This is a genomic window from Ureibacillus sp. FSL W8-0352 (assembly GCF_038004345.1).
Taxonomy (GTDB): domain Bacteria; phylum Bacillota; class Bacilli; order Bacillales_A; family Planococcaceae; genus Ureibacillus; species Ureibacillus thermosphaericus.
This window is the reverse complement of record NZ_JBBOQT010000001.1, coordinates 1800001-1857671: the sequence shown is the minus strand read 5'-3', so window position 1 is coordinate 1857671 and position 57671 is coordinate 1800001. Positions and strand designations below refer to the sequence as shown.

Genomic DNA, 57671 nt, shown 5'->3' with positions numbered 1-57671 from the left:
ATTGTTGTCAAGTTGTATCCATGCATTCGCCCTTACTTTTAAAAGATTAAAAGTTCTTATAGAATATTATTAGTAAAACTTTACATGAATCGACAGGAGGAGAAGGTAATGAGCCAAAGCAAATTATGCAAAGGTGTTGTGATTGGTGCAATAGTAGGTGCCGCAGTGAGCATGTTTGATCGTAAAACAAGAGAACATACCGTTGAAACAATGAAAAATATAAAGGATTCTGTTATTTACTATGCTAAAAATCGTGATGAATTCCAACAACTCGTTTATGAAAAGATAGAAAAAATGCAAAAATTATATGAAGATACGACGGAAAATGTCAATTTTATTATGGAAAAAATCGATGAAATGAAAGAAATTCCAAGTACCGTTCAAGCGATTGTCGAAGATACAAAAGCAGCTTTTTCATCGAAAGAAGAAAAATAATGTGATGTGGGATGAAGGGAAGTGAGCTAGCGCTTGAATGATTCAAAAGTTTCGCAAACAAAATGGGTTTTAATGTTTCAATCAATTTTTAATCCAGATGAATCAAAAATTGATATTACGACTTTTAAAGGATTTGTCCAGGAAATCATTATCAGAATGAAGAAAGTGGACATTTCCGGAATGGGGGCGCAACTAGCTTACTTCTTCTTACTATCATTTTTCCCGTTGTTATTAGTCGTAGTTTCCACATTACCTTTTTTGGATATTAATCAAGAACATGTTTTTCGTTTTATTCAAACCATTGTACCAGCTGAAGTTTTCATGTTGACCCAAGGAACGATTGTAGAAGTATTGACAACGTATAATGGGGGCGGTGTTTTATCAATCGGGATATTAGGTACATTGTGGTCTGCTTCAAGAGGAATGAATGCGATAATTAAAACGTTAAATGAAGCTTATGAAACAGAGCCAAAGATGGGAATTATAAACCGAGCTTGGTCATTAGTCTTTACAGTATTATTAATTTTAATATTGCTGCTTGCTTTAATAGTGCCGATTTTTGGTCAACGATATGTATACTTGCTATTCGATTTTTTAGGAGTCGAGACATCATTTGTTGACTTTTGGAATTATGTACAATGGATTTTACCACCACTACTCATTTTTATTGTGTTACTTTTATTGTACTGGGTTATACCTTATACAGAATCACGAGTTCACATTGTGACTGTATTACCTGGAACAGTATTTTCAACTATTTCATGGGTAGTGTTAATTTACGGGTTTTCTTTTTATGTGAAACATTTTGGGAATTTTACTTTTACTTATGGAAGTATTGCCAGTGTCATTATTTTTATGCTTTGGTTGTATTTTACGGGAATGATTTTAATATTCGGTGGAATATTAAATGCAGCAATGCGTAAAAGACATTTTGCGAAAATAAGAAAGGCAACATCTCCTAATTAAAAAATTTCCCAAAGCAGACACTCCACTCATAGCAATTTTGTACTTCATACAATTATACAGAAAAGCGGTTTAAGTTATCCGCTTTTCTGTTTACATATAAACCAATGCATCAACTAAATATTCTATGATTGTGTTTTGAGCATTCTTAATCCATTTAAGATCACTAAAATAGTGCTACCTTCGTGCCCAACTACCCCAAGTGGGAGATCGACGATTTGAAGAAAATTAGAAATGATGAGTAAAGCAATGACTGCTGTTGAAAAAATAACATTTTGTTTCACAATTTTTTGCATTTTTCTTCCTAGTTTAATAGCGTAGGCAATTTTCGATAAATCGTTTTTCATTAATACGACGTCTGCCGTTTCCAATGCTACATCAGTACCTCCGCCCATAGCAATTCCTACAGTTGATTTTGCAAGGGCAGGTGCATCATTGATACCATCGCCTACCATTCCAACGTATTGATGTTGTTTTAAAGCTTTATTAATAAATTCTGTTTTTGTAACTGGAGAACATTCAGCAATATATTCCGTTACCCCTGCTTCTTTCGCAATCGTTTTGGCTGTTTTTTCATTATCTCCTGTAATCATGGTAATATTGATTCCAAGTTCTTTCAATGTTTGAACAGCTTCTTTCGCTTCATCACGAATTATGTCTTTTAAAGCAATCAATGCGGCAATACCTTGCTCATCTTTCATAAAGACAACGGTTTTTCCCTCTTCTGCCAGTTGAGCTGCAACACCATTCGCAAATGTCTTTGCTTCATTGCTTCCTACAAAATCTCCCTTACCAATCATGTAAGATTGACCGCGAATATTCCCTTTTAACCCAAATCCAGGAACATCAGCAATATCAATGCCGGAGATAATTTCCACTTGTTGTTCTTTCGCATATTGAACAATGGATTGAGCAAGCGGGTGATTGGATTGAGCTTCAATAGATGCAATAATTTGAAGCGTTTCTTTCGTATCCAAATCTTCTCGGACAATCACATCGGTTACTGACGGCTTTCCTTCCGTTAGTGTTCCAGTCTTATCAACTGCAAGTAATTTAATGACGCTCAAATTTTCTAAATGGACGCCACCTTTTAGTAAAATGCCATGTCGTGCACCATTTGAGATTGCTGCGAGTGTAGCGGGCATAATGGATGCAACAAGGGCACAAGGTGAAGCGACAACTAGTAACACAATTGCTCTATAGAAAGTTGTATTCCAGTCCCAACCAAATAGGTAGTGTGGAAGAATCATCATAATTAAAACGGCAATTAAAACACACTTTACATAGAGATTTTCAAATCTTTCTATAAATAGTTGGGAAGGGGATTTTTCACTTTGTGCTGATTGTACGAGCGTAATAATTTTTTGGAAAAGCGTTTCAGAATTTGGTTTTGTCATGTTAATTGTAATGGTGCCATTTAAATTAATGGTACCTGCGAAAACTTCATCACCTACATTTTTGGAAACGGGAATAGATTCACCTGTTATGGCTGATTCATCAACAGATGAAGAGCCTTTTATGATTTCACCATCTGCAGGAATTCTTTCTCCCGGTTTAATTAACAGATGGTCGCCTACTTTTAAAGTAGATACGGGTACTTTCATCGGCTCAAAATTTCCTCGTACGAGCCATGCTTCTTCTGGTTGCAAATTCATTAAGGATGAGATTTCACGATGACTACGATTCATTGCATAAGTTTCAAGGGCGCCGCTTAAGGAAAAAATGAAGATCAATATGGCACCCTCTGTCCAGTAGCCGATTGTCATTGAACCGATGGCTGCCAAAATCATCAATAACTCCACATTTAATGTTCTATTTTCTATAGTGTCAAGGATTCCTTCCTTTGCTTTCGCATAACCACCAATAATAAAAGCGATTATATATGAAAATACCGAAGCTGTTGATAAGCCTTCTTTTTCTAATTTCCACGCCATTAATATAATGACTCCGCTTATAATAGCTGCGATTAGTTCCTGATGTTGTTTTATATTCTCAATTAGTGAGAAACTTTCTCGATTACTGTTATCCATAAAATCCTCCTTGTGATAATGAATTTCAGTTTCAAACCTCCATTTTTATAGTAATTGATAATCAATATCAATTATTTATAATAAGTTTTATTTTAAAATTATTCTAATCAAAAACGGTTCTTTTGTAAACAATTAAACACTAAAAATTATAGAAAATTTAAATTATATTAATCTTACTTGACTTATCGGAATAAAGATGTATTATAAAGTTTGTTCATATAAAAGGAGGCTAAGTGATGGGAATCATAGTAAATATTGCTATTTTAATAGGCTTGTTGGTCTTTTTATATTTTTTAAAGAAAAAAAATGTAAAATTTTCAAACAGAGTGTTTATAGCGTTAGCTATTGGGGTAATATTTGGAGCTGTTCTGCAATGGATTTATGGATTTGGTTCAGAAACGATAACAAAAACGATGCCATGGTTTAATATCATCGGGAATGGTTATGTAAAATTATTGCAAATGGTTGCAATGCCTTTAGTATTTATTTCAATTTTGGCGGCATTTACGAAAGTAACAATAGGAAAAAATTTAGGGAAAATTGCAAGCATCATTTTGGCTGTGCTAATTGGTACAACTGCCATTGCTGCATCCTTAGGTATTTTATCAACAGCCATTTTTGATTTGGATGCTTCACAAATCATGCAAGGGGACTCTGAAGTTGCACGTGGAGAGGAAATTGTGCAAAAAGCTGAAAATGTAAAAACATTGCCAGAGCATATTTTGGAAATGTTCCCTGCCAACCCATTTCTTGATATGACAGGTGCCCGTTCCACTTCAACGATTGCGGTTGTAATTTTTGCAGCCTTATTAGGATTTGCTTATTTACAACTTCAACGAAAAGATGAGGAAACAGCAAACACAGTGAAAAAAGGCGTCGATGCCATTTATGGTCTCATAATGGGCGTTGTACGCATCGTTCTGCAATTAACGCCATATGGGGTATTGGCGATTATGGCACGTACGGTTGCTACAAGCAACTTCGGTGCAATTGCCGATTTAGGCAAATTTGTCATTGCTTCTTATGCAGCGTTGATTGCAATGTTTATTGTACATTTAATAATTGTTTCGTTGACAGGTTTAAATCCGGTATTATACGTGAAAAAAGTTGCTGAAACTTTATTATTTGCATTTTCATCACGTTCAAGTGCAGCTACATTACCGTTAAATCTTCAAACGCAAACAAAACGTTTAGGCGTTCCAGAAGGAATTGCCAACTTTGCAGGTTCTTTTGGCTTATCCATTGGTCAAAATGGTTGTGCTGGTGTATATCCGGCAATGTTGGCTGTTATGATTGCGCCGACTGTTGGAATTGATCCGTTTACACCAGGGTTTATTGCAATGCTTATTTTAATCGTTGCGATCAGTTCATTTGGTGTAGCCGGTGTTGGCGGTGGTGCAACATTTGCAGCAATCATTGTATTATCTGCTATGGATTTGCCGTTAGCACTTGCGGGTATTTTGATTTCAGTAGAACCGTTGATTGATATGGGACGTACTGCGCTGAATGTAAGTGGTTCTATGGTGTCCGGTATTGTATCAAGCCGTATCACAAAAGAACTGGATACAGAAATTTATAATGACACTTCAGAAAAGACATCTTTGGTTTAACCATTAAATAATACTCCAATTCGCCAAAGGAAAATGGGCATTCATCACAAGTGAATGCCCATTTTTATGTATTTTTATAATAGTTGCAAAAAATTCATAAAAAAGCTGTTCAAAAAATCAAATATTCATCTGATTTTTTGAACAGCAAAACCTATATCATTTAGATGGATTTAATTAGAATACTCTTTCTGCGAATTGAGCTAATTTTTCTAATGAAGATTTTTCGATATCTGCGTGTAAAGAGTTTCCGTGAGAGTCCATTGTTACAACGGCAGTGAAGTCTTCAACTGTTAAGTGCCACATTGCTTCAGGAATACCGAATTCAAGGAAGTCTACACCGTCTACGCTCTTAATGCAGTCAGCATAGTATTGTGCTGCACCACCAATTGCATTTAAGTACACGCCACCGTGTTCTTGTAATGCTTTTAATGTTTTTGCACCCATACCGCCTTTACCGATTACTGCACGGATTCCGAATTTTTTCATGATATCGCCTTGATAAGGTTCCTCACGGATGGAAGTTGTAGGACCAGCCGCTTTTACAGTCCAATTTCCATTTTCGTCTTTTGCCATAACAGGACCGCAGTGGTAGATAATTTGTCCATTTAAGTCTACTGGCGAATCATGAGTCATTAAATGATGGTGGATTGCATCGCGTCCAGTGTACATGCGGCCGCTGATTTTCACAACGTCGCCTACTTTTAGTTCACGAATTTGCTCTTCAGTGATTGGTGCTTTTAATTCAACTACGCGGCTTTCAGATTTTGTTTCAGCTTTTTCTTCTTCGTTTCGGAATGTAATTTTTTCACCATCTTGATAGTGCCATTTTTTGATTTCGCCAGTGTTGGCATCAATATCAACCGCCATGCGACGGAATGCCCAGCAGTTGTAAGCAATTGATACGAAGAAAGAAGCTGGAATACGGTGCATTACGCCAATTTTACAACCTAATAATGTTGCTTCACCGCCGAAGCCCATTGTTCCTACACCAAGTGTATTTGCTTTTTCAACGATGTACTCTTCTAATTTAGCAAGTTCAGGAATAGGATTTGTATCTTCTAAGTGGCGGAATAATTGTTCTTTTGCAAGATCGTAGCTGCTAGAGCGGTCTCCACCGATACCTACTCCGATAAAACCAGCAGAACAACCTTGTCCTTGAGCTTTCCATACAGCATGAAGAATACATTTACGAATTCCATCAAGATCACGTCCAGCGCGACCAAGACCTTCTAATTCGCAAGGTAAGCTGTATTGAGCATTTTTGTTCTCACAGCCTCCGCCTTTTAAAATTAGTTTCACTTCAATATAATCGTTTTCCCATTGTTCAAACTTGATAACAGGAACGCCTTCACCAAGATTGTCACCGCTATTTTTTCCAGTTAATGAATCAACAGAGTTTGGACGGAGTTTCGCATCTTCAGTTGCTTTTTTTACTGCATTGCGGATTGCTTCCTTAATTTCTAATTGGTTAACACCAATAGGAGTTTTTACTTTAAATGTTGGAAGTCCTGTATCTTGGCAAATAGGTGATACATTATCTTCTGCCATTACAATGTTATTCGTAATAGTTGCTAAACTCATTGCAGCACGAGTACCAGCACTTTCAGCTTCCTTTGCTCGTTTAATGGCACGGCGAACATCTTTCGGTAAATTTGTGGACGTTTCACAAATTAAGTCATAAAGACTTTTCTCCAAAGTTTGTAAATATGTTGTTGCGACTGACATGAAATGTCTACCCCCCAAAATTAATAAAAAAAGATTAAAGTCCATGTCTATTATACCTTTTTATAATTTCTATTAAAAGAGTAGAAGCTTAAAAGGGAAACTGTCAAAAGCAGGGTTTTCGACATGTAAAAACGTCCATTCTCGAGTGAAATGGACGTTTATTGTTTGGATTTGTTTGTTAAATTTGGAAATAAACAGTTTTGTTAAGATCTTTGTTTAAACTGCTCGATTTTTTCTTCAATATCGTCAATCATTTTAATTAAGCGATCAATGTCTTCGATACCCGCAGTTTCTTCATCAATTGCTTCCAATACTTCGAGGAAGATTTCTAAACGCTCTTTTAAGTATTTAACTTGTGTGTTTTTGTCTTGAATTGGTTTCACGTTTCCACCTCTTTCGTCTAGGTCATCATAACGAAAAACAGCGATAATTGCAATAAAAGAATAAAGTTTTAAATTGAAAATAATAGGTCATTAGCATTGCATAAATATAGTTAGAATTTTCTGTTAATTAATTTTTGTGAATTTGTGCCAAAAAGACAAAACCTAAAGAAAGGTGGCACTGCCCATTTGGTAAATATATACAGTTAAACCAGAGCGACAACGACAAAAGGGAGATTATGGACTGGCTCGCCCATCAAATTTTCGCAACCAAACATAAGCTGGTTTCCACAGAGCTCTCTTTAACCAACGAGTAATTCGAAGTAGAGATTTCTTACTTTTCATCTCCAATTGAATGAGAACATGTAAGCAATACGTGATAAGGGCTAAGAAAATTTGATTTTGAATAGCTGTTTCACTCATTCCATAAAAGTGCTTAATTTCTACGTGTTGCTTGAGCCATTTGAAAAAGAGTTCAATAGCCCAGCGAGATCGGTAAATATCACTTATCTCTTCTGGTTTTAAATCAAATCGGTTGGTGATGAAACGAAGTAAGTTCCCTTTTGTGTCCATAACTTCTAGTAGACGAAAGACATTTTCAGTACGATTTTGTGTGGTACCAATGTAGACCATTTTATCGGATAGAACGTGACAATCATCAGGAAGTGAAAATGTATAGACTTCACGAATGACTGCGTTTTTCTTCAGTCTTGAAACGAAGAAATAGCCATCATCTGTCATCCGATCAAAACGTTCATAGTCCACATAACCGCGGTCAAACACATACATGGCTTCTTTATCATCCACTAGGACTTCGAGTTGATTTCGGTCATGTTCTTTTGCTGTCGTAATCACTGCTTTTTCAGGATAGACGGTGTCTTTATCCATGAAAACGAGCCGTAAGTGTAGCTTTACACCAGCTTTTGTTTTACGGAATTTTGCCCATTTATAATTGGTCAAATTCAACGGGAGTGTACTTGAATCAATGATTTTCAGTGGCATATTCTTTCCGGTTTTATAATGGTACCGTTGAATTTTCCAAACAAGATCCAAGAACAAATTTGCAAGAATTAGTGGGTTGATCTGATTGTTTTTTCGGGATAGCTGAGAGGCACTTATCGATTCAAATCCGAGTGCTTTTTGAAGATCTTCGTCTACAAGTGCATCACTCATTTCCTCTAAGCTCTTAAATTCGAGCAGCTGGGCTACCAATAAAAGTTTAATATAGGCTTCTGTTGTCAGCTTTTTTGTGTAATAGTCCTGTTTCAATTCTTTGACTTGTTCGCTAAGTTTTTGAATATTTATGGGTGAAACCCATTTACCAAATGATGAAATTAGTGTATTCTTGTCCATAACGTTTATCCTTTACGATTGGATTTGGACAGGAACCACCTGTACTTCCATTGTAAAGGATTTTTTTGTTTCGAAATCAATAAAAAATTGAACATTCTTAGTATTTTGAATCATCAGATTTAATTAGTGCAATGCTAGTGATAATAGGTATTTAGAATTAATTTTATTTTTATTATTCAGAATATTTACAAAAATGAAGTGTTGTGTTAAATTATAATTAACAATTCGTAAAGGGGATGGTCGAAAAGAACACGCTCACTCTAATTGCAAAGGAGGGAGTTTAAACAATCTTTCGGCCTGACTAATTGCCGAAAACTGTTTATACAACAATAATGGTGGTAAGTAAACGATAAACCCTAGTTGATGTGCATCAATAACGATGCACAATCCTAGGGTTTTAATTTTTGTGTTTTTTTAATACCGGTTCCAATTAAACGATTAAAAAAATTCAGGAGTTGTTTTTGTCCTTTATTTTCTTATTGTTGCCGATTTTTTACAGCATAATTAATGGGTACAGGGGTTTTCTGAAAATAAGGGCAGTATAAAAAAAACACCAATTGGTGGCTAGTCCAATTGGTGTTGAATAATTACGATAAACGATTACGGTAATCTTCGTACTTAAACTGTCTAATTACTTTGATGCCTTCTTCTTCATTATATAAGCAAATGCTCGGTAAGTTTACACCGTTAAACATATGGTTTTTCACCATTGTGTAATGAGCCATATCAGTAAATACAATTTTGTCTCCAGGTTTTAGCGGTTCATCGAATGAATAGTCACCAATAACATCTCCTGCAAGGCATGTCATACCACCAAGTCGGTATGTGTATGGTTTATCGTTTGGTGTACTTGCACCGATAATTTGAGGACGGTAAGGCATTTCCAATACGTCAGGCATATGACAAGTTGCCGATGTATCGAGAATTGCGATTTCCATTCCATTTTTTACGATATCAAGCACCGTTGTAACAAGGTAGCCCGTATTTAATGCAATCGCTTCACCTGGTTCAAGAATAACTTGAACATCATATTTGTCTTTTACATAGTTAATCAGATCAACTAGTTTATCGATATCATAATCTTCTCGTGTAATATGATGTCCGCCACCAAAGTTTACCCATTTCATCTGGTGTAAGTATTTCCCGTACTTTTCTTCAAAGTGTGGAAGTATACGTTCAAGCACGTCTGAATTTTGTTCACACATTGCATGGAAGTGGATTCCTTCAACACCATCTAATTCATCTGGACGGAATTGGTCAAATGGAATTCCTAATCTTGAATTGATTGCACATGGATCATAAAGTGCAGTTTCCACTTCAGAGTAACCAGGATTTACTCGCAAACCAATGGATACGTGCTTGTCTAATTTTTGGATTTTTTCTTTATATTTATTTAACTGATCAAATGAGTTAAATACAATATGGTCAATATATTTTAAATACTCATCAATTTCATGTTCAGCGTAGGCTGGTGAATAGGCGTGAACTTCTTTTCCGAATTCCTCATATCCTAAACGAGCTTCGAAAAGGGAACTTGCTGTTACCCCTTTTAGATATTTACTTACTAACGGGAATGTTGAAAACATGGAAAAGCCTTTTAGTGCAAGTAGAATATCGCAACCAGTACGCTGTTGTACAGAATCTAAAATTTCTAAATTTCGCTTTAATAAGCGTTCATCTACAACGTAACTTGGGGATGGTGCACTTTTCCAGTTAATCGCTTTCATTATTTTACCTCACGTTTTTCTAGATCTAATTCAAGCAATTCTGGATCGAAGCTTTCTTTCCATGGAAGTCCCCATTTATTTAATTCTTCCATGAATGGATCTGGATCGAATTCCTCTACGTTCCAAACACCAGGTTTTTTCCATAGACCTTTAATAACAAGACTTGCACCAATCATCGCTGGAACGCCAGTTGTATAAGAGATTGCTTGGCTTCCCACTTCACGATAGCATTCTTCATGGTCACATACATTGTATAGATAGTATGTTTTTTCTTTTCCGTCTTTAATGCCGCGGAAAATACACCCGATATTTGTTTTACCTTTTGTACGAGGTCCTAATGACGCTGGGTCTGGCAGAACCGCTTTTAAGAATTGAAGAGGTTGAATCATTTTGCCTTCAAATTCAATCGGTTCAATTGATGTCATTCCAACATTTTCAAGTACTCGTAAGTGCGTTAAATATTTTTCAGAGAATGTCATCCAGAAGCGGATTTGTTTTAAGCCTTTTACGTTTTTCGCTAAAGATTCTAATTCTTCATGGTAAAGAAGGTAAATATCTTTTGGACCAACTTCAGGGAAGTTGTAAACTTGTTTAAATTCTAATGGTTTTGTTTCAACCCATTTTCCTTCTTTCCAGTAGCGGCCGTTAGAAGTAATTTCGCGAATGTTAATTTCAGGGTTGAAGTTAGTCGCGAATGGTAAGCCATGGTCACCTGCATTACAATCTAAAATGTCGATGTAATGAATTTCATCAAAATGATGTTTTAATGCGTAAGCTGTGAAAACACCTGTTACACCTGGGTCAAATCCACAACCTAATACAGCAGTGATTCCAGCTTTTTCAAATTTTTCTTTATAAGCCCATTGCCATTTATATTCAAATTTAGCTGTTTCAGGTGGTTCGTAGTTAGCAGTATCTAAGTAGTGAACACCTGTAGCTAAACAAGCTTCCATAATAGTTAAGTCTTGATATGGTAATGCTACGTTAATTACCACATCTGGTTTAAAACCATTGATTAATTCAACGAGTTCGTCAACATTATCCGCATCTACTTGAGCAGTGTGGATAATTGTTTTGCCACCGTCGAGTTTCTCCTTTAATGCGTCACATTTTGACTTTGTTCGACTGGCAATCATAATTTCCTCGAACACGTCTGAATTTTGCACACATTTGTGTACCACAACACTAGCTACACCGCCAGCACCAATAATCAATGCTTTACCCAATTCTTTATAACCCCCTTAATGGAAAAATAGTATCAAGCAATGCAATAGATTATACATAATAATTTTTTTCGTATCAATTCTTTTTTAAATGAAAATAAAAAAAATTTTAGTCAATTAAAAAACTAGATAAGATTTGAGTTTCTTCTTATTTTATTTGTTAATTGGCTGAAGTATATGTTGTCTACTTTTTAAATGGGAATGAGTGAGATTTTGCGATACAAAATATTCAACATTTATGAGTGTGTAATTGGTCAATTAAGCAGGGAAATTCGTCAAATGGGTTCAAGTATTCGCAACTTTCGACAAAAATATTGTCTAGGAAAAATATATCTATAAGTCCGAGAAGTCATGCTTTTTAGCAATTACACAATTTTTAATTACTAACTCAACTTTCGCACACAGATATTGTCAGACATCCCTTGATGTAATTGGGTAAAGACGCAATCCATTCTTGTACTTTACTTTTAAATAATTCCATGTTCAAACAAACATTAGCTTCTGCTAATGTTTGGAAGATCGCTAATAATTGATTCAATGCACTCTCTAGATTCATATCTTTTACATCTTCACATAATAGAAAAAAGAGATTTCCAATCGTTTTAGGATCGTTGTTTTGTCTACGCTCCCACTCTAAGAGTATAAAGCGAGTAAACACAATCGTTGTATGACTAATCAACAGATCATACGAACGACCTTGAAATTCTTTTGCTAGGTTAAGCAATGATTTGGTACACTTGAAAAATGTTTCGATGTCCCAGCGCATCCCGTAAATACGCACAATTTCTTCATCTGAAAGTGTGGTATCTGTACTCAAAATGGCTAACCATTCACTCTTTTTATTGCGGTTACGCACGAATACAATCTTGACTTGTCGTCCTTTTGCAAGATGAACATGGATCGAACCGAGTAGGTCTTTCTTTTCCATGGTACGCTTTGCTTTTTTAAAGAGTTCATCCAGAGTATGGGCTTCACCATCTATGAAATAACGTTGTTTTAGCTGCTTGACCATACCAATGACAAATAAACCTTTATCCGTGATTTTTTCAATCAAAGGCTCATGCGTAAACCAAGTATCCATTAACACATAATCAGCTGTAATTCCTGCATTTAAGGCATGATCCAATAAAGCAGAGACAACGCTTGGCTTATCTTGTTGTGCTTCAAGACGACGCTTGTAGCCGGAAGTGCGTTTATCAATGGATTCATCGACCCCGTTAAGTTGATTTTCCTTTTTCGCTGAACTCAATAAAGCAAAGTCTACAGGTAGAAAAGAATATCCATCAGACCAACCAAGAGTAAGCAACTGAAACCCCTTATAGAATCGTTTCTCTGTATGATCAAATACTCGTGAAAGAAGTTCAACAGACTTGCTTCGGTTGCGTGAAAAGAGTGAATCATCAACAATAAACACCTTCACTCTGTTGTTTGATGTAAGCTTTTTTATACGTCCAGTAAGATCTTGACATAAGGAAAGTAAAAAAGTTCGCCAAGCATAAGTAGATGAATTTAGAAAACGGTAGATCGTATCTTTTTTAGGTAAGTCCACGGCTTTCTTACTTTGAAGTGCTTGAAACCAATTTTTATATTGGAAAACAAGCAAAAAAATAAGACGGAAAATAGATAAGCATGAATAACCAAATCCCTTAGTAATTCTCGCTTTTCTCAAATGTTTGCCTATATTTAATTCAGAAAATCTTCGTTCAAGTTCTTTTGGTAGTTGTGCAAAAGTATCTTTTTTCGTTATCATAATGGTGACACCTTCTTTGGTATTTGGTTTGTTCACCATAATTTTACCAAAAGATAGGTGTCTTTTTCTTTTAAAAAAATAAAATCAATAAAAAACAAGAGAAATAATGAAAGACGATATAAAACAGTCATATCAAGAGTTGCAATAAGATATTACTCTGCGAAAGTTGAGTTACTAAGAAATAAAAATTTGTTATACACAAAATAGAACAATTTTGTTATAATAAATGTAGAACAGATTGGGGTGAGGATATGATCATTAGAATTGAACCAGATTCAGATATTCCAATTTATATTCAATTAACGAATCAAATTATTGAAGGGATTGCGAAAGGTGATTTAAAACCAGGCGAATTTCTTCCGTCTGTTCGTGCTTTTGCAGCGGATTTGGGGGTGAATATGCATACAGTCAATAAAAGTTATCACGAATTAGAAAAAAAAGGGATTATCGAAATTGTGCCAAAATCAGGTGCGGTCATAAAGAGGCGTTCCCATATAGATCAAGAAGCATATGAAAGGCTTTATCAGATGCTTAAGCCTCAAATTGCTGAAGGGCTTGTATTAGGGATAGAGAAAGAAGAATTGGTGGATTTAATTGAGAAAATTATAAATGAAATGAAAAAAAATCCTTAAAGGAGGATTGCAATGACATTATTAATTTCATTGACTATTTTACTGTTTTTAGGGGTTATTCAAGCGATTGTGCCATATTTAGTTAAAAGAACAGTTGTTTTTGGAGTAATGATTCCTGAACAACATATAAAAGATGATTATGTCGTATCTTATAAAAAACAATATTCTATATTGTCCTTAATTTTTTCTTTTTTAATGATATTAATGTTTTGCTCATGGATAGGTCTAAAAAATCCTTCTGATGAATTATTGATTTTAGTATGCACTGTCATTGAATTTGGAATTATTTTTGTAAATTTAGCATTATTCTATTACTTCCGAGAAAAAATGAAACAATATAAAGAAGAAATGCAGTGGACGACACAAATGAAACAAGTGTCAGTAGTTGATGTATCTGTTCGTTCAGAAGATCATTTGCCACCATGGTTTATTTATTTATTCCCAATGGTGATTACTATTGGATTAATAGTTTATACGCTTTATCAATATGATTTATTGCCAAATCAAATTCCAACTCATTGGGGACTAAATGGAGAGCCAGATGCCTTTACTGAAAAAACACCTTTGACTGCTATTCAAATGTTGCTATTTTTACTGTTGCTTCAATTGATGTTTTTGGGAATACAAATAGGAATGAAATTTTCTGGAATTAAGCTGAGTGCCACAAACTTGACTGCTTCGAAAAATCGTCAATTAACATTAAGAAAATCAACTAGCTGGTTTTCGTTTTACACTGTATTGTTATTAACAATGTTGTTTTCATTCTTCCAATTGAAGACCATTCATCCGGAATTGTTCGGCGATTCAATATTGAAAACGATTTTGCCTTTTGGATTTTTATTTTTGATTTTAGCTGGAACAATTGTCCTTGTAGTAAAGGTAGGTCGTTCGGATAAAACGCCACCAGCATCGTTAGAAAAGGGAATTATGGATGTGAATGATGATCCATATTGGAAAGCAGGTTTGTTTTATTTTAATAAAAATGACCCATCGATTTTCGTCGAGAAACGATTTGGTGTAGGGTGGACGATTAATTTAGCTAACCCAATTGGTTTCCTTATTCTTATTGTCCCAATCGTGATTATTCTTATTATTACATTGTTGATCAATTAATTAAGATATCAAGTCATACTCGTTAATCGGGTATGGCTTTTTTTAACCGTTAGATGATATTCACTTTAACGTCAAACCTACATAAAATACTGTGGAACGAACTATGTGATGAAGGTGAAAACGTTGATACAAAAACTTAGATCCCTGGAGTTCCAACATCGATTAGCACGTGTTTCTTATGCGTTTGAGCAAAACGTAACAAAGCGTGATGAAAAAAAAGAAATGCTTCATATTGTTTACGTTATGACCCATACAGGTGTCTCAGGCGGTGCAAAAATTATATTTGAACATGCAAACAGACTTACACGGCTTGGAGCAAAAGTTACAATCGTTGCTCATTATGAAAAGCCGGCTTGGTTTCCGATTGAAGCAGATTATATTCAAGTTCCTTTTGATTTAGAATTAGCGAAAGGCATTCCAGACTGCGACTTGATTGTAGCGACTTACTGGGATCATATTCAACCATGTATTGAAACAGGTATTGCCCCAGTTGTTTATTTTGAACAAGGTGATTTTCATTTATTTGATTACGACAACATGAATCAAACATTAAAGAATTTTATTCAGAAACAATTTCAATTACCTTCTTTTATTTATACTGTTTCTCAACAAGCTGCTGATTTAATTGAAGCTATTTATGGCAGAGAAGCGAAAGTATATCCCAATGCAGTTGATGAACATATTTTTACTCGTGAAGGCCATCGGGAGGAAGGAGAGCATCCATATTTATTAATGGTAGGAGGAGAAAGAACTGCGTTTAAAGGAATCTCCTATATTATGGATGCTTATGAAAAGCTCAATAATGAAATTGCACTTGATTTATATTGGATTACACCTGAAACACCGTCAGAAAAAATGAAACAAAGAGTAACGAAGTATTTTGTTAGTCCAACACAAGAAAAGATTGCTTCTTTATATCGAGGTGCTGCTTTATATGTATCTGGCTCTACTTATGAAAGCTTTTCCTTGCCTCCACTAGAGGCGATGGCATGTGGATGTCCAGTTGTAACGACGGATAACAAAGGGGCATTAGAATATGCAGTACATCAAAAAAATGCATTAATTTGCCGTATGAAGGATTCAGAAGATATGGGGGAAAAAATTAAAGAATTGCTTACAAACCAAGAATTGAAGGAAAAGTTAATTCATAACGGATTAGAGACGGCAAAGCAATATAACTGGAATAAAATTATTGGAAATATTTTTCATTATTATCGAGAAATTGCATCCTTTAAAGTTCAACCACGAAATAAATTAAGCGATTGGAATATCGTGATTCATCAAGAAAATTGTTTCAAACATGAAGATTATAAGAGATTAGAAAAATTCCTCCTTGTTACAAATGCTGATATTGTGAAAGTACCTGTCATTTATCAAATCGATAAAATTCCTACAATTGCACGATGGGAAGTAGCAGCAGTTCGAAAAGAGGTTGAAGATGGCTTGGTAGAAACATGTTTTTGTCCTGTACGTCCAGATAATAAGTTTCAACTTTATAATCTGAAGGGTTATCAGTCTTTTCTTTTAAAACTATTTGAGCAAGCGTTAGAAGAATTTTTGGCGTTACAGAAAAACGGAGATGAGAAGGAGCAAGCCGTAGCTGAAAAATGGGTTATATTGACGTTAATGAGATTGCAAAGAAAAGAAGAAGCAAAGAGAAGATTAAAAGAATTAATGACAAAACATCCATATAATGCAGATTTATATAAATTATCTCTTCTATTGGAAGGAAAGGATAAGGACCATTTAAAACCGATTTACAACCTTAAAATATTAGGTGATGCCACATCCTATCCCGAATTTTTCTTTAACATTGTTTCAACAGTATAGGGGGATAAATTAGGAAAGAGGTGGACAGATGATCAGTGTCATTTTACCAGTCTATAATGCTGGTCATTATGTAAAAGATTCGATTGCTAGTATATTGCAGCAAACTGAAAGGAATATTGAGTTAATCGTAGTGAATGATGGTTCGACGAACAATAGTGAAGAGATTATATTGTCATTTAATGATGAACGGATACGTTATGTAAAGCACGAGACCAACAAAGGAGTTGCCGCTGCCTTTAATGAAGGATTAAAAATTGCTAAGGGTGATTATATTACTTTTCATGGCGCAGATGATTTGTCTTTGCCCAATCGATTTGAGCGATTATTAGCTGAATTTTGCTGTGAGCAAATTGGGTATGTTCATTCCGATATGTTGCTTATTACGGAACATAATTCTCCTTTTAGTTATTGGCAAGCTGCAAATATTTCTCCGAATGATATTTATTCATTTTTCCTTAATGTTGGTACCCCATTTAATAATGGAACCATCCTATTTAGAAGGGAAGCTGTAGAGCATATTTATTTTGATGAAAGCATCAAAGTTGGTTCCGATACAGATTTTATCTTAAAAGTGGCGAAAGAAAAATGGCGTTCTTCCCATGTTCCTGAACCGTTGTATATCTATAGAAGACATCAAGCAAATATTACGAAGAATAGAAGTTATGAAGAATTAGCGAGGCATATCCGTTTAAATATTCAAGATGAAGATTTGATGAGTCTTAACGAAGTCAATGAAAAAGGAGAGGAAAACAATTTATTAACAGCAAAATTGATTGCAGGGCTTGCCTTATCACGAAGATGGATGAAACAAGAGGGATTTTCTCTCTTTCATGAGGCAATACCATTAGTTAAAACAGAAAGGGATCGTCACTTTTTTGAAGGAATGAAGGGGTTAGTTGAAAATAATTATAAGCATGCTGTCCATCATTTTCAGCAAATTACGGATCGCGATCATATTGAGGAGAATTATCTTGGGGAAGCGTTTCTCCATATGAAGAATTATAATACAGCCTATGAGCACTTTATAAAAGCACTGCAACTATCGCCAAACTATCATGCGCCTGTGAAAAATTTAAAAATCATTGGCATATTGAAAGGGTATAATATTATTGATAAACATGTGGATCATTTCAGATAAAAAAGTTTTTAATAAAAAAGGTCGTCAAAAAAGAGCGAATGGAAGGAAACGATGAAAAATTTCCCCTTCGCTCTTTTTTTTAAAGGTTAGACAGATCTAACATCTACTCGTGCAGATAGAGTATCCACAAGTGCAGATAAAGATTTGCTATTATACCTGTAAAGTTTACACATTAAAGCGCCCATAAGATGAGCATAATAAATATAAAATGTGGGAATTTATTGGGTTTATTAAAAAGCCACAGCGTAGCTGCAATGCCATTGACACCTACCACGATTCTTAGTACTTGGTGGATGGGGTCGGGGCCCCGCCAACAAGTACTTAGAATCGATTTGTCCGTAGTACAATGACAAACGGAGTGAGCGCAAGGAGCTATTTTTTGAGATCATCTGCAATCTACAATCACTACGGACAATCAGGTAGGTGTCAATGGTGGCGTACTTCGTACATGAATGGAGGATATGGAAATGGCGAAAAAATATCGATATTACACATTTGAATTCAAAAAACAAGTCATTGAAAAATATTTCGAAGGGTATTCTTCCACAGAGGTAGCTAAAATATATAACATTCATCGGAGAAGAGTCTCTGAATGGGTGAAAATTGTGAAAGAAGGAGGCTATGAAGCTCTCTTAACCAAAAGAGAAAAAGTAGCTAAACAGAAACAGTCGCCTGTTGAAAAATCTTTGGAAGAAAAATATCTTCTATTACAGTTGGAGAACGAATACTTAAAAAAGTTGTTAGATCTAAGAAAGGGGTGAATGATAAAGAACAACAATTTGCCTTTATTCACGCTTACGCAGAACAATATCCGATTTCTATTTTAGCGGAAATCGCCAATGTATCCCGTGCGGGTTATTATAAATGGTTAAAGAGAAATGGAGAAAAACATCGTGATCAAATTGATGAACGGTTAATCCCTTATATCCTAAAGGTGTTTAACGATCACCGTGGTACTGTGGGGAGAAAACGAATCAAAATTGAATTGGAAAGACAATATGGGTTAGTCATCAATGAAAAACGGATTGCCCGTTTAATGAGGAAATATGGATTGGTATGCAAAATTCGCCAAAAGAAATTTAGATATCGTCCAAGTGTTCATGGAAAAATTCCCAATCTTCTTAGCCGTAACTTCAAAGCCATTCGAGAAGGAGTAAAGTTTTCCATTGATATTACGTATATTCGCGTGAAAAGAGGACGTCAAAAATGGGTATATCTCTGTGCCATTAAAGACTTATTTAATGAGGAAATCGTGGCTTATTCAATGGGGACAAGTTTGGAAATGAAATTAGTGTATCGCGCCTTAGAAATGCTTAAAAAAAGGGGATATAGTAAAGGAGCGATTCTCCATAGTGACCAAGGCACTCACTTTACTAATCCCGATTATCAAGAGTATCTCCGTGAGATGGAGATAACTCAATCCATGTCCCGCAGAGGCAACTGCTGGGACAATGCCTGCATTGAAAATTTCTTTAGTCATCTGAAGGTTGAACTTGGATGTTTTAGTCAACCCGAAACTGTACGAGAAATTTACGAAGCAGTAGAAAACTATATTAATTATTATAACACCAAACGTATCGTAACTAAACTAAAAATGAGCCCGATGGAATATAGAACAAAAGCAGCATAAATTTGGATTAATACGGGGCGGATAAAAATGTCTACTTGACAGGAGCATGAGCACTTCTACTTGTGCAGATAGTGCATCTACTCGTGCGGATAGAGTATCACATGAGCGGATAATTCTGCTACTAGTGCGGATAGTACTCCTCCTCGTACGGAAAGAGTTCGTACTGTACAGAAACGTTTTCGTTAGTGCAGGATCCTCCTTCTACAGAAGCAGCTTATGTCGTTTTACTGTACACCAATTCCTCGATATTTCATTCCTAAACTCTCAATCTTTTTCTGATTGAGAGCATTTCTTCCATCTAAAACGAATTGACAGTTTGGGAAGAGTTCAAATTTAAAATCTCTATATTGATCATGAAAAGCTTGAAGAATGATAGAATCAATCTTTTCACGATTTTCTATAGAAAAAGGCTTTACTTGAAAAGCAGCAATTTCTTCTGCAGTGTAAAGAGGATCGTCAACATATACTGTAGAACCTCTTTTTTTCAATTCATTTGCAAGCAGAAGAGTAGAAGATTTTGTAGTTTCTTTCACATTTTCTCGGAATGAAAGTCCTAAAATGAGAATGTTTTTATTTTCAAGAGTTGAGAAATATTCTTCCACTTGATCAACAGCATATTTAGCCATTTTGTCATTTATTTCCCTTGAAAGAGGTACCAGTCCATCACTTAAACCATTGTTAATAAAAAAGTAAGGATAAACCGGAATACAATGGCCGCCTACTCCGACACCAGGAAAGTGAAGATGGGAAAAAGGCTGGCTATTTGCTGCTTGAATTACTTCCTTAATGTTAACTCCTAATGAGTCAGCATATACAGCCAGTTCGTTCGCTAATGCAATATTAACATCACGGTAAACGGATTCAGCTACTTTTGTAAATTCAGCGGTCTCTAAATTGCTGACAGGCATGATGTCACAGTTTAAAGCTTTTTTATAAAAGGATATGACTAATTCTAGACTTTTTTCGTTATCACCGCTGACCACTTTTGGATAGTTAGAAAGGTCTTGAATAATACGATTTGAGTAAACTCTTTCAGGACTATAGCCTAAATGGAAATCCGTTCCTAATGTTAATCCTGAAAGCTCGGCGATTCTTTTGCCAAAACGGTTTCTAGTATCTCCAGCAGGTAATGTTGTTTCAAAAATAACTAGCGTTCCTTTACGAATCCCTTTTCCGATATCTTCTACAGCTGAGTCAATGAATTCATAGTTGATTGTTCCTTGTTCATTTACTAATACGGGTACAATGACAATAACCACATCAGATTGTTTCACTGCTTTAGTCGTATCAACTGTGGCTCGAAATGTCCCCGCTTTCCATGCTTCATATAATAGCTGATCTAATCCTGGTTCATTTTGAATATGTGAAATTCCTCTATTCACAGTTTCAATGACTTTTTCGTTTTTATCGGCGCCAATGACATTGAAATGCCCAGAGTTTGCAACAACTGCTGCAAGTGGTAATCCAATTTTACCTAACCCAACAACAGTAACAGTTTTCATACATTCAACTCCTTTTTACCTTAACAACTTTGTAGAGTTCAATCCTAAAAAAACTCTATTTTCTTTCCATCACATAAATCATATGTATAAAAGTTGTCGATGGTGTAAGAGTTTCTCATCTTTTCTCTTTTTTCAGCAAATTTAGTGAGAACGTTTAAACACTTGGTATGAATGAAACATATATTGAATGTTGTGTAGGGTAGGAGGGGGTAAAATGCAAAAAAAACTTAAAATATTAATTCTGATTCGACAATTTACAAAAAATTTTCCGAAGCATAAACATAAATTTGAAACGATCAAAGCGATTGAAAAATTTGCTGATGTTCGATATTGGTACAGGGATGGAAATATTCACGATATTCTAAAACAACTTGATTTTAAACCTGACTTTATTTTCCATTATGATATAGGTTGGGGATACGTATTAGCCCCAAGGATTACAGGACTTCATGAAATAAACATTCCAAAAGGTTGTTATGTAATTGATACACATTATTCACCTGCAGAAAGACGAAAATATTTCGAACAAAATAAAATCGATTTGATTTTTTCTGCAACGAAATCTTCTTTTTTGAAAACTCATGCAAAATATAAAGATAAATTCAGATGGTTGCCTTTTTCTATTGATCCAACTATTTTTAAAGATTGGCAATTAGAAAAAGACATCGACTTCTTATTAATTGGACAATTGTATGACAGAACAAAAAAAACAGGGTATCAATCAATGACGCCAAAAGGGAAATATCCATTTAGAGAAGCGGTATTGGAGAAATTGAGGGGAGAGAAAGGATTTGTTTTTCATCCTCACCCAGGCCATAATGCTTCTTCCAATGCTTTAGTAAATGAGAAATATGCAAAAGAATTGAATCGTGCGAAAATCTTCTTTACTTGCGGCTCGAGATTACAATATCCTGTCTTGAAATATTTTGAGGCTCCAGCTTGTAAAACCCTTCTCCTTGCAGAACCTGTACCTGATATCTTGGAATTGGGATTTAAAGATGGAGAGAATTTTGTTGCATGTAATCAATCTAATTTCTATGAAAAGGCTATGTATTATTTAAAAAATGAAAAAGAGCGCAAAAGAATCACGGAAAACGGCTATCAATTTATTCATACAAAACATACAAATGATGTCAGGGCAAAAGAATTTGTCCAAGAGGTGCAAAAATTTTTAGACAAATTGTAAAAGTACAATCAGTTTCAATGGATTTTGCATAGTATAACGTTTAACATCCTTTAAAAACATTTCTAACTTTTAAGAGTTGGAGGAATCAAATTGAATATTCCCTTGATTGACTTAAAAAAAGAGTATGAGATGTATGGAAAAAATATTGAAAAAGCTGTTATCGAAGTAATGCAAAGTGGTTCTTATATTCTGAGGAAGGAAGAGCGGCGGTAGAGGTTGCATTGAAAATTAAACAAAGTTTAATAGATTCACAATAAAAAAGAAATGTATAACTCTTTATGAGGATGGTAAAAGAGTTATACATTTTTTAGTTGTTATGAATATATAAATTTCCCTTTACTTTTCTGCATCGTTAGAATTTATTTTTGAAATTTTTTTAGCAGGCACGCCGACAACTGTTTCATTTGGCTGAACGTCTTTTGTTACTACGGAACCAGCACCGACTATAGCGTTTTCGCCAATAGTTACATTTGGTAGAAGGGTAGCGTTATTACCAATTTTCGCTCCTTTTTTAATATGCGCTCCTTTTAATTCATACGGTTTTAACCCCATGTATTTATCATTTGACATAGACACACATGGACCGATAAAAACATCATCCTCTAAAATGGTATCACCAGTTATATAGGCCAAGGTTTGTATTGTACATCTTTTCCCAATTGACGTATTTAGCTCAACAATAGCACCTCTGCCAATAACTGTTTGGCTGCCGATTGTTGAATTCTCTCGAATGCTAGCATGGTCAGCAACAAAAACGTGGTCTGCAATCTCTGAGCCAGCGTAAATCGTTACATTATTTCCGATTTTTGTATTTTCTCCGATGATTAGATGAGGCTGTTTCACATTGGATGCCCTCATTTTTTGATTTCCGCTTTTTTTGACCCCTAAAACACAATTGGATCCAATGATTACATTGTCACCAATAATCGTGTTTTTTAGGATTACTGTATGATGTCCAATCGTAACATTTTCTCCGATTGTGACCCCTTCTTCAATTACCACATGTTGCCCAAGTTTAATGCTTTCAGGTAGTTGAGGTTGCCCCAGTTTGCTCATCCTTTCATTTTTGTTTTTGAAAAATAGGGCTTTTCGTTTTCTAACTTCGAATTAATCGACTTACTATTTAACACTATCTTTCCTATTTTCATTTTTTAAGTAGCTTTGAAAAAATTCTTCATTATATAAAACTTTCGGATCATTTGGGATATATTGTTTCGTCAATTCGTGGTGTTTAATTGATTCTTCAACATTTCCTAATTGCCAATAGCAAACGCATAGAGCGAGATGCGGATACCAGGTTGTGTAAGAAGTATGGTGAAAGCCGCCTGTTTTTTTATGTTTCATCTTCACAGCCAACTGATACCAAAACAAAGCTGTTTTGAAGTCTCTTCTTGCTTGGAAGATGTCTCCGATGCGGCAGCAGGCCTCAGATCTCGGTTCATCATAGTTAAACGTTTTAAAGAGAGCCATCAATTCATTCTCTTTTTCTCCGAGACGAGCATAACAGTCGGCCATATATATGCAAGCCCGAATATTATCTTCTATCCAACCATTTTTTCCATCTAAAAATTCTTGATAATAAATAATCGCTTTATTGTATTGATTATGATCTTTAAGCTCATTGGCATAATAAAACAAATCTCTTGGTGAAAACTCTTCTCCATTTTTGATGCGATTTTCGTAAATTCTTAGGTTTCTGCCGATTGATTGAGTATCCACTTTTTTCTCTCTTTTTTTATGATGGATGGAAATGTCCGCTTCCAATATATTTCCGTGAACAGCAAGATATTCATGTACAGGTCCAATCCATTTAAATCCTTTGCTTCGTTTCACAAGGCGGTTTCTTCGGTAATGGAAGGTTGGATTTCCATTTCCGTCTGTAGCGGCAATATAGTTCATGGAGACAGCATCAATATTGCTATTAAGGTTTTTTTTCAGCTTTTTAAACTTTTTTTGCTCTTCTGGAAGAATAACATCATCAGCATCTAACCAGAGAATATAATCTTTTGTTGCAAGACTGAATGAATAGTTTCTCGCTGCTGAAAAGTCATCAATCCAAGTAAAGTCATATATTTTATCTGTAAATTTACTTGCGATTTCTTTTGTTCTATCAGTCGAACCCGTATCGACAATGATGATTTCATCACAAATATCTTCTACACTTGATAAACAATTTGCCAAAACCTCTTCTTCATTTTTGACAATCATGCAAAGACTGATCGTCGGCATTTATACACCCCTCTACTAATCGAAATAACTATTCATATATATATGTAGCTTTAAATAATTCGGAACTTACGAATGAAAGGTGTAATAAATAAAAAAGGGAAAATGGTGATTGCAGCCCATCGAAATTTTCCTTATTGGGTAAGTAAAATTGCAATAGCTAATAAATGTAAAGCATAATGAGTGGAAGTTATCGAGGGAAAGTATAAGGAGAATTTTTATGGGGAAAGTGGAAGAAGAGCGATGAAGAATTATAATCTTTTTAAATTTAGGTGCTGTCGAATGTATAAGAGTACATTTTTAGTGAGGCCAAATCCAAAAATTCGTATCAGCAGAGATGAGATAATAGTCAAATTCAAAGGGATAATAGCCAACTCGGCCGAGATAATAGTCAATTCAAATAAAATAATAGCCAAAGCCAAAAATTTGCTCCAGCAGAGATGGGATAATAGTCAAATTCAAAGAGATAATAGCCAACTAGGCCGAGATAATAGCCAACTAGGCCGAGATAATAGTCAATCTAGGTAAAATAATAGCCAAAGCCAAAAATTTGCTCCAGCAGAGATGAGATAATAGTCAAATTCAAAGGGATAATAGCCAACTCGTGCGAGATAATAGTCAACCCAAATAAAATAATAGCCAAAGCCAAAAATTTGCTCCAGTAGAGATGAGATAATAGTCAAATTCAAAGGGATAATAGCCAATTCGGCCGAGATAATAGTCAATCTAGGTAAAATAATAGCCAAAGCCAAAAATTTGCTCCAGCAAAGATGAGATAATAGTCAAATTCAAAGGGATAATAGCCAACTCGTCCGAGATAATAGTCAATCTAGGTAAAATAATAGCCAAAGCCAAAAATTTGCTCCAGTAGAGATGAAATAATAGTCAAAATCAAAGGGATAATAGCCAACTCGTCCGAGATAATAGTCAATCTAGGTAAAATAATAGCCAAAGCCAAAAATTTGCTCCAGTAGAGATGAGATAATAGTCAAAATCAAAGGGATAATAGCCAACTCGTCCGAGATAATAGTCAACCTAAATAAAATAATAGCCAAAGCCAAAAATTCGCATCAGCAGAGATGAGATAATAGTCAAACCCAAAAAGATAATAGCCAATTCGTCTGAGATAATAGTCAATTCAAATAAAATAATAGCCAAAGCCAAAAATTTGCTCCAGCAGAGATGGGATAATAGTCAAATTCAAAGAGATAATAGCCAACTCGTCCGAGATAATAGTCAACCCAAATAAAATAATAGCCAAAGCCAAAAATTCGCATCAGCAGAGATGGGATAATAGTCAAATCCAAAGAGATAATAGCCAACTCGTCCGAGATAATAGTCAACCTAGATAAAATAATAGCCAAAGCCAAAAATTCGCATCAGCAGAGATGAGATAATAGTCAAACCCAAAAAGATAATAGCCAATTCGTCTGAGATAATAGTCAATTCAAATAAAATAATAGCCAAATTCTTTATGATCTACATATTTCTTTTTTCTATGGGGGTCACATTAAACGCGCCGCTTCGTCGCAATTTATTTGTAACGAAAGTGTTAACGTCAGTTAAAAAAGGAGGTGGCTTAAAATTATTTTTCAGCCGTCCTCCCTTTTTCTAGCACTTATTTTTTTAAAGTTAATTTCGATACTATTTCAACCCGAGCTGTCTGAGGGAACATATCAACTGGTTGGATGTATTCAACGGTGTATAGCCTAGATAATTCTTTTAAATCCCTTGCGAAAGTGGATGGGTTGCAAGAAGTATAGACGAATCGTTTTGGTTTAATTTTTAATACGGTTTTAATAAAACTTGGTGCAAGACCAGTACGAGGTGGATCGACCGTTACAACGTCTGGTACAAATCCTTCTTTCGCCCATTTCTTAAGCCACTCTTCTGCTGGACCGTTATAGTATTTGGCATGAGTAAATCCGTGGTTTTGTGCATTTTTTTTAGCATCTTCAATGGACTCAGGAACGATATCCATTCCACGTACTTCTTTTGCATCTTTCGCAAGCCATAAACCGATTGTTCCGACACCACAATAGGCATCTACAACTGTTTCTTTGCCAGTTAACCCCGCGGCTTTTTTGATTTCATCATATAAAACAACGGTTTGTTTTGGATTGAGTTGGAAAAATGCACGGGAAGATAAGTCAAAAGCAAGTTCTCCTAATTTTTCGTGTATCGTCTCTTTGCCGTCAAGTACAATGGTATCATCCCCAAAAATCAAGGAAGTTTTTGAAGGGTTGATATTTTGAGTGATGGAAACAATGCTTGAATCCAAATTTTTTATGCCTTGTACTAATTCCGCTTTTTTAGGAATTTCTTTTTTCGTCGTAACAAGGCAAACTTGTGTTTCTCCTGTTTGAATACCTGTACGAACGACAATGGTGCGAACAAATCCTTTTGATTTTCCATCATAGATTGGAATGTTCAGTTTTTGTAAAAGCTTTCGGATGCCGACAGTAATTTTTGTTGTTACAGGATGTTGTACGATGCAATCATTGATATTTAAGAGTTTATTCGTGCCTTCGACGAACAATCCGGCAGAAACATAGCTACCATTTTTTCGTACCTGGAAAGAGCTTTTATTTCGATAATGCCATGGATTGTCCATTCCAATAGTAATACGTATTTCTGCATTTTCAGCAATCTGTGGTACATATTTTTCTAAAGCTTGAATAACGATATCACGCTTTTCTTTTAACTGTCCTTCGTATGATAAGTGTTGTAATTGGCATCCCCCACATTGCTCATAAATTTTGCATGGAGGGGTTATGCGATTTTTTGAAGTTTCTCTAATTCGCACAATTTCCGCCTCGGCAAAATTTTTATGGATTTTTGAAACTTTTGCTGTGACGACTTCACCAGGAAGTGCTCCTTTTACGAATACAACATTCCGCTTGAAAAAGCCGACACCTTCACCATTGATTCCAAGTCGTTTAATTGTTAATGGAAATTTTTGACCGATTTCGATTTGCACTTTTTCAGACATCATTTCACGTCCTTTATTCAATCTTCAAATATTATAGCAATCGAATAAGGATAGGTAAAATTGCATATGTATGATTAGTGCAAGATAATAAATCAGTTGATTATGTGGATTTTCTCCGAAATAAGTGTTATTGTTATAGATAATTAAATATTTTTATATCCTTCGGGGTCGGGTGAAATTCCCAATCGGCGGTGATGAAGCAATGCTTCTAAGCCCGCGAGCTCTTTTGGAGCAGGATTTGGTGAGAATCCAAAGCCGACAGTGAAAGTCTGGATGGGAGAAGGATGGTTTGTAAAAAATACCCATTAATCGTTAGTTAATGGGCTAGTTTAGTATACCCTTTTTTACATCCTATCTCCCGCATATAAGCGGGAGTTTTTATTTAGGTATACGTGAAAAATTTGCCTGTACACAGGCTTTTTTGTCATGCCTAAAAATTCATCATTCTCCCAACCCCGTTAAGTTTTCGCTTAATGGGGTTTTTGCTTTTATTAAAAGAATGAGGGGGATTTACATGTTTACTGGCTTAATTGAAGACAAAGGAATTGTCACTGCTATTCAAAAAGACGAAAAAAGTATGAAAATCGTTATTCATTCTCCAAAAATTGTGTCAGATGCGTCTTTAGGAGACAGTATTGCTGTCAATGGCGTTTGTCTAACAGTTACTCATTTAACAAAAGATGAAATGACGGTAGATGTCATGCCGGAAACTGTAAAAGCCACAACGATTCATCAGTTAAAAAAAGGAGACTATGTCAATTTAGAAAGGGCAATGGCAGCTGGTGGACGTTTTGGTGGTCATATTGTGTCGGGTCATGTGGATGGAGTAGGAACGATTCGCAGCAAAAAGCCGGTATCCAATGCAGTGTATTACGAAATTGAGATGCCGAAAGAACTGTTAGAACAATGTATTCCTAAAGGATCCATTACGATTGACGGGACAAGTTTGACGATTTTTGGAGTTAGTGATACAAGCGTCACAATTTCTCTCATTCCTCATACGTATTCAGAAACGATTTTAGGAATGAAAGGGATTGGCGATCAAGTGAATATTGAGACGGATATGTTGGGAAAATACGTGTTACATCATTTAAAGAAAATCAATCAAAAAGAAGAATCAAAAATTACGTTAGAGTTTTTAACTCAAAAAGGATTTTAAGGATGGTGGTTTTAATGTTGAACACGATCGAGGAAGCAATTGAAGAATTGAAAAAGGGGAAAACCATCATCGTTGTGGATGATGAAAATCGGGAAAACGAAGGGGATTTAGTGGCTTTAGCAGAGCATGCAACACCAGAGACTATCAATTTTATGGCGACATACGGCCGAGGTTTAATTTGTACGCCCATCATAGAAGAATTGGCACAAAAATTGGATTTACATGCAATGGTTGCAAATAATACAGACAATCATCAAACAGCATTTACCGTTAGTATCGACCATATTAGCACGACAACAGGCATTAGTGCATATGAGCGTTCAACAACGATTTTAAAAATGATAGATGATGATGCGAAAAAAGAAGATTTTCGCAGACCAGGACATGTTTTTCCGCTTATCGCCAAGAAAAATGGAGTATTGGAAAGACAAGGGCATACAGAGGCTGCAGTTGATCTAGCTAGGATTGCAGGATCATTTCCTGCGGGTGTGATTTGCGAAATTATGGGGGATGACGGAAAAATGTCTCGCCTCGATGATTTATTGAAATTCGCAAAAGCACATGATTTAAAAATTATTTCAATTGAGGAATTAGTTCGTTATCGTTTCCGAAATGAAGTGGTTGTAAGTCGGGCAGCATCAGTAAATATGCCGACAACATTCGGAAATTTTCGAATGATTGGTTATGAAAATGATGTTGATGGATTGGAACATGTGGCATTAGTAAAAGGGGATATCCATGAAGGAGAAACACCGCTTGTACGAATTCATTCAGCTTGTTTAACGGGAGATGTTTTTCATTCAAAACGTTGCGATTGTGGTCCACAGTTAGAAAAGTCATTAGAGATGATAGAGAAGGAAGGAAAAGGCGTTCTATTATATATGCAACAAGAAGGACGCGGCATCGGATTAATTAATAAGCTCAAAGCATATGCATTACAGGAACAAGGTTTTGATACGGTTGAAGCCAATCTGAAACTTGGGTTTCCTGCAGAGTTGAGAGATTATGCATTAAGTGCACAAATGTTAAAAGACTTAGGCATTACAAAAATTCGATTAATGACGAACAATCCAGAAAAAATTGAAGGTATCGAGAAATATGGCATCCAAGTTGTGGAACGTGTGCCAATTAAAATCGAACCGAATAATGCTAATGCTTTTTATTTAAAAACAAAAAGAGAAAAAATGCATCATTTTATTTAAACAAAGATATTGTATTTACATTTTAGAAGAGGGAGTAGTTGGAAATGGGAAAAATATTTGAAGCAAATTTAGTTGGAACAGGGCTGAAAATTGGCATTGTAGTAGGAAGATTTAACGAATTTATTACAAGTAAATTGCTAGATGGCGCAATGGATGGATTGAAGCGCCATGGAGTGGATGAAGAAAATATTGATGTGGCGTGGGTACCGGGTGCTTTTGAAATACCGTTTATTGCAAAACAAATGGCTGAAACTGGCGAGTATGATGCGGTAATCGGCTTAGGAACGGTTATTCGTGGTTCTACAACTCATTACGATTATGTATGTAATGAAGCAGCAAAAGGCATTGCACAAGTTTCTCTGCAAACAAATGTGCCAGTCATTTTCGGAATTGTTACAACGGAAAATATTGAACAAGCGATTGAACGCGCTGGAACGAAAGCTGGAAATAAAGGTTATGATGCAGCTGTTTCTGCGATTGAAATGGCGAATTTGAAAAAGATGTTTAAATAATAGATGAAAAGCTGTTTGGAGAGGAAAACTTTCTAGGCAGCTTTTTTATTAGGTAGATTTTATAAGTTGAAGGATTTTATTTCTAAAGTTGAGGGTATTTGCACAAGTGGAAGAGTTATCTGCAAGAGAAGGGGTTGTATACGCATTAGCGGTGGAGGTAACTGCATAAGCGAGATTTTTTTACACAAGCAAGAGTTGTATCCGCACAAGAAGGGATGCTCATGCTCCTGTCAAGTAGACATTTTTATCCGCCCCGTATTAATCCAAATTTATGCTGCTTTTGTTCTATATTCCATCGGGCTCATTTTTAGTTTAGTTACGATACGTTTGGTGTTATAATAATTAATATAGTTTTCTACTGCTTCGTAAATTTCTCGTACAGTTTCGGGTTGACTAAAACATCCAAGTTCAACCTTCAGATGACTAAAGAAATTTTCAATGCAGGCATTGTCCCAGCAGTTGCCTCTGCGGGACATGGATTGAGTTATCTCCATCTCACGGAGATACTCTTGATAATCGGGATTAGTAAAGTGAGTGCCTTGGTCACTATGGAGAATCGCTCCTTTACTATATCCCCTTTTTTTAAGCATTTCTAAGGCGCGATACACTAATTTCATTTCCAAACTTGTCCCCATTGAATAAGCCACGATTTCCTCATTAAATAAGTCTTTAATGGCACAGAGATATACCCATTTTTGACGTCCTCTTTTCACGCGAATATACGTAATATCAATGGAAAACTTTACTCCTTCTCGAATGGCTTTGAAGTTACGGCTAAGAAGATTGGGAATTTTTCCATGAACACTTGGACGATATCTAAATTTCTTTTGGCGAATTTTGCATACCAATCCATATTTCCTCATTAAACGGGCAATCCGTTTTTCATTGATGACTAACCCATATTGTCTTTCCAATTCAATTTTGATTCGTTTTCTCCCCACAGTACCACGGTGATCGTTAAACACCTTTAGGATATAAGGGATTAACCGTTCATCAATTTGATCACGATGTTTTTCTCCATTTCTCTTTAACCATTTATAATAACCCGCACGGGATACATTGGCGATTTCCGCTAAAATAGAAATCGGATATTGTTCTGCGTAAGCGTGAATAAAGGCAAATTGTTGTTCTTTATCATTCACCCCTTTCTTAGATCTAACAACTTTTTTAAGTATTCGTTCTCCAACTGTAATAGAAGATATTTTTCTTCCAAAGATTTTTCAACAGGCGACTGTTTCTGTTTAGCTACTTTTTCTCTTTTGGTTAAGAGAGCTTCATAGCCTCCTTCTTTCACAATTTTCACCCATTCAGAGACTCTTCTCCGATGAATGTTATATATTTTAGCTACCTCTGTGGAAGAATACCCTTCGAAATATTTTTCAATGACTTGTTTTTTGAATTCAAATGTGTAATATCGATATTTTTTCGCCATTTCCATATCCTCCATTCATGTACGAAGTACGCCACCATTGACACCTACCTGATTGTCCGTAGTGATTGTAGATTGCAGATGATCTCAAAAAATAGCTCCTTGCGCTCACTCCGTTTGTCATTGTACTACGGACAAATCGATTCTAAGTACTTGTTGGCGGGGCCCCGACCCCATCCACCAAGTACTAAGAATCGTGGTAGGTGTCAATGGCATTGCAGCTACGCTGTGGCTTTTTAATAAACCCAATAAATTCCCACATTTTATATTTATTATGCTCATCTTATGGGCGCTTTAATGTGTAAACTTTACAGGTATAATAGCAAAGTTGTATCCGCACAAGTAATGAAATTATCTGCACAAGCAAGCATTGTAAAAGGAACCCATTTTAAAATGGGTTCCACAAATTATATTAAGAAGCTTTCCCCCATAAATAATCATCAACTAAATGATCAAATACAAGATCGTCCAAGGTTCCAAAAGTATAACCCTGTTTTTTAGCTTCTTTTATAAAATCCGGCAATGCATCAGCATTATGTTCAGCAACCGTATGCATTAATATGATAGCTCCGGGATGCAGCTGACTGATTAACTCGTTGTATGCGTATTCTGCACCTTTCTTTTGATCGGTATCCCAATCTCTGAAAGCAATGGACCAAAAGATGTGAGTATAGCCATTTTCATTGCCTACTTCTAACAATTCAGTATTAAAAATTCCTTCAGGTGGTCGAACATAATAAGTACGATTAATACCCGTAATCTCTTTTAATTTCTTATCAAAATTTTGCCATTCTCTTAGCATTCCTTCGCGAGATAATCTAGCCATGTTCGGATGCTTATCTGAATGGTTCCCGATAGTATGCCCATCTTTAACCATTCTCTTCACTAAATCCGATGCACTTGTTAAATAATGTCCCGTTAAGAAAAAGGTTGCTTTCACATCTTCTTTCTTTAATGTATCGAGTATTTTTTCCGTATAACCTGCTTCAAATCCGTTATCGAAAGTTAAATAAATTACTTTTTTCTCTGGATTTCCTCTATATAACGCACCGTAGTTTTTTAATAAACCTTCAAACTCTGCACCAACATCTGGGGGATTTCCATTTTTCGATTTTGTAAAACCCCAATGGTATTCTTTTGCGAATGCTTGAGGTGCTGGGATACTAAATAACAAAACAATGGCCAGGGCAATATTGATCCATTTCAACTTGCTACCTCCTCTCCTTTTTGCCTTAGATTGTGCAAAAAGAAAGTGTTTATGCGACTTATATCGAATGGCAAATATCCCAAATCATATGAACGTTTCGGGATTTTGTGTATACTAAAAACGAGGAGTGTTTCAATGCAAGTAATTACAAAAATCACCCGTCAAAAAAATAATAAAGAGCGATACAATATATATTTAAATGAAGAATTTGCCTTTTCAGTAGATGAATCCACTTTAATTAAGTTTGGCTTAACAAAAGGGAAATTACTCGATTCATTTGAAATTGATGAAATTGCATATGAGGATGAAATTGCGAAAGCCTTTAATCGAGCAGTATCATATTTAAGCTATCAAATGCGAAGTGAATATGAGGTGAAAAAAAAGTTGCTTAATGCGGGCTTTGGCGAATCAGTTGTACTCGAAGCAATTCGGAAACTTGAAAAATTAGGTTTCCTCAATGATGAAACGTATTCAAAAGCATTGCTTGAAACAAGGAAAAAAACTGCAAAAAAAGGTCCAATGGCTATAAAGCAAGACTTAATAAAAAAAGGAATTGATAAAAAAACGCTCGAAAAAACATTAAAATCATTTACATATGAAGAACAAATGCAATTAGCGATGCAGTTAGCTGAAAAAACAGTGAAGATGAATAGCAATAAAACACCTACCCAAATAAAGCAAAAAATACAGGACGTATTAATTCGAAAAGGATATTCTTTTGAAATTGTGAATGAAATACTTGACCAAATTCAATTAGAGCGAGAAGATGATGAATGGTACGAATTAATTACCATACAAGGTGAGAAAATTTGGAATAAATATGTTCGGAAATATGAAGACAAGCAACTTGAATTAAAAGTAAAACAAGCCCTGTATCAAAAAGGATTTCCATTAGAGATAATCGAGCGATTTATCGATGAAAAGAGGGAGAAGGAATGAAAAAAACTTATGCTCAAATGACTCCAGAAGAATTGAGACAGGAAATAGCAAACCTTAAGGAAAAAGCAAGAAAAGCAGAACAATTAGGAATCGTCAATGAGTTTGCGGTTTACGAAAGAAAAGCGCTTATGGCTCAAGCGTATTTAATGGATCCGTCACTTATTAAGCCTGGTGAGATTTACAGAATTGATGGTGCTCCTGGGGAATATTTCAAAGTAGAATATTTAAAAGGACGCTTTGCATGGGGTTTCCGATTAAACGGTGAAAATTTTGAAGAAGCGTTACCTATTTCCATGCTCTCACCATTGAAAGCGAGGGAATAATATGGACGCATACACACTTATTGATAAATTGACGAAAGAATTATTAGAAAAAAATCCGTTTTTATCTGAAAACAAAGCTCGCACTTGGATTGAATTATTATGGTCTGATTTTGAAGCAACATATGCAAAAGCTGGTTATGTCTATCGTGGTGCAGAATATACAGAAAGAATTATTCGCCAATGGATTGAAAGTTATGGCGATAAAATCCATGAATTTGCAGGACGTAACCCGAAATATGCACATTTATTGGAAGAACAGTAATGAAAAGGGGTGTCTTGAAAGTCGAAAGCTTTCTAGACACCCTCAAATCATGATTTTTATAAATATTAGTCGAAGCAAGTTTCTTTGTCGCAGGTGAGCCGTCTCATAATGATTTTTCAAAAGACCACTTCAATTTCAATCACTTGCACCAATCTGCAATTTTCGTTGTAGTTTGTCTTCACTGTAAATCCAACCGGTATAAGAAGTAATAATGTTTAAATCTTCATCCAAATGAGCTACCGCAACAAAAGGGTAATGTTCATTACTTCGATATCTTAAATCGACTAATCGAACTTCTGTAAGACCATTTTCTAGTTCAGAAATGTCCCAATGATAAATTGGCGAGAACGATAAAAAAGCAGATAAATTTGGATCATTCAATGCTTTTTCCACCAATGGCGTTTGTGGTAGAGGACGAATTTTAAATTTATCGTATATATTAATCGTTCTTCCAAATGCTCGTCCTACATAGTAATGCGTTTCAGATTTTGCAGCAACCCGCCAAGTGAAAAAACGCATCGTTGGGGCAACAATGATGATTTTTGCATCTGGAATCGTTTTACGAACGGCATTTTTGACAGATTGTTGAAGTAAAAATCTTAAAATATAATAACCGATGATGATGAAATACATAATGGAGAAGATTATTACCGGGTTTGAACCTAAAGCCCATAAAATTATTCCAATACAGTGGATACCAAAAATATATGAATCAAATGTATTGATGACACCTAGGGCGACCCACTTTCTTGAAAAGGGGCGTAATGCTTGAGTTCCGTAAGCATTAAATATATCGACAAATACATGCAAAAAGACGGCAAGAAATGTCCATAGCCAAAGATGTAGTACATTGGCGTCTTGGAAAATGAGTGATACAATTGCGGTAATTCCAATAGGCCAAAGAATGACTGCAGGAGTGGAGTGGGTAATGCCACGATGGTGTCTTATATAAACCGCATTATTGCGAAGTTTCAACACAGTATCTACATCGGGTGCTTGGGAACCAACAATCGTCCCAGTTAAAACGGCTGCAAATGTAACGCTATGATTTGCAACAACTGGATCCATTAAAGATAAGCCTCCGAGCGCAATGCCCATGACAAGATGTGTACCTGTATCCATCCAAATCAACTCCTTATAATCGGAGGACTACACTTTTTAAAAATAAATGCAAAATTTATATAACTATATTATACCCTTTTAAATAAAATTAAAATCGAAAACTGGTAGGAGGTACTAGTGAAATATCCATATTCGCAACAATTTCGACAAAGTCTTGTCGAATGGTTTCACCGTGAAAAAAGAGATTTACCTTGGAGACGTACGAAAGATCCATATAAAATTTGGGTATCAGAAGTGATGCTTCAACAAACAAGAGTTGATACGGTTATTCCTTATTATCATCGTTTTATAGAGAAATATCCTTCCATTGAAGCTTTAGCATATGCCGATGAAGAAGAATTATTAAAAATGTGGGAAGGCTTAGGATATTATTCAAGAGCACGTAATTTACAAAGCGGCGTTAAAGAAGTTGTAGAAAAATACGGGGGTATTGTTCCGAACAATCGCCATGATTTACAACAATTAAAAGGTATAGGTTCCTATACTGCTGGAGCGATATTAAGCATTGCGTATAATCTTCCAGAACACGCAGTCGACGGAAATGTCATGCGTGTGTTGAGCCGAGTTTTACATATAACAGAAGATATTGCCCTTCCAAAAACTCGCAAAACATTTGAAAAAGCTGTCGAACAACTTATTCATCCTGTATACCCAGGCGATTTTAATCAAGCATTAATGGATTTGGGAGCGATGATTTGTACTCCGACTTCTCCAAAATGTTTACTTTGTCCTGTTAGAGAATATTGTGTCAGTTTTATGGAAGGTGACGCAGACCAGTTGCCAATAAAGTCGAAGAAAACAAAAGTAAAAAACGAATATTACGATGTTTACATCGCAGTGAATGATGGGAAAGTCTTATTTGAAAGACGACATAGTGATGGCTTGCTTGCAAATATGTGGCAATTTCCGATGATTTTTGTGGAAAAATCACCTGAAGAAACAGGGAAATCTTTTGAAAAAACATACAATGTTAAAATTACAAAAGTATTGGAAGAAGATTTTTTTGAACAAAAACATGTATTTTCACATCTCATTTGGAATTTACGATGTCATTTAGTAGAAGCAAAAGAAATTGGACCATTAGGAGACATGGTTCAGTTCGTAACATTAAAAGAAATTGAGGAATTACCACTTCCTGTTCCAATGATAAAAATTAAGAATTTCTTGAAACAATATATTTTTAAACCTTTGGAATAATAACCTGTTCATCTGTCCACAATATCTAGCGTGGAGGTGAACATTCATGGCAAAAAATCGCAACAAAAATAACCAAGAGGAGTTTGCTCAAGAACAAGATTTTCAACAAACTCGTCAAGATCAACAAAATAAACAACAACAAAATCAACAAAACCAACAAAACAACAACCGCAATAACAACAAATAAGGTATTATTCAATGAGTGAATAAATTTCACTTCCAGGTATAGACGTCTGTCTATACCTTATTTTTGTATTTGTAGCTTATTGTCACACAGCTTTTATGTAATTTTACGACACTTTAAATAGAAAAAAAGGAAATTTCTAAATATAATAAATAAAGAATGTGTAATTTTCTACAAGTTTTTATAAACATTGATATAATAAACGTGAGTATATAGAGAAAGAGTAAAGGTGGGGCTAAAATGACGGTACCGAAAGAAGGAGAAACCATACAAATACATAGTTATAAACATAATGGAAGCATCCACCGAGTTTGGCATGAAACGATGGTTTTAAAAGGAACGAAAAATATTATTATTGGAGCGAATGACAGAACGCTCGTAACGGAAGCGGATGGTCGAACTTGGCTTACAAGGGAACCTTCCATATGTTATTTTCATGCAGAACATTGGTTTAATATTATTTGCATGTTGCGTGAAGATGGAGTTTATTATTACTGCAACATGAGTTCTCCTTTCGTATTTGACAATAACGCAATTAAATACATTGATTATGACTTGGATATAAAAGTATTTCCAGATAAATCTTACACATTATTAGACGAAGATGAATATGAACAACATAAAAATGAAATGGGATATCCAGAAGTAATTGATAAAATTTTAAAGCGAAATGTAACGAAATTGTTGAGCTGGGTAAAGCAAAAAAAAGGGCCTTTTGCCCAAGACTTTATTGAAGTTTGGACAAACCGTTATTTATTTTATAAAGACATGCGGTCTAACGATAAATAACGAACAATGGCGTCTCACATGAAGAGACGTCTTTTTATTGTGGTAAAATATAAACGTTATATTTATGAAATATCAATTAGTAAAATTTGAACTCAACTAACTTTGGGTGGCATTAAGGATGTGACGATATTTGGATAGTATTAGAAGATATATGCAATTTGTAAAACCCTATTATTGGGAAATCATTTTAACCCTCATTATAGGAGTTATTAAGTTTGCTATTCCTTTATTTATTCCGTTTTTAACTAAAATTGTAATCGATGATATTATATTAAATACGGAATTAACGAATGCCGAGCGTATTGAGCAATTGGTTTATTGGCTAGGTGGAGCGATTATTATTTTCTTTATTATTCGTCCACCTGTTGAATATTACCGACAATATTTTGCCCAACACGTCAGCAATAAAGTGTTGTTTGATATTCGAAAAAAACTGTTTGTACATTTGCAAAAATTAAGCTTGAAATATTATTCCAATCATCGTGCAGGAGATATTATATCCCGTGTAATCAATGATGTCGAATCAACGAAAAACTTCGTGATGATTGGTCTTATGAACTTGTGGCTTGATATGACGACGATTCTTATTGTAATAGGAATCATGTTAACAATGAATTGGAAGTTAACAATTGTTTCTATTATTTCTCTTCCTTTATTTGCAATTAGCGTAAAATATTTTTTTGGAAGACTAAGGGCATTAACAAGAATACGTTCGCAAGCGTTAGCAAATGTACAAAGCTATTTACATGAAAGAGTAAGCGGCATCAGCATCATAAAAAGTTTTGCTCTTGAGGAACATGAGCAAAAGATTTTTGATAAAGAAAATGGAGAGTTTTTAGAAAAATCGTTGGATCATACAAGATGGAATGCAAAATCTTTTGCGGTTGTTAACACTATAACGGATATTGCGCCATTATTAGTGATTGGTTTTGCATCATATTTAATCATTAATGGACAACTTTCTGTCGGAGAAATGGCAGCCTTCATGGGTTATATCGAACGGTTGTATGCACCGCTAAGAAGATTGGTGAACTCATCGACAACGCTTACTCAATCCATTGCTTCCATGGACCGAATGTTTAGTTTGATGGATGAAGAATATGATGTTCAAAATAAATCGAATGCATTGCCTTTACCACCTGTATCGGGGAAAGTAGAGTTTAAAAATGTTGAATTTAAGTATGAAGAAGAAGGAAACCCAGTCTTGAAAAATGTAAACTTTACAATTCAACCAGGAGAAACAGCAGCGTTTGTAGGAATGAGCGGTGGAGGAAAATCGACGATTGTTAGCCTCATTCCACGCTTTTATGATGTAACGGGTGGTTCGGTAAAAATTGACGATCGAGATGTGCGGGATGTAGATATTAAATCATTGCGCTCGCAAATTGGGATTGTATTGCAAGACAATATTTTATTCAGCGATTCAGTGAAACAAAATATTTTAATGGGAAAACCAGATGCAACTGATGAAGAAGTCGTTGATGCAGCAAAAGCAGCAAACGCTCATGATTTTATTATGTCCTTGCCAAATGGCTATGACACAAAAGTGGGAGAACGAGGTGTGAAGCTTTCTGGAGGTCAAAAACAACGCATCGCGATTGCAAGGGTGTTCTTAAAAAATCCTCCGATATTAGTGTTAGATGAAGCAACTTCCGCTTTGGATTTAGAAAGTGAAGCGTTAATTCAGGAATCTTTGGAACGTTTGGCAAGTGATAGAACGACAATCATTATTGCCCACCGTCTTTCAACAATTACCCATGCAGATAAAATATTTGTTATCGATCATGGTGAACTAATTGAAGAAGGAACTCATGAGTCGTTAATGGTGAAAAAGGGAGTTTACCATGATTTATTCCAAATACAACATTTAGAATAATTGATTTTGCACTCAACTAATTGAGGTTGGGTGTTTTTTATGTTGAAAATAATGTTATGCTCTAAAAATATTTATTTTCTTTATCACCTTATATAGATCAAAAAACAAAATAAAACTTTTGTCGGATTGAATAAATTGAATAATTCTAAATTTTCTGTAATAAAACAAATATTGCTAGGTTAGATATAAAAGTATAAAATGTTTAGTAAAATGGAAAAATTTTTAGTTTAGGGAATTTTTTTTCTTATCTGGCATTTGTTAAAATTAAATCATTATATTATGATATTCTACTTTTTTACTAGTAGTATTTTTGATTTAAGGTAGAAGGATGATTAACTAAGCCATTCATTCAAGCGAATTTTTTTTGCAATATTATTTCAGAAAATTCTAAGTAAAAAGTAAAATGAGTCAATTTTTCAACACGAAGCTACAAAAAACAAATGGGGTGAATACATGGAAAGAAAAGTGTTGTTAGAGGTAAAAGGATTAGAAACGACGTTTTTTACTAACGACGGAAAAATTCCTGCAGTAGATCATATAGATTTTAAAGTTTATGAGGGAGAGATATTAGGAATTGTTGGAGAATCTGGTTGCGGGAAAAGTGTTACCTCGTTATCCATAATGGGACTAGTTCCAAACCCTCCAGGAAAAATTACATCAGGTGAAATATTACTTGAAGGCAAAGACTTAACGAAGCTTTCTGAAAAAGAAATGAGAAAGATTCGTGGAAAAGATATTGCCATGATATTTCAAGAACCAATGACGTCTCTAAATCCTCTCTATACAATTGGTAACCAATTGATTGAGGCTATTCGAATACATAATAAGTGGGATAAAAAGAAGGCTGCCAATCATGCCATTGAAATGATGAAACTTGTTGGGCTTCGTCGAGCAGAAGAATTGATGAAAGAATATCCCCATCAATTATCAGGGGGGATGAGACAACGTGTAATGATCGCGATGGCTTTGGCATGTAATCCGAAACTAGTTATTGCTGATGAACCGACAACCGCTTTGGATGTAACAATCCAAGCGCAAATTATGAAACTAATGCAAGACTTGAATAAAAAATTCAATTCAGCTGTTCTGCTCATTACCCACGATTTAGGGGTAGTGGCGGAAATATGTGAACGAGTAATTGTTATGTATAGTGGACAAATTGTGGAAGAAGCACCAGTGATGGAAATATTTAAAAATCCGAGCCATCCATATACAAGAGGATTAATTCAATCAGTTCCAGATATGCGAGAGAAAAAAGAAACGCTCTATTCAATTCCTGGTGCAGTGCCGAAACCTGGTTCAATAAAAGTAGGATGTCGATTTGCACCAAGATGTGAATTTGCGAAAGAACGTTGCTTTAACGAAAATCCTCCAATATATGATGTTTCAGCCAATCATAAGGCAAGATGTTTCTTATTGGAAAAAGGGGAGGGGACAGTTTATGACAAACGTGCTGTTGAAAGTTGAACAATTAAAAAAACATTTTCCCAAGAAAAAAAAGGGATTTTCAAAAACAACTGATGTAGTGAAAGCGGTTGATGGTGTTTCGTTTGAAGTATATGAAGATGAGACACTGGGCATTGTGGGGGAATCGGGCTGTGGAAAGTCCACAACAGGAAGAATGATTATGCGGCTTTTGGAGCCGACGGATGGAAAAATCTATTTTAATGGCATTGAACTAACATCTCTCTCAAAAAGTGAGATGCGGAAAGCAAGAAGAGATTTACAAATGGTGTTCCAAGACCCTTATGCTTCATTAAATCCAAGACATACTGTTGAACAAATATTAGAAGAACCGTTAATTGTTCATGGTATTGGAAATAAAAGTGTTCGAAAAGAAATGGTAAAAGAATTTCTCCAAATCGTTGGTTTAAATTCGTACCATGCAAAAAGATATCCCCACCAATTTAGCGGTGGGCAAAGACAGCGAATTGGTATTGCAAGAGCTCTAATGACAAATCCAAAACTCATCATTGCTGATGAACCAGTGTCAGCATTAGACGTTTCGATACAGGCTCAAGTTCTAAATCTAATGAAGCGCTTACAAGAAGATTTGAAACTAACATATATATTTATTGCACATGATTTAGGTGTTGTACGACACATTAGTGATCGTGTAGGGGTCATGTATTTAGGAAGATTAGTAGAATTAGCAGAATGCGAATCTCTTTACGAGGAACCGTTACATCCATATACAAAAGTGTTGCTTTCTTCAGTTCCAATACCGGACCCTACTTATCAAAAGGAACAAATCTTGATTCAAGGAGATGTTGCAGAATCTCTACCAAAGAATGGTTGTTTATTCCAACAAAGATGTCCATTTGCAACAGAAGCATGTAAGACAATAGTTCCAGAATTAAAAGAAGTTAAACCTGGTCATTCTGTTGCGTGTCATCTTTATGATGAACCGCAGCAATGACATAAATTTAAGATTTGAAATTAGGAGGGGTTTTATGTTAAAAAAACTTTGGTCAGTAGGACTGCTTCTACTGATATTCGTTTTGGCTGCTTGTAGCGGTAATGATAAAGCGAATGAACCAGCTGAAACGGACGGAGACAAAAAATCAAATGTACCGCAAGTATTAGTATTTGGACGCGGTGGAGATTCAGTATCTCTAGACCCAGCGATTGTTACAGATGGTGAATCAGCAAAAGTAACAATCAACATATATGAAACATTAGTAAATTTCGGTGAGCAAGATACAACGATTCACCCAGGACTTGCTGAGAGCTGGGAAGTAAGTGAAGATGGTTTAACGTATACGTTTAAACTACGTGAAGGTGTCAAGTTCCATGATGGTACAGATTTCAATGCTGAAGCGGTAGTGAAAAACTTCGAACGCTGGAAAGCTGGAGCTTCAGAAAAATTCTATTACTATCACTCCATGTTTAAAGCTGATGGAGAAGATATTATTAGTGAAGTAATTGCTGATGGCGATTATACGGTTATCTTTAAATTATCAAGACCACAAGCACCATTCTTGAAAAACTTAGCGATGTTCCCATTCGGTATTGCTTCACCTACAGCTTTAGATCAATATGGTGAAAGCTTTGGAGATAATCCAGTTGGTACTGGACCATTTAAGTTTGTTGAATGGAAACGAAATGATTCTATTACACTTGAAAAATTTGAAGATTACTGGCAAGAAGGTTTACCAAAGTTAGACAAAGTTATTTTCCGCTCTATTCCTGATAACTCAGCGCGCTTAAATGCATTAGTTGCTGGGGAAATCGATTTAGCAGACGGAATTAATCCATCAGATGCACAATCAGTTGAAGCAAACGCGAATTTACAACTAATTGAACGACCATCTATGAATATTGGTTATTTAGGTTTAACTAACACTCGTCCACCATTTGATAATAAACTAGTGCGTCAAGCAGTGAACCATGCAATTGATAAACAAGCGATTGTAGACGCATTCTATTTGGGAAGAGCTGAAGTGGCAGTAAACCCAATGCCACCATCTATTAGCGGTTATAATGATGCGATAAAAGATTATGAATATGATCCAGAAAAAGCAAAAGCTCTTCTTGCTGAAGCTGGATATGATGGTACACCAATTGAACTTTGGGCGATGCCTGTACCACGTCCATATATGCCAGATGGAAGAAAAATTGCTGAAGCTATTCAGAAAAACTTACAAGACGTTGGAATTCCATCTGAAATTAAAACAGCAGAATGGGCAACATATTTAGATATGGCGAAAAATGGTGAATTCGATGCATTCTTATTAGGTTGGACTGGTGACAATGGGGATGCAGATAACTTCATTTATACATTACTAGATAAAGATACAATCGGAAGCAATAACTATGCGTACTATGCGAACGAAGAAGTTCACAACTTACTAATCCAAGCTCAATCTGAAGTAGACGAAGAAAAGAGAAATGAGCTATATAAGAAAGCTCAAGAGATTATAAAAGAAGACGCTCCTTGGGTACCATTAGCTCACTCTATACCACTTCTTGCTGCTAAGAAAGGTGTAACGAACTACAAACCACATCCAACGGGTTCAGAAGTATTATCGAATGTAGAAATTCAGTAATTTCATGCAAGGCACTCATGCAAGTTGTATGAGTGCCAAGCATTTATACCATTTGTAGAGGGGTGAAGAATATGCTTCACTACATAGGGCGTAGATTTTTGCAACTAATCCCTGTGCTTCTTGGAATGACTTTTATTGTATTTTTAATTATTCGTGCAATTCCTGGGGATCCAGCCCAAATGATTTTAGGACAACAAGCAACAAAAGAATCTGTGGAAGCATTAAGAGAAAATTTAGGACTAAATAATCCGTGGTATATTCAATATTTTGATTACTTAAAAGGGTTGCTTACAGGAGACTTAGGGGTATCTATCCGAACAAATCAACCAATATCTACTGAAATTTGGCCATATCTTGCCGCAACCTTTGAATTAGCGTTTTTTGCGATGTTTATTGCAGTTGTAATCGGAATGAATGCTGGTATTATATCGGCTTGGTTCCAAAATACTTGGTTTGATTATTTAGCAATGGTAATTGCTTTAATTGGCGTATCGGTGCCAGTGTTTTGGCTTGGTTTGTTAGAACAATGGTTGTTCAGCATTAATTTAGGATGGTTTCCTACTTCTGGACGTGAGGAAGTACGAGATCCAATTATGGCCATAACGCATTTTTATTTAATCGATACATTAATTCAAGGTAGATATGATCAATTTGGAACAGTCGTAAAACACCTAATTTTGCCTGGAATGGCTCTTGCAACTATCCCGATGGCGATTATTGCCAGAATGACTCGTTCATCTATGCTTGAAGTAATGCGATCTGATTACATTCGCACAGCTCGTGCAAAAGGACAAAAAATGTTTATTGTCGTGTATAAACATGCTTTAAAAAATGCAATTATTCCAATTTTAACGGTAATTGGTTTACAAACTGGATTGCTGTTAGGTGGAGCTATTTTAACAGAAACAATTTTTAGTTGGCCAGGAATTGGTCGCTACATATATGAAGCAATTGGATTTAGGGATTATCCGGTGATTCAATCTGGCATTTTAGTTGTGGCATTTCTCTTCGTCATTATCAACTTTATTGTCGATATTTTATATTCATTCATTGACAAGCGAATTAAGTACAACTAGAAGGAGGGGGAGACTATGGCAGAAACAGCAACAAAAGACATGAATGTGCAAGTAGTGGAAGATAAAGTGACGTCTCCTTGGAAAGAAGCGTTACGCACTTTTCTAAGAAGTAAATCGGCTGTAGCGGGAACAGTCATTGTATTGTTTTTCATCCTTGTTGCACTTTTTGCTCCAATTATTGCTCCTGAAGGGATTAACGAGCAAAAGTTAGGAGATCCAAGCACTCATTTAGTACCTCCTTCAAGTGAATTTTGGTTTGGAACAGATGAATTTGGAAGAGATATTTTTTCTCGTGTTGTATGGGGGGCACAAATTTCTTTAACAGTCGGCTTTGGTGCGGTTGTATTGTCTGCTGTTCTTGGTAGTTTTTTAGGAATCATTGCAGGCTATTATGGTCGATGGGTTGATACGATCATTTCAAGGTTCTTTGATATTTTACTAGCCTTTCCAAGTATATTATTGGCTATTGCAATTGTTTCAATTTTAGGTAGTTCCTTACAAAATGCTCTCATTGCGATTGCTATCGTAAACGTGCCGAATTTTGGAAGGTTAATTCGTTCAAAAGTATTAAGTGTTAAAGAAGAAGAATATATAACAGCAGCAAAGGCAATTGGAATGAAAGATTCCAGAATATTATTAAGACATATATTGCCAAACTCTTTTGCACCAGTCATCGTTCAAGGTACATTAGCAATTGCGACTGCTATCATTGAAGCGGCAGCTCTCAGCTTCTTAGGGTTAGGAGCGGAACCGCCACAACCAGAATGGGGTAAAATGTTAGCGGATGCGCGCATTTATTTAATGAATGCACCTTGGACAATGATTTTCCCTGGACTTGCAATTATGTTAACTGTTCTTGGATTTAACTTAATGGGGGACGGATTAAGAGATGCACTTGATCCAAAAATGAAAAACTAAAGTCTTTCCAATTTGATAAATAAGAGCTTGCTGGAATTTTTGTCATTCTAGCAAGCTCTTTTTAGCATTATTGACTTTGGATCTTTATTTATACTTCAAATAAATCTGTCGATAAGTATCGTTCTCCAGTATCAGGTGCAAGGCACAGCACATTTGCTTGTTTAGGAAGGTCTTTCGCAAATTGAATTGCAAAATAGGCAGAAGCTGCGCCAGATGCACCGACTAAAATTCCTTCTTCACTAGCTAGACGTCTTGCTGTCTCTTGGGCAGCTCCATCTTCTATATGAAGAATTTTATCATAAATGTTTGTATTTAAAATTTTAGGGATGAATCCTGGTCCTGTGCCTGGGATTTTGTGTGGCCCTGGGCTTCCACCAGCGAGTACTGGAGATCCAGCTGGTTCAACAACGTAAATTTTCAAGTTTGGCAAAGCTTTCTTCAATTCTTCTCCTGTACCTGTAATAGTGCCGCCAGTACCTGCTGTTAAAACAAAAGCATCTAGTTGATTTCCGAAAGCATTTAATATTTCAACCGCTGTTGTATTTCGATGAGCATCCGAATTGGCTTCGTTCTCGAATTGGAGTGGAATGAAGTGATCTGGAATGTTTGCTGCAATTCGATATGCTTCATCAATGGCACCTTGCATTCTCAAATGACTTGGAGTTAAGTACACTTCTGCTCCATATGCCCGCATTAATTGAATGCGTTCTTTCGTTGCATTATCAGGCATCGTAATAATACAACGATAACCTCTAACTGCACAAACCATTGCAAGCCCGATTCCTGTATTTCCTGACGTTGGTTCAATGACGGTACTTTTCCCAGGGATTAATTTTCCTTCTTTTTCTGCACGTACAATCATATTATAGGCAGCGCGGTCTTTTACGCTCCCACCAGGGTTAAAAGATTCCAATTTTATATAAACGTTTGCTCCTTCAGGAGAAGGTAATTTATTTAATTTCACAATGGGCGTGTTGCCAATAAGTTCTACGATCGAATTATATCTTTTCATAATGGACGTCCTTTCAAAGAGTGTTACTAAAAATTAACAGTACTTTCATTAAACGAAGACGGGCAACTTCTCCAAGTTGCTCATACCCATAGGATAAGGACAAGACTTGGTTAAGTGCCCGCATTTTACAATAAAATTTTGTTATTATTGTTCATTTAATACTTCATTTAAATAAGAAAGGTTTACAAGTCCTTCGATGTTGTCAGAATTAATGTATCCGGCTTCTTTTGAAATTACTGCCATTTCTTTAATGACATCTTCATTTACATCTGTTGTCGCTTTTAATCGAGCAAATGCTTTCGTTACTTCATCAGATGAAAGCTCTTTACCTGTAATTTCTTTAATATGATCTAAGAATAGTTGAATCGCTTCATCTGGATTTTCATTAATAAATTGAATCGCTTGAATATGCGCTTTTAAATATTTTTTTGTAAGTTCTGGGTTAGCTTCTGTAAATTTTGTTTGTGCTACTACAACAGTGTTTGTTGATTCACTGCCCCAAGCAAATTCATTTTCATCTAATAATAATTTAGCACCTGCAGTTGTTTCGATATTTACTCCCCAAGGTTCTTGAGTTGCAGCACCATCTAATTCTCCTTTTAATATTAATGCTGCTGTATCAGCTGGTGCTTGTTTAACTGTAATGACATCTTTCACATTTACCCCAGCGTCAATTAGAGATTTTCTTAAACCAACATCTTGCGTACTACCGAATGTTGGGATAGCGATTTTTTTACCAACTAAATCTTGCACAGAGTTTATATTTGAATCGCCAGCAACAACTAAAACCGCTCCACCGTTAACTGCACCTGAAATAATTTCGTGTTTTGGATTTTTAATAAATGTGTTTAAAGCTGGAGTAGGTCCTACTGTACCGATATCAATGGCGTTAGTTGACATAGCTTCCATGAAGGAAGAACCATCACTAAAAGTATTTGTAGAAATCTTTACATCGCCAAATTGTTCTTCAAAATATCCTTTTTTCAATGCCACAATTGTTGCGATATGTGTCATATTTGGGAAATAGCCGATACGAATTTCAGTTGCTTCAGAACTACCTCCAGATTCTCCACTATTTTCTGAACCGCTGTTTCCACATGCAGCGAGTACAAATACGATAAGTGATAAAATCGCTAAGTATAAAATCTTTTTCATTTTTACATCTCCTTTTAAGTTGATGAAATGCCCCATTTACGGAATACAAATTTTTCGAGGCGAACGAAGACAATATTGTCTATTAGAGAGCCAATGATTCCGATGATGATCATGATGCTGAAAATTAAATCCATCGCTTGAATAGAGCGGCCTAAGTCAAGCAATGTTCCAAGACCGCCACCACCGCCGCCAAGTAATTCTCCAGCAAGAACGGCTCGCCAAGCAAGAGCCCAAGCAATGCGAAGTCCTGCAATTAGCTGCGGGATGGAAGCTTTAAAAATAACAGTTCGGAATAAATGCCAGCCAGAAGATCCCATCGTTTGTGCTACACGTATCAATAGGGGATTTACTCCTTTAAATGCAGCGCTCGATGTAATGGTCACAGAGATGGCGGCACCTAATATGACAATAAATAGAACAGATCCTACCCCTAGTCCGAACCATAAAATGGCTAGCGGCAACCAAACGATATTTGGAATCGCCTGTAAGCTTGTTACAAAAAATCCAAGCGTATCATCTACAACTTTATATTTATAAATTAATAATCCTAGTAGCAGCCCAATTACGACAGCAATAATAAATCCGATAATCAGCCTTAGTAGGGAAGCACCTGTAGCTTCTAGCAATTGACCAGAGGCAATTCCACTAATGAAAGTTTTAAATACAGTTACTCCCCCAGGTTCATTTGGAAAAAGTAGGGGTGGCCACATAAATGCAGGAAATAGTTGGAGTTTAGATATCGCTTCCCAAATTATTATGAGGATCAATATGAAGGCGATCCTTCTTAAGTGCGTAATCACTGCCTAATTCCTCCTTCAGCACTTTTTCCATCTCTTGCTCAAGCTCAGATAAAATGCGAGTTTCTAAATAATTTAAAATGCTGTCGGATGAATTGCGTGGACGTGCTGCCTGCACTGAAAATATATTTTTTATTCCACCTGGCCGTGTTTTCATTAATACAATTCGATCTGAAAGAACGACAGCTTCACGAATGTTGTGGGTAACAAAAATAACTGTTTTACCCGTTTCTCTCCATAAGGTCTCCAGTTCTTGATGAAGTACCATTCGCGTTTGTTCATCTAATGCAGCGAAAGGTTCATCCATTAATAATATTTCTGGGTCCATTACTAAAGCTCGAGCAATAGCAACTCGCTGCTTCATCCCTCCAGATAATTCATGAGGGCTTCTGTCAGCAAACTTGCCAAGGTGCACTTTTTGAATCCAATTCATTGCCCGCATCTTTGCTTCTTCTTTTGGCACTTTTTTTATAAGCAATCCATACATGACATTTTCTAAAACAGTCATCCAAGGAAATAAGCCGGATTCTTGAAAAACAACAATACGATCATTTCCAGGCCCTGTAATCGGTGAGCCATTAATTAGCACTTGTCCAGAAGTTTCTTTTTCAAGTCCAGCAATGATATTTAATAATGTAGATTTCCCACATCCAGAAGGTCCAAGTAAGGAGATGAATTCACCACGTTTTATTGATAGTGAAACATCTTCTAATGCAACTGTCTCGGAATGATTTTTCTTAGAAAACGTTTTGTATACGTTCTGTAATACAATATGTTCGGTCATTTTCATTCACCTAATTTCTTATAAAACAAACTAAATTAATGGGTTTTGTTGTTAAAAGAAATTTTAATCATTAATAAAAATAATTTCTGTCACTTTTGTTACAAAATTAAAAGATTTTAGTATAATCAAAGTATATAAGGAGGAATTATGGGAAAAATCGCAGATAAATTAATGCAATTCGGTGAGTTAGTTACAGTAAAAAGGGGAAAACCGATTTATCAAACAGGAGAGAAAATAAATTCATTTTATTATATTGAAAAGGGAATAGTGAAACTGGCTGCGGATTCTTTAGATGGTAAAACAACGACCATTTCTTTAAACGAGTCAAATGAGTTTTTTGGATATTTAGAATATTTAAAGGGATGTCAGGAATATACAAGATACGCTGTGGCGCTGACAGATTGTATACTTTATTCAATGCCGATTGATTTATTACATAATCCTTATATAAGAGAAAGTTTTATTTTTGATTCTTTGATACAACAATTAGAAAAAGCGGAACAGTTAAACTTCGTGCTTTCTACGATGACAGTTCCTGAACGGTTACGATGGTTGCTTTTAAAAATGGCAAAAGATAAAGAAGGAGTACTATTAATTGAATCTCCTCTGACCCATGAAGAAATGGCGAATTATCTTGGTTGCAGCCGTCAAAAAATCAGTAACTATTTAAGTAAATGGAAAAAAGATGGAGCCCTTTCTTATGATAGTGGAATCATTATGATAGTTGATGTTGAAAAACTACAATAAAATATTTTTCAGCCAACAAAAAAAGGCTCTATAATATTTGGTGTTGGTGAGTATAAACCAGCACCAATTTTTTTGAACAAAAAAATGAGACAGTGACAAAACTCTGGTAAAATGTAATCGACCAAAACCACATTTACAAGGAGTGATGTCACATGTCTCATCATTATTCTATACGTAATTTATTAAATATTAAAGACAAAAATATCACATTTGATGAAAATTTTTGTGCAGAAGAACTCATTAAAGGGGTCCAATCAAAAGTCTTTTATGGCCAATTAACTTACCAACCAAAAGCGTGCTATGCTTGTGGACATGTCTTTGATGATCAAATCATTAAACACGGTTTTAAAACGTCTCTCATTAAAATGCCTAGTGTTTCAGGTTTTCATACCTACTTAAAATTGCGTAAACAGCGTTATTTCTGTAAACATTGTCATTCCACGTTTACTTTAAAAACGAGCGTCGTGGCTAAAAACTGTTGTATTTCCAACAATACCAAAGTATCGATTGCTTTAAACGCCAAAGATAAAATATCCGAAAAAGATATTGCGATGAAACATAATGTTTCTCATGCCACTGTCAGTAGAGTCATTGACAGCTTTTATAGCTACTATCAACCAAATGTTCACTACCTTCCAAAGCATTTGTGTTTTGATGAGTTTAAATCAGTGAAATCCGCAGCTGGAGCGATGTCCTTTATTTTCTGCGACTCTGAAACGGGGGAGATTGTGGATATCGTGGAGGACCGGAGATTACATGTCCTCAAAGAGTATTTCTTACGGTATTCCAAGAAGGCGAGAGATGCGGTAAAAACGATTGTCATCGATATGTACAGCCCTTATATTTCCTTAATCCAAGAAGTTTTCCCTAAAGCGGAAATCGTACTCGACAAATTCCATATCCTCCAACTATTTAGCAGAGCTTTAAACAAAACGCGCATCAACGTCATGAATCGGGATAAAAAGAATTACAATAAATTAAAAAAATACTGGAAGCTCCTTCTGAAAGATCAAACAAAACTTGATTATAAGAACTATACATATCATCGTTGCTTTAAAAAGCATATGTGTGAGGTGGAGATTCTCCACTATCTCATTGATTTAGATTCTGAATTAAAAGCGTCCTATGAGTTATACCAATACGTGCAACATTGCATCAAAACCAAAGACTTTGAGCTCTTGAAGAAAACCTTGGCGAATAAACAGAACAGCGTTTCCAGCTATATGAAAACCGCCATCAAGACAATCAACAACTACATCAATTACGTCGAGAATACGCTAAAGTACGATTATAATAACGGCATTTTAGAGGGGATTCATAACAAAATCAAAGTGATTAAACGCATTTCTTTCGGTTATCGATCCTTCTATCACTTTAGAAACCGAATATTCATTACCCAAAACTTAGCGAAAATAAAAACAGCTTAGGGGAACTCGAATTTCCCCTAAGCCATCCGATTACATATTACCAAATAATGTCACTAGAATTTATTCACCAACACCATTTGACAAAGAACCCAAAAAAAGAGCGAATCGATTCGCTCTTTTTATCTTTAGAAAACCCTCCATTAATAAAATTGCTCTTCTAAATCTTCATTGCGGTCTTGGCTATGGAAGTTGCGGAAAGAAACGATTAAAGTATCAAGATGTTCCAAGTTTTCCTCATAATCAAGAATTCGTGAAAAAATATAGAATAAATGATAGCTAGAAAACTCTTCTTCACCTTCTCGTTGTTTTTCAATCTCGATTTGTTTAATTAATTGTTCCATTACTTCCGAACGATTTAAATGATGTTTACTAACAGACCATTTTGAATGCTCAGATCGAAGTTTTCCAGTATATTTCAATAACAGTTGTTCATGATACGTTAGCAAAAAGTCTAATCGCTCTTGAAGCATTGTTTGGAATGCGATTGGTAAATGGACGATTTCATTTTCGTGCTTATGAAGTCTCACGAGCAACTCAAAACTTTTCTTTGTTGTCAAAATCATTTGACGATACACAACAAGCCTGCGAAGTTGCGTATTTCGTTTCTTTTTGCTATATTGCCTCTCTTCCTTATATAAATCATAAATTGATTCAATTTCAGAGAGTCTTTTTTCAAATTTACTTAAAGCTTTTTTTGTTGAGACATGCTCTGAAGCACCTCGAATCGCTAATCTCGACCATCGAATGATATCATCCTGCAGTGTTTGAATAAGTCTGAATAACTTTACTTCATAACGAGGTGGCAGGAAGATCATATTGACGATAAAAGAAGCAAATACTCCAATCATTACCGTTGCAAAACGAATGATACTAAATTCCAAAAAATCATTGCCTTCATATACCATAATAACTACTACTGTAACGAGAGCTAATGAAAGGGATGAATTTAATTTCAATTTTAGCATAATGCCAATGACAATAATTGCTGCGATACCAATTGCCACAATATGATGGCCGAAAAATAGCCCGAATAAAACTGCGACAACTGCTCCAATCAAGTTTCCTTGAATTTGTTCCACAATCGTCAAATATGAACGATAAATGGAAGGTTGAATTGCAAAGATTGCAGCAATACCAGCAAAAACAGGCGATGGAAGACTTAAAAGTTCTGCTAAAAATAAAGAAAAGACGATTGCTACTCCTGTTTTTAATACTCGGGCGCCTAATTGCATAATGTAGCCCCCACTTTATAAAGTTTTAAGAAATTAAAATGAAGTAAATAATTCAATAACAATCTGATTCTCATTTATATTAATAAATCCCCCAAGGAAATATGCTAGTCAAAAAATAAGTATTGAAAATATGGTTGGAGCATGGAATCCTATTGTATCCTATTTAGCTTGCAGAAGGCAACATATCCCAAAATTATTAGGAGTGAAGCATTTAGGATTCCATACTTGCATTTCTTATTTTAATTTTGAAAAGGCATAATTTACAGCATCAATCGTTTCAAGAATATCCTCTTCTTTATGTTCAGTTGTTAAGAACCACGCCTCGTATTTGGATGGAGCCAAGTTGATTCCTTTTGAAAGCATTAATTTAAAGAATTTGGCAAACATTTCGCCATCCGATTGTTCTGCTTGTTTATAATTTTCAACTTTTTCGCTTGTAAAGTATACCGTAAGCGCTCCTTTTATTCGGTTGACTGTTATTGTGATGCCATGTTTCTCCGCAGCATCTAAAATTCCTTTTTCAAGCATTGCACCTAGACGATCCATTTCTTCATATACTCCCGGTGTTTGCAATACTTCAAGACAAGCGATTCCAGCTAACATAGACGCAGGATTTCCTGCCATTGTTCCAGCTTGATAGGCTGGTCCTAGTGGGGCTACTGTATCCATGATTTCCTTACGGCCACCATACGCACCAATTGGTAGGCCTCCTCCGATAATTTTACCCATTGCCGTTAAATCTGGCGTTAGTCCTAGCAAGTCTTGAGCAGCTCCATAATGGAACCGGAAAGCTGTTATCACTTCATCATATATCGTAAGAGCACCAAATTCTTTTGCAACTTTATGAACATATTCTAAAAAACCTGGTTTTGGCATAACCATACCGAAGTTTCCAACGATTGGCTCAATTAAAATAGCAGCAACGTCTTCTCCCCATTTATCCATTGCCATTTGGAATTGTTCAGTATCATTATAAGGAACCGTAATGACTTCTGTAGCAACTGTTACAGGAACGCCAGCAGAGTCTGGTGAACCTAGAGTTGCTGGTCCAGAACCTGCAGCTACTAATACTTGGTCGAAATGCCCATGATAGCAGCCTTCAAATTTGATGATTTTTGTCCGTCCAGTATAGGCGCGAGCTACACGAACAGTCGTCATTACAGCTTCTGTACCGGAATTAGTAAAACGCACTTTATCTAAAGATGGAATGGCTTCTTTTAACATTTTGGCAAATTTTACTTCGTGAACCGTTGGAGTCCCAAAAAGCACCCCTGTTTCAGCAGCTAATTTTATGGCTTTTGCAATGTGTGGGTGTCCAAAGCCAGTAATAATTGGACCATATCCAGCTAAATAGTCAATGTAGCGGTTACCATCTACATCCCAAAAATATGGTCCTTCTCCTTTTGCCATTACAACGGGTGCCCCTCCTCCGACCGCTTTATAGGAACGTGAAGGGCTATTTACCCCTCCTACGATATGTTGTAAAGCTTCATGATATACTTCTTCAGATTTTGTGTGAATCATCGTATTGCCTCCATTTTATAATTTCAACTTTATTTTAGCCTTCTTTGGTATAATACGCCAAAGAATTTGAAACATTTTACGCGGTTCGGTAGGATATTCAAAAGGGAGGAATTTTTATGAATGAATCTTTAGTAAATAAGGAAGCACCAGATTTCACGCTGTTAAATGAAAATGGTGAACCAGTGAGCTTAAGTAATTTTCGAGGAAAAAAAGTAATTCTGTATTTTTATCCGAAAGATATGACGCCTGGTTGTACTACGGAAGCTTGTGATTTCCGTGACCATTATGAATCCTTTGCCGATTTGAATGCTGTGATATTAGGTGTTAGTGGAGATTCGGCAGAACGACACAAAAAGTTTATTGAAAAATATGATTTACCATTTACTTTGCTAGTAGATGAAAAACATGAAGTATGTAAAAAATACGGCGTTTGGGTTTTAAAGAAAAATTTTGGAAAAGAATATATGGGAATTGAACGTTCTACATTTCTAATAGATGAAAATGGAATCATTATGAAGGAATGGAGAAAAGTTCGCGTAAAAGATCATATTAAAGAAGTTTTACAATATTTGCGTGATTTAAAAGGGGAGTAACGATATGAGGGTTTATTTCACATTTGATCCAAGACCAGATTTAAAAGAATCTTTACTAAAAGATTTTCCTGAAGTTGATTTTGTTTTCCATAAAAAAATCGATGAAGAAGAATTAGCGAAAGCGGAAGTGTTAGTTACTTACGGGGAAGATTTAGATAATGAAAAAATTAAAATTGCTGAAAAAGTAGAGTGGATTTTTGTAGCTTCTGCTGGAATTGAAAAAATGCCTGCACAAGCAATTGCCGATAGAGGTATTGTTGTTTCAAATGTGCGAGGCATACATAAAAAACCAATGGCAGAATCCATATTAGCTCATCTGTTATCGATTAAAAGAGCATTGCCATTTATTTACAAACAGCAGTCAGAAAAAATTTGGAATCAACAAACAAAATTGTATGAATTAAATGGTTCAACTGCTCTTATTTTAGGCCCAGGAGCTATTGGCAGTGAAGTTGGGCGTATGTTACAAGCATTTGAAGTATACACAATTGGACTCAACCGCAGCGGAGAAAGTGCTCTATACATGAATGAAACGCTTTCAATGGATAAATTAAAACAATTGTTACCTAAAGCGGATATTGTCATCTCTATTTTGCCAAGTACAAAAGAAACAAAATACTTGTTGACTTATGAAGATTTTACTTTAATGAAAAATAATTGCATTTTTATGAATTTTGGACGAGGAGATTTAGTGCGAACAGAAGATTTAATAAAAGCACTTGAAGAAAAGCAAATTTTCCATGCAGTGTTAGATGTTTATGAAACGGAACCATTACCGAGTGATAGCAAGCTTTGGGAAATGGATAATGTAACGCTCTCACCTCATATTTCAAGCCGGTCTTCAAGATATTTAGAACGTAGCTTTGAAATATTTAAACCAAGCTTAAGAAAGTGGATGAACGGTGAGAGAGATTTAGAAAATGTTATGGATATTTTGCGTGGATATTAATTTTAAATTAGAATAAATATTATTTAAAAATTAGATTGTTATCATGATGAAAACTTCCAATAAATAATATATTGAACATCACTAGCATTGCACTAATTAAATCTGATGATTCAAAATACTAAGAATGTTCAATTTTTTATTGATTTCGAAACAAAAAAATCCTTTACAATGGAAGTACAGGTGGTTCCTGTCCAAATCCAATCGTAAAGGATAAACGTTATGGACAAGAATACACTAATTTCATCATTTGGTAAATGGGTTTCACCCATAAATATTCAAAAACTTAGCGAACAAGTCAAAGAATTGAAACAGGACTATTACACAAAAAAGCTGACAACAGAAGCCTATATTAAACTTTTATTGGTAGCCCAGCTGCTCGAATTTAAGAGCTTAGAGGAAATGAGTGATGCACTTGTAGACGAAGATCTTCAAAAAGCACTCGGATTTGAATCGATAAGTGCCTCTCAGCTATCCCGAAAAAACAATCAGATCAACCCACTAATTCTTGCAAATTTGTTCTTGGATCTTGTTTGGAAAATTCAACGGTACCATTATAAAACCGGAAAGAATATGCCACTGAAAATCATTGATTCAAGTACACTCCCGTTGAATTTGACCAATTATAAATGGGCAAAATTCCGTAAAACAAAAGCTGGTGTAAAGCTACACTTACGGCTCGTTTTCATGGATAAAGACACCGTCTATCCTGAAAAAGCAGTGATTACGACAGCAAAAGAACATGACCGAAATCAACTCGAAGTCCTAGTGGATGATAAAGAAGCCATGTATGTGTTTGACCGCGGTTATGTGGACTATGAACGTTTTGATCGGATGACAGATGATGGCTATTTCTTCGTTTCAAGACTGAAGAAAAACGCAGTCATTCGTGAAGTCTATACATTTTCACTTCCTGATGATTGTCACGTTCTATCCGATAAAATGGTCTACATTGGTACCACACAAAATCGTACTGAAAATGTCTTTCGTCTACTAGAAGTTATGGACACAAAAGGGAACTTACTTCGTTTCATCACCAACCGATTTGATTTAAAACCAGAAGAGATAAGTGATATTTACCGATCTCGCTGGGCTATTGAACTCTTTTTCAAATGGCTCAAGCAACACGTAGAAATTAAGCACTTTTATGGAATGAGTGAAACAGCTATTCAAAATCAAATTTTCTTAGCCCTTATCACGTATTGCTTACATGTTCTCATTCAATTGGAGATGAAAAGTAAGAAATCTCTACTTCGAATTACTCGTTGGTTAAAGAGAGCTCTGTGGAAACCAGCTTATGTTTGGTTGCGAAAATTTGATGGGCGAGCCAGTCCATAATCTCCCTTTTGTCGTTGTCGCTCTGGTTTAACTGTATATATTTACCAAATGGGCAGTGCCACCTTTCTTTAGGTTTTGTCTTTTTGGCACAAATTCACAAAAATTAATTAACAGAACATTCTAACTATATTTATGCAATGCTAATGATTGAACATAATAAAAGAATTTGAGAAAATCAATATACCGAGAGTTTAAATATGTCGAATTGTTGACGAATTTCAATTATTTAGGTACACTATTTATAACGATTATCAATTAATAATGAGTGGAAAGAGGTGCATGACGATGTCTGAATTGCATCTAAAAAATGCTCTAGACACGTTAAAGGCAACGGGCGTAAGAATTACTCCACAACGTCATGCTATTTTGGAATATTTAATTAATTCTATGTCTCATCCAACTGCTGATGAAATATATAAATCATTGG

Annotated in this window: 53 protein-coding genes and 1 riboswitch (1 of these 54 running past the window's edge); of the genes, 32 read left to right on the top strand and 21 right to left on the bottom strand. The window is 35.5% G+C overall.

Annotated elements, in window-relative coordinates; translation table 11 throughout:
• Nucleotides 1-108 precede the first annotated feature (108 nt).
• Together NST98_RS09510 and NST98_RS09505 are read left to right on the top strand one after the other, a co-directional pair.
• A complete protein-coding gene (locus NST98_RS09510; protein WP_016837896.1) occupies nt 109-435 on the top strand; it encodes a YtxH domain-containing protein in 327 nt (108 codons plus the stop codon).
• A 72-nt stretch (nt 436-507) separates the two neighbouring features.
• A complete protein-coding gene (locus tag NST98_RS09505) occupies nt 508-1401 on the top strand; it encodes a YihY/virulence factor BrkB family protein (protein WP_340715000.1) in 894 nt (297 codons plus the stop codon).
• Between the two features lie 122 nt (nt 1402-1523).
• Here NST98_RS09505 and NST98_RS09500 read toward each other — a convergent pair whose 3' ends face one another.
• Entirely contained in the window at nt 1524-3428 is a 1905-nt protein-coding gene (locus tag NST98_RS09500) for a heavy metal translocating P-type ATPase (protein ID WP_340714999.1), read from the bottom strand.
• Between the two features lie 236 nt (nt 3429-3664).
• Here NST98_RS09500 and NST98_RS09495 point away from each other — a divergent pair, with 236 nt between their 5' ends.
• On the top strand, nt 3665-5038 hold the full coding sequence (locus NST98_RS09495) for an L-cystine transporter (RefSeq protein ID WP_340714998.1): 1374 nt from the start codon (nt 3665-3667) through the stop codon (nt 5036-5038).
• 174 nt (nt 5039-5212) lie between these two features.
• Here NST98_RS09495 and NST98_RS09490 read toward each other — a convergent pair whose 3' ends face one another.
• The 6 genes from NST98_RS09490 to NST98_RS09465 all read right to left on the bottom strand — a co-directional run bounded on the left by NST98_RS09490 (nt 5213) and on the right by NST98_RS09465 (nt 13196).
• Complete coding sequence (locus NST98_RS09490; RefSeq protein ID WP_340705005.1) at nt 5213-6763, bottom strand: fumarate hydratase; 1551 nt, start codon at nt 6761-6763, stop codon at nt 5213-5215.
• Nucleotides 6764-6966: 203 nt separating this feature from the next.
• The gene (locus NST98_RS09485; RefSeq protein ID WP_016837889.1) at nt 6967-7146 is read right to left on the bottom strand and encodes an SE1561 family protein; all 180 of its coding nucleotides are present in this window, start codon (nt 7144-7146) and stop codon (nt 6967-6969) included.
• A gap of 234 nt (nt 7147-7380) precedes the next feature.
• Complete coding sequence (locus tag NST98_RS09480; RefSeq protein WP_096549683.1) at nt 7381-8496, bottom strand: IS4 family transposase; 1116 nt, start codon at nt 8494-8496, stop codon at nt 7381-7383.
• A 587-nt stretch (nt 8497-9083) separates the two neighbouring features.
• Nucleotides 9084-10223, bottom strand: a complete 1140-nt coding sequence (gene nspC / locus NST98_RS09475) for a carboxynorspermidine decarboxylase (RefSeq protein WP_016837888.1) — start codon at nt 10221-10223, stop codon at nt 9084-9086.
• A complete protein-coding gene (locus tag NST98_RS09470; protein ID WP_340714997.1) occupies nt 10223-11449 on the bottom strand; it encodes a saccharopine dehydrogenase family protein in 1227 nt (408 codons plus the stop codon). Before NST98_RS09470 ends, nspC begins: the two co-directional genes overlap by 1 nt.
• 385 nt (nt 11450-11834) lie before the next feature.
• A complete protein-coding gene (locus NST98_RS09465; protein WP_096550531.1) occupies nt 11835-13196 on the bottom strand; it encodes an IS4 family transposase in 1362 nt (453 codons plus the stop codon).
• Nucleotides 13197-13447: 251 nt separating this feature from the next.
• Here NST98_RS09465 and NST98_RS09460 point away from each other — a divergent pair, with 251 nt between their 5' ends.
• From NST98_RS09460 to NST98_RS09435, 6 genes are all read left to right on the top strand, one after another.
• On the top strand, nt 13448-13828 hold the full coding sequence (locus NST98_RS09460) for a GntR family transcriptional regulator (protein WP_340435510.1): 381 nt from the start codon (nt 13448-13450) through the stop codon (nt 13826-13828).
• Nucleotides 13829-13840: 12 nt separating this feature from the next.
• Nucleotides 13841-14941 carry a DUF1648 domain-containing protein gene (locus NST98_RS09455; protein ID WP_340705008.1) on the top strand — a complete coding sequence of 367 codons (1101 nt, stop codon included), beginning with the start codon at nt 13841-13843 and terminating at the stop codon, nt 14939-14941.
• A gap of 123 nt (nt 14942-15064) precedes the next feature.
• Nucleotides 15065-16771 (top strand): glycosyltransferase family 4 protein, encoded by a 1707-nt coding sequence (locus tag NST98_RS09450; protein WP_340714996.1) that lies wholly within the window; start codon nt 15065-15067, stop codon nt 16769-16771.
• A 28-nt stretch (nt 16772-16799) separates the two neighbouring features.
• Nucleotides 16800-17909, top strand: a complete 1110-nt coding sequence (locus NST98_RS09445; RefSeq protein WP_340714995.1) for a glycosyltransferase — start codon at nt 16800-16802, stop codon at nt 17907-17909.
• A gap of 467 nt (nt 17910-18376) precedes the next feature.
• Nucleotides 18377-18670: a helix-turn-helix domain-containing protein gene (locus tag NST98_RS09440; protein ID WP_172597841.1), complete on the top strand. Its 294-nt coding sequence runs from the start codon at nt 18377-18379 to the stop codon at nt 18668-18670.
• Nucleotides 18667-19539: an IS3 family transposase gene (locus NST98_RS09435; protein ID WP_096550742.1), complete on the top strand. Its 873-nt coding sequence runs from the start codon at nt 18667-18669 to the stop codon at nt 19537-19539. Before NST98_RS09440 ends, NST98_RS09435 begins: the two co-directional genes overlap by 4 nt.
• Nucleotides 19540-19763: 224 nt before the next feature.
• On the opposite strand, the gene NST98_RS09430 is transcribed toward NST98_RS09435, so the two are convergent.
• Nucleotides 19764-21041 carry a nucleotide sugar dehydrogenase gene (locus tag NST98_RS09430; protein WP_168412223.1) on the bottom strand — a complete coding sequence of 426 codons (1278 nt, stop codon included), beginning with the start codon at nt 21039-21041 and terminating at the stop codon, nt 19764-19766.
• Between the two features lie 214 nt (nt 21042-21255).
• On the opposite strand from NST98_RS09430, the gene NST98_RS09425 reads away from it, so the two are divergent.
• Nucleotides 21256-22227, top strand: coding sequence for a glycosyltransferase family protein (locus NST98_RS09425; RefSeq protein ID WP_016837880.1), 972 nt, complete (start codon nt 21256-21258; stop codon nt 22225-22227).
• 90 nt (nt 22228-22317) lie between these two features.
• Nucleotides 22318-22440, top strand: coding sequence for a hypothetical protein (locus NST98_RS09420; RefSeq protein WP_340714994.1), 123 nt, complete (start codon nt 22318-22320; stop codon nt 22438-22440).
• 123 nt (nt 22441-22563) lie between these two features.
• Here NST98_RS09420 and NST98_RS09415 read toward each other — a convergent pair whose 3' ends face one another.
• From NST98_RS09415 to rlmD, 3 genes are all read right to left on the bottom strand, one after another.
• Nucleotides 22564-23283: a DapH/DapD/GlmU-related protein gene (locus NST98_RS09415; RefSeq protein ID WP_016837877.1), complete on the bottom strand. Its 720-nt coding sequence runs from the start codon at nt 23281-23283 to the stop codon at nt 22564-22566.
• A 63-nt stretch (nt 23284-23346) separates the two neighbouring features.
• Nucleotides 23347-24456: a tetratricopeptide repeat-containing glycosyltransferase family 2 protein gene (locus NST98_RS09410; protein WP_340714993.1), complete on the bottom strand. Its 1110-nt coding sequence runs from the start codon at nt 24454-24456 to the stop codon at nt 23347-23349.
• Between the two features lie 1615 nt (nt 24457-26071).
• Complete coding sequence (gene rlmD / locus NST98_RS09405) at nt 26072-27445, bottom strand: 23S rRNA (uracil(1939)-C(5))-methyltransferase RlmD (protein WP_340715711.1); 1374 nt, start codon at nt 27443-27445, stop codon at nt 26072-26074.
• A 154-nt stretch (nt 27446-27599) separates the two neighbouring features.
• Nucleotides 27600-27734: riboswitch (FMN riboswitch) on the top strand.
• Between the two features lie 225 nt (nt 27735-27959).
• On the opposite strand from rlmD, the gene ribE reads away from it, so the two are divergent.
• Genes ribE through ribH form a run of 3 tightly spaced genes read left to right on the top strand, consistent with a single transcriptional unit; the run spans nt 27960 to nt 30318 of the window.
• Nucleotides 27960-28604, top strand: coding sequence for a riboflavin synthase (gene ribE / locus NST98_RS09400; RefSeq protein ID WP_016837873.1), 645 nt, complete (start codon nt 27960-27962; stop codon nt 28602-28604).
• 14 nt (nt 28605-28618) lie between these two features.
• Nucleotides 28619-29806: a bifunctional 3,4-dihydroxy-2-butanone-4-phosphate synthase/GTP cyclohydrolase II gene (locus tag NST98_RS09395; protein WP_016837872.1), complete on the top strand. Its 1188-nt coding sequence runs from the start codon at nt 28619-28621 to the stop codon at nt 29804-29806.
• A gap of 44 nt (nt 29807-29850) precedes the next feature.
• Nucleotides 29851-30318: a 6,7-dimethyl-8-ribityllumazine synthase gene (ribH, locus tag NST98_RS09390; RefSeq protein WP_026019034.1), complete on the top strand. Its 468-nt coding sequence runs from the start codon at nt 29851-29853 to the stop codon at nt 30316-30318.
• 269 nt (nt 30319-30587) lie between these two features.
• Here ribH and NST98_RS09385 read toward each other — a convergent pair whose 3' ends face one another.
• The 3 genes from NST98_RS09385 to NST98_RS09375 all read right to left on the bottom strand — a co-directional run bounded on the left by NST98_RS09385 (nt 30588) and on the right by NST98_RS09375 (nt 32954).
• On the bottom strand, nt 30588-31460 hold the full coding sequence (locus tag NST98_RS09385) for an IS3 family transposase (RefSeq protein ID WP_096550742.1): 873 nt from the start codon (nt 31458-31460) through the stop codon (nt 30588-30590).
• Nucleotides 31457-31750 (bottom strand): helix-turn-helix domain-containing protein, encoded by a 294-nt coding sequence (locus NST98_RS09380; RefSeq protein WP_172597841.1) that lies wholly within the window; start codon nt 31748-31750, stop codon nt 31457-31459. Before NST98_RS09380 ends, NST98_RS09385 begins: the two co-directional genes overlap by 4 nt.
• Nucleotides 31751-32159: 409 nt before the next feature.
• Complete coding sequence (locus NST98_RS09375) at nt 32160-32954, bottom strand: polysaccharide deacetylase family protein (RefSeq protein ID WP_445684036.1); 795 nt, start codon at nt 32952-32954, stop codon at nt 32160-32162.
• Between the two features lie 135 nt (nt 32955-33089).
• Here NST98_RS09375 and recX point away from each other — a divergent pair, with 135 nt between their 5' ends.
• From recX to NST98_RS09360, 3 genes are read left to right on the top strand one after another with little or no spacing between them, the layout of a single operon-like run.
• A complete protein-coding gene (gene recX, locus NST98_RS09370; RefSeq protein ID WP_340714992.1) occupies nt 33090-33893 on the top strand; it encodes a recombination regulator RecX in 804 nt (267 codons plus the stop codon).
• Entirely contained in the window at nt 33890-34216 is a 327-nt protein-coding gene (locus tag NST98_RS09365) for a YfhH family protein (protein WP_016837868.1), read from the top strand. Before recX ends, NST98_RS09365 begins: the two co-directional genes overlap by 4 nt.
• 1 nt (nt 34217) lies before the next feature.
• The gene (locus NST98_RS09360; RefSeq protein WP_339287958.1) at nt 34218-34478 is read left to right on the top strand and encodes a YfhJ family protein; all 261 of its coding nucleotides are present in this window, start codon (nt 34218-34220) and stop codon (nt 34476-34478) included.
• Between the two features lie 135 nt (nt 34479-34613).
• Here the strand turns inward: NST98_RS09360 and NST98_RS09355 are convergent, their stop codons facing one another.
• Nucleotides 34614-35600, bottom strand: coding sequence for a metal-dependent hydrolase (locus tag NST98_RS09355; RefSeq protein WP_340714991.1), 987 nt, complete (start codon nt 35598-35600; stop codon nt 34614-34616).
• A 117-nt stretch (nt 35601-35717) separates the two neighbouring features.
• On the opposite strand from NST98_RS09355, the gene mutY reads away from it, so the two are divergent.
• From mutY to NST98_RS09310, 9 genes are all read left to right on the top strand, one after another.
• A complete protein-coding gene (gene mutY / locus NST98_RS09350) occupies nt 35718-36797 on the top strand; it encodes an A/G-specific adenine glycosylase (RefSeq protein ID WP_340714990.1) in 1080 nt (359 codons plus the stop codon).
• A 46-nt stretch (nt 36798-36843) separates the two neighbouring features.
• Nucleotides 36844-36984, top strand: coding sequence for a hypothetical protein (locus NST98_RS09345; protein ID WP_016837864.1), 141 nt, complete (start codon nt 36844-36846; stop codon nt 36982-36984).
• 237 nt (nt 36985-37221) lie between these two features.
• Complete coding sequence (ntdP, locus tag NST98_RS09340) at nt 37222-37770, top strand: nucleoside tri-diphosphate phosphatase (RefSeq protein ID WP_016837863.1); 549 nt, start codon at nt 37222-37224, stop codon at nt 37768-37770.
• 151 nt (nt 37771-37921) lie between these two features.
• Nucleotides 37922-39646: an ABC transporter ATP-binding protein gene (locus NST98_RS09335; protein WP_340714989.1), complete on the top strand. Its 1725-nt coding sequence runs from the start codon at nt 37922-37924 to the stop codon at nt 39644-39646.
• Nucleotides 39647-40099: 453 nt separating this feature from the next.
• Nucleotides 40100-41113 (top strand): ABC transporter ATP-binding protein, encoded by a 1014-nt coding sequence (locus NST98_RS09330; RefSeq protein ID WP_340714988.1) that lies wholly within the window; start codon nt 40100-40102, stop codon nt 41111-41113.
• Nucleotides 41088-42065 carry an ABC transporter ATP-binding protein gene (locus tag NST98_RS09325; protein ID WP_340714987.1) on the top strand — a complete coding sequence of 326 codons (978 nt, stop codon included), beginning with the start codon at nt 41088-41090 and terminating at the stop codon, nt 42063-42065. Before NST98_RS09330 ends, NST98_RS09325 begins: the two co-directional genes overlap by 26 nt.
• 34 nt (nt 42066-42099) lie before the next feature.
• Nucleotides 42100-43695, top strand: a complete 1596-nt coding sequence (locus tag NST98_RS09320; protein WP_016837859.1) for an ABC transporter substrate-binding protein — start codon at nt 42100-42102, stop codon at nt 43693-43695.
• Nucleotides 43696-43766: 71 nt separating this feature from the next.
• Nucleotides 43767-44771 (top strand): ABC transporter permease, encoded by a 1005-nt coding sequence (locus NST98_RS09315; protein WP_096552226.1) that lies wholly within the window; start codon nt 43767-43769, stop codon nt 44769-44771.
• Between the two features lie 15 nt (nt 44772-44786).
• A complete protein-coding gene (locus tag NST98_RS09310) occupies nt 44787-45689 on the top strand; it encodes an ABC transporter permease (RefSeq protein ID WP_016837857.1) in 903 nt (300 codons plus the stop codon).
• 88 nt (nt 45690-45777) lie between these two features.
• Here the strand turns inward: NST98_RS09310 and cysK are convergent, their stop codons facing one another.
• The 4 genes from cysK to NST98_RS09290 form a co-directional block, all read right to left on the bottom strand.
• The gene (gene cysK / locus NST98_RS09305; RefSeq protein WP_016837856.1) at nt 45778-46701 is read right to left on the bottom strand and encodes a cysteine synthase A; all 924 of its coding nucleotides are present in this window, start codon (nt 46699-46701) and stop codon (nt 45778-45780) included.
• Nucleotides 46702-46845: 144 nt separating this feature from the next.
• The gene (locus tag NST98_RS09300) at nt 46846-47856 is read right to left on the bottom strand and encodes an aliphatic sulfonate ABC transporter substrate-binding protein (protein WP_168412755.1); all 1011 of its coding nucleotides are present in this window, start codon (nt 47854-47856) and stop codon (nt 46846-46848) included.
• Between the two features lie 14 nt (nt 47857-47870).
• Nucleotides 47871-48566, bottom strand: a complete 696-nt coding sequence (locus tag NST98_RS09295; protein ID WP_184656215.1) for an ABC transporter permease subunit — start codon at nt 48564-48566, stop codon at nt 47871-47873.
• A gap of 22 nt (nt 48567-48588) precedes the next feature.
• Nucleotides 48589-49437, bottom strand: coding sequence for an ABC transporter ATP-binding protein (locus tag NST98_RS09290; RefSeq protein ID WP_016837853.1), 849 nt, complete (start codon nt 49435-49437; stop codon nt 48589-48591).
• Nucleotides 49438-49584: 147 nt separating this feature from the next.
• Between NST98_RS09290 and NST98_RS09285 the strand changes: the two genes are divergently transcribed.
• Together NST98_RS09285 and NST98_RS09280 are read left to right on the top strand one after the other, a co-directional pair.
• Nucleotides 49585-50184 (top strand): Crp/Fnr family transcriptional regulator, encoded by a 600-nt coding sequence (locus NST98_RS09285; protein WP_016837852.1) that lies wholly within the window; start codon nt 49585-49587, stop codon nt 50182-50184.
• A gap of 152 nt (nt 50185-50336) precedes the next feature.
• Complete coding sequence (locus tag NST98_RS09280) at nt 50337-51611, top strand: ISL3 family transposase (RefSeq protein ID WP_340714715.1); 1275 nt, start codon at nt 50337-50339, stop codon at nt 51609-51611.
• A gap of 140 nt (nt 51612-51751) precedes the next feature.
• On the opposite strand, the gene NST98_RS09275 is transcribed toward NST98_RS09280, so the two are convergent.
• Complete coding sequence (locus NST98_RS09275) at nt 51752-52843, bottom strand: FUSC family protein (protein WP_016837851.1); 1092 nt, start codon at nt 52841-52843, stop codon at nt 51752-51754.
• 234 nt (nt 52844-53077) lie between these two features.
• Nucleotides 53078-54367, bottom strand: a complete 1290-nt coding sequence (locus NST98_RS09270; protein WP_168412875.1) for a glutamate-1-semialdehyde 2,1-aminomutase — start codon at nt 54365-54367, stop codon at nt 53078-53080.
• Nucleotides 54368-54483: 116 nt separating this feature from the next.
• Between NST98_RS09270 and bcp the strand changes: the two genes are divergently transcribed.
• The 4 genes from bcp to perR all read left to right on the top strand — a co-directional run.
• The gene (gene bcp / locus NST98_RS09265) at nt 54484-54960 is read left to right on the top strand and encodes a thioredoxin-dependent thiol peroxidase (protein WP_340714986.1); all 477 of its coding nucleotides are present in this window, start codon (nt 54484-54486) and stop codon (nt 54958-54960) included.
• A 4-nt stretch (nt 54961-54964) separates the two neighbouring features.
• Nucleotides 54965-55909, top strand: coding sequence for a D-2-hydroxyacid dehydrogenase (locus NST98_RS09260; RefSeq protein WP_340714985.1), 945 nt, complete (start codon nt 54965-54967; stop codon nt 55907-55909).
• Nucleotides 55910-56128: 219 nt separating this feature from the next.
• Nucleotides 56129-57244, top strand: coding sequence for an IS4 family transposase (locus NST98_RS09255; protein ID WP_096549683.1), 1116 nt, complete (start codon nt 56129-56131; stop codon nt 57242-57244).
• A 279-nt stretch (nt 57245-57523) separates the two neighbouring features.
• Nucleotides 57524-57671, top strand: the 5' end (the start) of a protein-coding gene (gene perR / locus NST98_RS09250; RefSeq protein ID WP_040764514.1) for a peroxide-responsive transcriptional repressor PerR. 305 nt of this gene lie beyond the right edge of the window; 148 of the gene's 453 nt are visible here — the first part of the coding sequence; the start codon lies at nt 57524-57526; its stop codon lies off the right edge, out of view.

Excerpts from the sequence above, each read along its gene's own strand:
- NST98_RS09490 (WP_340705005.1), bottom strand. The coding sequence starts at position 6,763 with ATGTCAGTCGCAACAACATATTTACAAACTTTGGAGAAAAGTCTTTAT.
- NST98_RS09320 (WP_016837859.1), top strand. The coding sequence starts at position 42,100 with ATGTTAAAAAAACTTTGGTCAGTAGGACTGCTTCTACTGATATTCGTT.
- ribE (WP_016837873.1), top strand. The coding sequence starts at position 27,960 with ATGTTTACTGGCTTAATTGAAGACAAAGGAATTGTCACTGCTATTCAA.
- NST98_RS09365 (WP_016837868.1), top strand. The coding sequence starts at position 33,890 with ATGAAAAAAACTTATGCTCAAATGACTCCAGAAGAATTGAGACAGGAA.
- NST98_RS09285 (WP_016837852.1), top strand. The coding sequence starts at position 49,585 with ATGGGAAAAATCGCAGATAAATTAATGCAATTCGGTGAGTTAGTTACA.
- NST98_RS09360 (WP_339287958.1), top strand. The coding sequence starts at position 34,218 with ATGGACGCATACACACTTATTGATAAATTGACGAAAGAATTATTAGAA.
- NST98_RS09440 (WP_172597841.1), top strand. The coding sequence starts at position 18,377 with ATGGCGAAAAAATATCGATATTACACATTTGAATTCAAAAAACAAGTC.
- NST98_RS09330 (WP_340714988.1), top strand. The coding sequence starts at position 40,100 with ATGGAAAGAAAAGTGTTGTTAGAGGTAAAAGGATTAGAAACGACGTTT.
- NST98_RS09335 (WP_340714989.1), top strand. The coding sequence starts at position 37,922 with ATGCAATTTGTAAAACCCTATTATTGGGAAATCATTTTAACCCTCATT.
- recX (WP_340714992.1), top strand. The coding sequence starts at position 33,090 with ATGCAAGTAATTACAAAAATCACCCGTCAAAAAAATAATAAAGAGCGA.
- cysK (WP_016837856.1), bottom strand. The coding sequence starts at position 46,701 with ATGAAAAGATATAATTCGATCGTAGAACTTATTGGCAACACGCCCATT.
- rlmD (WP_340715711.1), bottom strand. The coding sequence starts at position 27,445 with ATGTCTGAAAAAGTGCAAATCGAAATCGGTCAAAAATTTCCATTAACA.
- NST98_RS09460 (WP_340435510.1), top strand. The coding sequence starts at position 13,448 with ATGATCATTAGAATTGAACCAGATTCAGATATTCCAATTTATATTCAA.
- NST98_RS09325 (WP_340714987.1), top strand. The coding sequence starts at position 41,088 with ATGACAAACGTGCTGTTGAAAGTTGAACAATTAAAAAAACATTTTCCC.
- NST98_RS09290 (WP_016837853.1), bottom strand. The coding sequence starts at position 49,437 with ATGACCGAACATATTGTATTACAGAACGTATACAAAACGTTTTCTAAG.
- NST98_RS09505 (WP_340715000.1), top strand. The coding sequence starts at position 508 with ATGTTTCAATCAATTTTTAATCCAGATGAATCAAAAATTGATATTACG.
- NST98_RS09425 (WP_016837880.1), top strand. The coding sequence starts at position 21,256 with ATGCAAAAAAAACTTAAAATATTAATTCTGATTCGACAATTTACAAAA.
- NST98_RS09410 (WP_340714993.1), bottom strand. The coding sequence starts at position 24,456 with ATGCCGACGATCAGTCTTTGCATGATTGTCAAAAATGAAGAAGAGGTT.
- NST98_RS09480 (WP_096549683.1), bottom strand. The coding sequence starts at position 8,496 with ATGGACAAGAATACACTAATTTCATCATTTGGTAAATGGGTTTCACCC.
- NST98_RS09355 (WP_340714991.1), bottom strand. The coding sequence starts at position 35,600 with ATGGATACAGGTACACATCTTGTCATGGGCATTGCGCTCGGAGGCTTA.
- NST98_RS09510 (WP_016837896.1), top strand. The coding sequence starts at position 109 with ATGAGCCAAAGCAAATTATGCAAAGGTGTTGTGATTGGTGCAATAGTA.
- NST98_RS09455 (WP_340705008.1), top strand. The coding sequence starts at position 13,841 with ATGACATTATTAATTTCATTGACTATTTTACTGTTTTTAGGGGTTATT.
- NST98_RS09465 (WP_096550531.1), bottom strand. The coding sequence starts at position 13,196 with ATGATAACGAAAAAAGATACTTTTGCACAACTACCAAAAGAACTTGAA.
- NST98_RS09275 (WP_016837851.1), bottom strand. The coding sequence starts at position 52,843 with ATGCAATTAGGCGCCCGAGTATTAAAAACAGGAGTAGCAATCGTCTTT.
- nspC (WP_016837888.1), bottom strand. The coding sequence starts at position 10,223 with ATGAAAGCGATTAACTGGAAAAGTGCACCATCCCCAAGTTACGTTGTA.
- ntdP (WP_016837863.1), top strand. The coding sequence starts at position 37,222 with ATGACGGTACCGAAAGAAGGAGAAACCATACAAATACATAGTTATAAA.
- NST98_RS09415 (WP_016837877.1), bottom strand. The coding sequence starts at position 23,283 with ATGAGCAAACTGGGGCAACCTCAACTACCTGAAAGCATTAAACTTGGG.
- NST98_RS09345 (WP_016837864.1), top strand. The coding sequence starts at position 36,844 with ATGGCAAAAAATCGCAACAAAAATAACCAAGAGGAGTTTGCTCAAGAA.
- bcp (WP_340714986.1), top strand. The coding sequence starts at position 54,484 with ATGAATGAATCTTTAGTAAATAAGGAAGCACCAGATTTCACGCTGTTA.
- NST98_RS09280 (WP_340714715.1), top strand. The coding sequence starts at position 50,337 with ATGTCTCATCATTATTCTATACGTAATTTATTAAATATTAAAGACAAA.
- NST98_RS09495 (WP_340714998.1), top strand. The coding sequence starts at position 3,665 with ATGGGAATCATAGTAAATATTGCTATTTTAATAGGCTTGTTGGTCTTT.
- NST98_RS09295 (WP_184656215.1), bottom strand. The coding sequence starts at position 48,566 with ATGTGGCCACCCCTACTTTTTCCAAATGAACCTGGGGGAGTAACTGTA.
- NST98_RS09260 (WP_340714985.1), top strand. The coding sequence starts at position 54,965 with ATGAGGGTTTATTTCACATTTGATCCAAGACCAGATTTAAAAGAATCT.
- NST98_RS09315 (WP_096552226.1), top strand. The coding sequence starts at position 43,767 with ATGCTTCACTACATAGGGCGTAGATTTTTGCAACTAATCCCTGTGCTT.
- NST98_RS09270 (WP_168412875.1), bottom strand. The coding sequence starts at position 54,367 with ATGATTCACACAAAATCTGAAGAAGTATATCATGAAGCTTTACAACAT.
- NST98_RS09300 (WP_168412755.1), bottom strand. The coding sequence starts at position 47,856 with ATGAAAAAGATTTTATACTTAGCGATTTTATCACTTATCGTATTTGTA.
- NST98_RS09255 (WP_096549683.1), top strand. The coding sequence starts at position 56,129 with ATGGACAAGAATACACTAATTTCATCATTTGGTAAATGGGTTTCACCC.
- NST98_RS09500 (WP_340714999.1), bottom strand. The coding sequence starts at position 3,428 with ATGGATAACAGTAATCGAGAAAGTTTCTCACTAATTGAGAATATAAAA.
- ribH (WP_026019034.1), top strand. The coding sequence starts at position 29,851 with ATGGGAAAAATATTTGAAGCAAATTTAGTTGGAACAGGGCTGAAAATT.
- NST98_RS09380 (WP_172597841.1), bottom strand. The coding sequence starts at position 31,750 with ATGGCGAAAAAATATCGATATTACACATTTGAATTCAAAAAACAAGTC.
- NST98_RS09430 (WP_168412223.1), bottom strand. The coding sequence starts at position 21,041 with ATGAAAACTGTTACTGTTGTTGGGTTAGGTAAAATTGGATTACCACTT.
- NST98_RS09445 (WP_340714995.1), top strand. The coding sequence starts at position 16,800 with ATGATCAGTGTCATTTTACCAGTCTATAATGCTGGTCATTATGTAAAA.
- NST98_RS09310 (WP_016837857.1), top strand. The coding sequence starts at position 44,787 with ATGGCAGAAACAGCAACAAAAGACATGAATGTGCAAGTAGTGGAAGAT.
- NST98_RS09395 (WP_016837872.1), top strand. The coding sequence starts at position 28,619 with ATGTTGAACACGATCGAGGAAGCAATTGAAGAATTGAAAAAGGGGAAA.